At 44.2% G+C, this 57,671-nt stretch carries 43 protein-coding genes and 1 riboswitch (2 of these 44 only partly in view); of the genes, 27 read left to right on the forward strand and 16 right to left on the reverse strand.

From position 1 onward, the window contains the following. The 3 genes from OCU87_RS24760 to OCU87_RS24770 all read left to right on the forward strand — a co-directional run. A protein-coding gene (locus OCU87_RS24760) for a thioredoxin family protein (RefSeq protein WP_062692025.1) crosses the window boundary here: on the forward strand, positions 1-60 show its 3' portion. 189 nt of this gene lie to the left of the window's left edge; 60 of the gene's 249 nt are visible here — the last part of the coding sequence; its start codon lies off the left edge, out of view; the stop codon is at positions 58-60. 151 nt (positions 61-211) lie between these two features. Then, positions 212-748 carry an RNA polymerase sigma factor gene (locus OCU87_RS24765; RefSeq protein WP_315972505.1) on the forward strand — a complete coding sequence of 179 codons (537 nt, stop codon included), beginning with the start codon at positions 212-214 and terminating at the stop codon, positions 746-748. 137 nt (positions 749-885) lie between these two features. Next, positions 886-2,316 (forward strand): hypothetical protein, encoded by a 1,431-nt coding sequence (locus OCU87_RS24770; protein ID WP_261858859.1) that lies wholly within the window; start codon positions 886-888, stop codon positions 2,314-2,316. Between the two features lie 208 nt (positions 2,317-2,524). Here OCU87_RS24770 and OCU87_RS24775 read toward each other — a convergent pair whose 3' ends face one another. Then, the gene (locus OCU87_RS24775) at positions 2,525-7,039 is read right to left on the reverse strand and encodes an SslE/AcfD family lipoprotein zinc metalloprotease (protein WP_390961513.1); all 4,515 of its coding nucleotides are present in this window, start codon (positions 7,037-7,039) and stop codon (positions 2,525-2,527) included. A gap of 608 nt (positions 7,040-7,647) precedes the next feature. Beyond that, positions 7,648-8,586 (reverse strand): alpha/beta hydrolase, encoded by a 939-nt coding sequence (locus tag OCU87_RS24780; RefSeq protein WP_261858861.1) that lies wholly within the window; start codon positions 8,584-8,586, stop codon positions 7,648-7,650. Positions 8,587-9,019: 433 nt separating this feature from the next. On the opposite strand from OCU87_RS24780, the gene OCU87_RS24785 reads away from it, so the two are divergent. Next, a complete protein-coding gene (locus tag OCU87_RS24785) occupies positions 9,020-9,451 on the forward strand; it encodes a GNAT family N-acetyltransferase (RefSeq protein ID WP_261858862.1) in 432 nt (143 codons plus the stop codon). Positions 9,452-9,560: 109 nt separating this feature from the next. Here the strand turns inward: OCU87_RS24785 and OCU87_RS24790 are convergent, their stop codons facing one another. Continuing rightward, entirely contained in the window at positions 9,561-10,355 is a 795-nt protein-coding gene (locus OCU87_RS24790) for a nucleotidyltransferase domain-containing protein (protein WP_261858863.1), read from the reverse strand. Positions 10,356-10,730: 375 nt separating this feature from the next. Between OCU87_RS24790 and OCU87_RS24795 the strand changes: the two genes are divergently transcribed. Continuing rightward, the gene (locus OCU87_RS24795) at positions 10,731-11,105 is read left to right on the forward strand and encodes a hypothetical protein (protein WP_261858864.1); all 375 of its coding nucleotides are present in this window, start codon (positions 10,731-10,733) and stop codon (positions 11,103-11,105) included. A 329-nt stretch (positions 11,106-11,434) separates the two neighbouring features. After that, positions 11,435-12,670, forward strand: a complete 1,236-nt coding sequence (locus OCU87_RS24800; RefSeq protein ID WP_261858865.1) for a dipeptidase — start codon at positions 11,435-11,437, stop codon at positions 12,668-12,670. Positions 12,671-12,732: 62 nt separating this feature from the next. Here OCU87_RS24800 and OCU87_RS24805 read toward each other — a convergent pair whose 3' ends face one another. Next, entirely contained in the window at positions 12,733-13,695 is a 963-nt protein-coding gene (locus OCU87_RS24805) for a helix-turn-helix domain-containing protein (protein WP_261858866.1), read from the reverse strand. 436 nt (positions 13,696-14,131) lie between these two features. On the opposite strand from OCU87_RS24805, the gene OCU87_RS24810 reads away from it, so the two are divergent. The 9 genes from OCU87_RS24810 (at position 14,132) to OCU87_RS24850 (ending at position 22,565) form a co-directional block, all read left to right on the forward strand. After that, positions 14,132-15,358 (forward strand): carbohydrate porin, encoded by a 1,227-nt coding sequence (locus OCU87_RS24810; protein ID WP_390961515.1) that lies wholly within the window; start codon positions 14,132-14,134, stop codon positions 15,356-15,358. Positions 15,359-15,658: 300 nt separating this feature from the next. Then, positions 15,659-16,762, forward strand: a complete 1,104-nt coding sequence (locus OCU87_RS24815; protein WP_062691987.1) for an NADH:flavin oxidoreductase — start codon at positions 15,659-15,661, stop codon at positions 16,760-16,762. Between the two features lie 228 nt (positions 16,763-16,990). Next, positions 16,991-17,617 carry a hypothetical protein gene (locus tag OCU87_RS24820; protein WP_261858867.1) on the forward strand — a complete coding sequence of 209 codons (627 nt, stop codon included), beginning with the start codon at positions 16,991-16,993 and terminating at the stop codon, positions 17,615-17,617. A gap of 6 nt (positions 17,618-17,623) precedes the next feature. Further along, complete coding sequence (locus OCU87_RS24825) at positions 17,624-17,824, forward strand: hypothetical protein (RefSeq protein WP_062691985.1); 201 nt, start codon at positions 17,624-17,626, stop codon at positions 17,822-17,824. Between the two features lie 247 nt (positions 17,825-18,071). After that, on the forward strand, positions 18,072-18,614 hold the full coding sequence (gene sigZ, locus OCU87_RS24830) for an RNA polymerase sigma factor SigZ (protein WP_261858868.1): 543 nt from the start codon (positions 18,072-18,074) through the stop codon (positions 18,612-18,614). A 121-nt stretch (positions 18,615-18,735) separates the two neighbouring features. After that, entirely contained in the window at positions 18,736-19,917 is a 1,182-nt protein-coding gene (locus tag OCU87_RS24835) for a MalY/PatB family protein (RefSeq protein ID WP_261858869.1), read from the forward strand. Between the two features lie 50 nt (positions 19,918-19,967). Then, complete coding sequence (locus OCU87_RS24840; protein WP_261858870.1) at positions 19,968-21,176, forward strand: dicarboxylate/amino acid:cation symporter; 1,209 nt, start codon at positions 19,968-19,970, stop codon at positions 21,174-21,176. A 107-nt stretch (positions 21,177-21,283) separates the two neighbouring features. After that, positions 21,284-21,685, forward strand: a complete 402-nt coding sequence (locus OCU87_RS24845; RefSeq protein ID WP_261858871.1) for a rhodanese-like domain-containing protein — start codon at positions 21,284-21,286, stop codon at positions 21,683-21,685. A 169-nt stretch (positions 21,686-21,854) separates the two neighbouring features. Then, positions 21,855-22,565 carry a glutathione S-transferase family protein gene (locus OCU87_RS24850; RefSeq protein WP_261858872.1) on the forward strand — a complete coding sequence of 237 codons (711 nt, stop codon included), beginning with the start codon at positions 21,855-21,857 and terminating at the stop codon, positions 22,563-22,565. A gap of 120 nt (positions 22,566-22,685) precedes the next feature. Here OCU87_RS24850 and dcuC read toward each other — a convergent pair whose 3' ends face one another. The 6 genes from dcuC to OCU87_RS24880 all read right to left on the reverse strand — a co-directional run bounded on the left by dcuC (position 22,686) and on the right by OCU87_RS24880 (position 31,520). Further along, positions 22,686-24,050 (reverse strand): C4-dicarboxylate transporter DcuC, encoded by a 1,365-nt coding sequence (gene dcuC, locus OCU87_RS24855; protein WP_261858873.1) that lies wholly within the window; start codon positions 24,048-24,050, stop codon positions 22,686-22,688. After that, on the reverse strand, positions 24,047-25,285 hold the full coding sequence (pepT, locus tag OCU87_RS24860; RefSeq protein ID WP_261858874.1) for a peptidase T: 1,239 nt from the start codon (positions 25,283-25,285) through the stop codon (positions 24,047-24,049). The genes dcuC and pepT overlap by 4 nt, the downstream gene beginning before the upstream one ends. A gap of 344 nt (positions 25,286-25,629) precedes the next feature. Continuing rightward, a complete protein-coding gene (locus OCU87_RS24865) occupies positions 25,630-26,604 on the reverse strand; it encodes a GGGtGRT protein (protein WP_261858875.1) in 975 nt (324 codons plus the stop codon). A 13-nt stretch (positions 26,605-26,617) separates the two neighbouring features. Continuing rightward, positions 26,618-27,310 carry an iron-sulfur cluster assembly scaffold protein gene (locus tag OCU87_RS24870; RefSeq protein ID WP_261858876.1) on the reverse strand — a complete coding sequence of 231 codons (693 nt, stop codon included), beginning with the start codon at positions 27,308-27,310 and terminating at the stop codon, positions 26,618-26,620. A 264-nt stretch (positions 27,311-27,574) separates the two neighbouring features. Beyond that, positions 27,575-27,668: riboswitch (Fluoride riboswitch) on the reverse strand. A 248-nt stretch (positions 27,669-27,916) separates the two neighbouring features. Beyond that, on the reverse strand, positions 27,917-29,704 hold the full coding sequence (locus tag OCU87_RS24875; protein WP_261858877.1) for a sodium:solute symporter family transporter: 1,788 nt from the start codon (positions 29,702-29,704) through the stop codon (positions 27,917-27,919). Positions 29,705-30,332: 628 nt separating this feature from the next. Continuing rightward, positions 30,333-31,520: an iron-containing alcohol dehydrogenase gene (locus tag OCU87_RS24880; RefSeq protein ID WP_062691980.1), complete on the reverse strand. Its 1,188-nt coding sequence runs from the start codon at positions 31,518-31,520 to the stop codon at positions 30,333-30,335. A gap of 552 nt (positions 31,521-32,072) precedes the next feature. Here OCU87_RS24880 and OCU87_RS24885 point away from each other — a divergent pair. Together OCU87_RS24885 and OCU87_RS24890 are read left to right on the forward strand one after the other, a co-directional pair. After that, positions 32,073-33,356, forward strand: coding sequence for an alginate lyase family protein (locus OCU87_RS24885; RefSeq protein WP_261858878.1), 1,284 nt, complete (start codon positions 32,073-32,075; stop codon positions 33,354-33,356). 63 nt (positions 33,357-33,419) lie between these two features. Next, positions 33,420-34,127 (forward strand): oligogalacturonate-specific porin KdgM family protein, encoded by a 708-nt coding sequence (locus OCU87_RS24890; RefSeq protein WP_062691979.1) that lies wholly within the window; start codon positions 33,420-33,422, stop codon positions 34,125-34,127. Between the two features lie 96 nt (positions 34,128-34,223). Here OCU87_RS24890 and OCU87_RS24895 read toward each other — a convergent pair whose 3' ends face one another. The 3 genes from OCU87_RS24895 to OCU87_RS24905 all read right to left on the reverse strand — a co-directional run bounded on the left by OCU87_RS24895 (position 34,224) and on the right by OCU87_RS24905 (position 37,658). Beyond that, a complete protein-coding gene (locus OCU87_RS24895; protein WP_261858879.1) occupies positions 34,224-34,937 on the reverse strand; it encodes a 3'-5' exonuclease in 714 nt (237 codons plus the stop codon). Continuing rightward, complete coding sequence (locus OCU87_RS24900; protein ID WP_261858880.1) at positions 34,938-36,803, reverse strand: DUF294 nucleotidyltransferase-like domain-containing protein; 1,866 nt, start codon at positions 36,801-36,803, stop codon at positions 34,938-34,940. Between the two features lie 135 nt (positions 36,804-36,938). Next, complete coding sequence (locus tag OCU87_RS24905) at positions 36,939-37,658, reverse strand: FadR/GntR family transcriptional regulator (RefSeq protein WP_261858881.1); 720 nt, start codon at positions 37,656-37,658, stop codon at positions 36,939-36,941. A gap of 460 nt (positions 37,659-38,118) precedes the next feature. Between OCU87_RS24905 and OCU87_RS24910 the strand changes: the two genes are divergently transcribed. From OCU87_RS24910 to OCU87_RS24920, 3 genes are all read left to right on the forward strand, one after another. Next, positions 38,119-38,895: an SDR family NAD(P)-dependent oxidoreductase gene (locus OCU87_RS24910; RefSeq protein ID WP_261858882.1), complete on the forward strand. Its 777-nt coding sequence runs from the start codon at positions 38,119-38,121 to the stop codon at positions 38,893-38,895. Positions 38,896-39,075: 180 nt separating this feature from the next. Next, complete coding sequence (locus OCU87_RS24915) at positions 39,076-39,792, forward strand: FadR/GntR family transcriptional regulator (protein ID WP_062691964.1); 717 nt, start codon at positions 39,076-39,078, stop codon at positions 39,790-39,792. Positions 39,793-39,979: 187 nt separating this feature from the next. Next, on the forward strand, positions 39,980-41,308 hold the full coding sequence (locus OCU87_RS24920; protein WP_062691963.1) for an MATE family efflux transporter: 1,329 nt from the start codon (positions 39,980-39,982) through the stop codon (positions 41,306-41,308). A 432-nt stretch (positions 41,309-41,740) separates the two neighbouring features. Here the strand turns inward: OCU87_RS24920 and OCU87_RS24925 are convergent, their stop codons facing one another. Beyond that, complete coding sequence (locus OCU87_RS24925) at positions 41,741-43,912, reverse strand: heparinase II/III domain-containing protein (protein WP_261858883.1); 2,172 nt, start codon at positions 43,910-43,912, stop codon at positions 41,741-41,743. Between the two features lies 1 nt (position 43,913). Continuing rightward, on the reverse strand, positions 43,914-46,067 hold the full coding sequence (locus tag OCU87_RS24930) for a heparinase II/III domain-containing protein (RefSeq protein ID WP_261858884.1): 2,154 nt from the start codon (positions 46,065-46,067) through the stop codon (positions 43,914-43,916). Positions 46,068-46,388: 321 nt separating this feature from the next. On the opposite strand from OCU87_RS24930, the gene OCU87_RS24935 reads away from it, so the two are divergent. From OCU87_RS24935 to OCU87_RS24955, 5 genes are all read left to right on the forward strand, one after another. Then, the gene (locus OCU87_RS24935) at positions 46,389-46,724 is read left to right on the forward strand and encodes a cupin domain-containing protein (RefSeq protein ID WP_062691960.1); all 336 of its coding nucleotides are present in this window, start codon (positions 46,389-46,391) and stop codon (positions 46,722-46,724) included. Between the two features lie 34 nt (positions 46,725-46,758). Next, on the forward strand, positions 46,759-47,697 hold the full coding sequence (locus OCU87_RS24940) for a 2-dehydro-3-deoxygluconokinase (protein ID WP_062691958.1): 939 nt from the start codon (positions 46,759-46,761) through the stop codon (positions 47,695-47,697). A gap of 47 nt (positions 47,698-47,744) precedes the next feature. Further along, on the forward strand, positions 47,745-48,374 hold the full coding sequence (locus OCU87_RS24945) for a bifunctional 4-hydroxy-2-oxoglutarate aldolase/2-dehydro-3-deoxy-phosphogluconate aldolase (protein WP_062691957.1): 630 nt from the start codon (positions 47,745-47,747) through the stop codon (positions 48,372-48,374). A gap of 569 nt (positions 48,375-48,943) precedes the next feature. Next, complete coding sequence (locus tag OCU87_RS24950; RefSeq protein WP_261858885.1) at positions 48,944-50,707, forward strand: sodium:solute symporter family protein; 1,764 nt, start codon at positions 48,944-48,946, stop codon at positions 50,705-50,707. A 209-nt stretch (positions 50,708-50,916) separates the two neighbouring features. After that, positions 50,917-52,338: a cytochrome-c peroxidase gene (locus OCU87_RS24955; protein WP_261858886.1), complete on the forward strand. Its 1,422-nt coding sequence runs from the start codon at positions 50,917-50,919 to the stop codon at positions 52,336-52,338. A gap of 91 nt (positions 52,339-52,429) precedes the next feature. Here the strand turns inward: OCU87_RS24955 and OCU87_RS24960 are convergent, their stop codons facing one another. Then, complete coding sequence (locus OCU87_RS24960) at positions 52,430-53,815, reverse strand: alpha-amylase family glycosyl hydrolase (RefSeq protein ID WP_261858887.1); 1,386 nt, start codon at positions 53,813-53,815, stop codon at positions 52,430-52,432. A 408-nt stretch (positions 53,816-54,223) separates the two neighbouring features. Between OCU87_RS24960 and OCU87_RS24965 the strand changes: the two genes are divergently transcribed. Together OCU87_RS24965 and OCU87_RS24970 are read left to right on the forward strand one after the other, a co-directional pair. Continuing rightward, a complete protein-coding gene (locus OCU87_RS24965; RefSeq protein WP_261858888.1) occupies positions 54,224-56,920 on the forward strand; it encodes an EAL domain-containing protein in 2,697 nt (898 codons plus the stop codon). Positions 56,921-57,167: 247 nt separating this feature from the next. After that, a protein-coding gene (locus tag OCU87_RS24970) for an alpha-amylase family protein (protein WP_062691947.1) crosses the window boundary here: on the forward strand, positions 57,168-57,671 show its 5' end (the start). 897 nt of this gene lie beyond the right edge of the window; only the first 504 of its 1,401 coding nucleotides appear in the window; it begins with the start codon at positions 57,168-57,170; its stop codon lies beyond the right edge, outside the window.

A 57,671-nucleotide genomic window follows, 5' to 3' on the forward strand; every position in this document is an offset into this window, starting at 1 on the left:
GGTTCTGTGCCATCTCTTGAGCAAGTGCACGAATTGTTGACTGAGAATGTTGTAGCCTAATACTTGTTACCGTGAACGAGAATATTCTTATTTTACGAATGATTCAGAATAATGAAGTCGCTTTGTCCAACACCGCCTTCGGTGAGGGAGTTGCGGCTTTTGTGTTTTCTTTTGGGGGTCTTCTGGTATGGGAATGGCGATGAAGTGTCTGATGAAAGCGTGGGGCGAAGCTGAGCCACAGCTTTATAGTTGGCTGCTAAAACAGACGCAAAGTCAGCATGAAACGGAAGACATCATGCAAGACGTATTTCTTAAGGGGATGCGAAACCGCCAGCGTTTTTGTAGCTTACAAGATGGTAAGTCGTGGCTGTTTAAAGTGACTAAAAACCATTTTATCGACAATGTTCGTCGTAAAGTTTATGCGGTCGAAATTGATGAACTGAAAGCAAATACCACTATCCCACCTGTGATGACACAACTGCAAACCTGCTTACCACGTATTTTGCCATTACTGACTGAAGAAGAACGCAATATCATTGAACAGTGCGATCTCAGTGGGATGACGCAAGTTGAATTCGCCAAATGTCATCAACTCAGTTTGGCGGCAACCAAAGCTCGCCTGCGTCGCGCACGGTTAGCCCTCAAAACTAAGCTGATCACTGAATGCAAAGTGACACAAGATCAAACTGGCGTGTGTTGTTTTAAAAGGTTGCGTGTTTTACCTGCTGACGACGAAAGTACGGCTTAAACTAGACAAAAATTGATTCTTTACTTTGTTTTTCTGTGCACAGAATACCTCGATAAAGCTGCGCTACATCATTACCTATCACATGAATTTTGATAGCTTAGTGTGTGACCTAAGGTGAATGCAGCTAAGGATAGAGGGTGAAAGACGTCGTATTAGTATTTGGGGGCTTGGGGCATCCCAAGTCATCCGTTGTTGCGCTGTACCATGATTTACTACAAGCATTAAGCACACAGTATGCCCTTGTTGCCATAGATCCTGCTGCGTCAGACTTGGCCGCACATTCTCAGTTTGATTTTCCTTATGTTGCTCGCTATTCAAGCCTTGAAGAATATTTGACTCATTATTCCAAGCGTTTAGATACAACGAATAAGAATGTGGCACGGATTGCTGCCGCATTGATCCTGACGCCAGTGGGCAGTCATCTCTCGATCATCAAGCATCTGAGTGCTTCCGTGAATGTTGATCAGCTTTTATTTGTGGTTGAGAAACCGTCTTTTGCACTCTCTGAGGTAGATGAAGGCTTCAGCCAAGTGATCCCCGAGCTTAAGCACCGTGGGGCGCGTTTTTACTTTATTGACACGGCATTGGTTTCACCCTCGGTGCAAGCCTTGTTTACTCCTGACCCGTTTGCTCAAGATTTGTCCGTTCACGATAATTTATCGGATCAAATGCTTTCCCTTGATCAACTTGGAATGCCAGAAAAGATTGTTGCCATTGCCAGCGATAATCCGACTGAGAGCATTGAAGTGTTGAAGTCATACCGCTTTGCTAATCGTGTCGAGTTACTTAACGCCAGACAATTACTGTGCCCGCTCAAAAGTGGTGGTGCTGGTTTTGGTTTTGATATGGGGATCCATGCCATTGCAGGGTTAGTACGTTATCTTCAGCTTGCTGGCATGAGTGATGCGGACATTAACTTTGATTTTGTCCGAGCTGAATCGCTTGAATACTCGAAGTTGGTGCGTTCGCAAGGGGCTGAAACACACTTGTACGCGACTGGCACAATAACGTGGCTGCCTCTTCAACCTGTCGACAAGCAGTACCTCAAAAGCCAACCTCATTCAGTTCAATGTTGTCGTTTGAGCCTTGAGGCTGGTAAAGCGGGAGATATTTGGGACAGACGCTTGGAGCTGCATTTTAGAGATACTGTGATTGCGATTGGCTTCGGTACGTTAGTGCACCCACCTTATTTATGGCGCAAGGATAAAAACGGTACAAAACTTCGCACCTTTGATGTGCGAGGCGCTGGTTATAAAATGCACTTTAATGACATTTTGTTTGCCCTTGGTGTTGATTGTTCGCCCATTCTGACATGCGAAGACAGTGAAACATTAATGTCCAAATCGATGAATCTATTAAGCGGGCTGTTTGTTTCTCTGGGTGATACTCAGATAGAAAAAGAGCGCAATATCTTTAAAACAAAACAACATGTGTATCAACATATTGATGAAGTGTGTTCATCTGCATCACGTCATCAGCCCTCTTTCTTGACGGCTAAACAAATCACGATTCGTGACGCGTTAACCCTCATGCTGAATGACCTCGCTTTAAAGGCTGTGATGACGTGATGTAAAACTCAGCCAAACAAGAGATGCGTCTACGGCGAACACCAATGAGTACACCATTATCGATATCGGTGCGCAGGGGAATTGTCAGCCCGAGCATAAGAAGCCGATTAACCTAACCACAGAACGTTGAGTTGAGAAGCTCCTAAAAAAATCCCCCGATGAGGTCGAGGGATTTGATTCACACCGTCTGTGTTATAAAGCTTTAACCTTATTCGCTGTAAGTCAGTGAGTTAACCGCTAGCGGACTCTTCTTTGGTTTAGCCAGGTTCAGCTCGGCTAATTTAGTGCGTCCATCATCGCTAATGCCACCGTCATAGACTTTTGAGCCATCAGGGTTGGTCATTGAGGTTTCACCCACGTTCCAAGTGGTAAAGAAATCACTTAGATCGTAGCCAGACACAAAAGAGCTACATACCATCATCAAGTCACCACCAGATAAGCCAGTATCTTGTGGACTACAGTAGTTTGTGCCGTTACGGCCTTGCAGCGTATCGCCTTGTACGTCGCCACGGGCTTTACGGTGCATTAGCTTGATCATATTCCAGCCTGCATCTTTGCCGTAAATCGCGGGTTTGTGATCGTCGCTTGCGTACCAGTTATCTAGCGAGAAGTGATTTTTCGCCCAAATCTTAAGCTGCCCGAACATGACCAAACGCATGCCAGCATCACCATTGGCCCAAGCGTGATCACCGTTAGCATTTAGCCACATTGGCGCTTTTTGAATATCGGTAGCAATACGATCCATTTGCGGATTGTCATTACGGCCTTCAAGCTCTTGCATGTACAACGCCAGCAAGTTGTTGGTCACTTCTGTGCTGCCTTGCGCCGAGAACGGTGCAGACGCTAGGTTGTGACCCACTTCGTGCCAAATCAACCAATCGTTCAATGCATTGGTTGGTATGCTGGTTTTGTTCGCATTAAAGCTACTGTTCATCACTGGGTAGCCAGAGTGCGCAGCCCCAATTGAGATCTGAACATCATTAACGAAGCGATGGCGGAATCCGTCAAGTGTGGAGTAAGTGAATCGACGGTGTTGACCATCGGCAACAACTTCATCACGGCCATAGAAATCACTCGCCGCGTCTGCGAAACGGTTCATGTCAGTAGCGAACTTATTAAGGTCAGCTGAGTTACTGTTTCGTACGTTATTGATTGGCGTAGTGTAAATGAATGAACCTGTATCCAGCTCTGCAATTGGTGCAGCGGCTGAACTTGGATCGTTTACCCAATTGCCATCTTTCCACCAAGCTGCTGTTTCAACATTACTAAAGTTGAAGGTTTGCTCACCGCGATCTTTTTCCTTCGGTTGAATATAGATCAAACCACCATAAGGGGCTTTAAAGCTCAGGCTTGCACCGTCGTAATGGTAGCTAGTTTGCATGCGTGGTGGACGCTTCAAGCTCACTTCATGGTTAGGTTTACCTGTTAGGTCATCTGCCATCATCACAGTGATCCTTGCTTCAACCCCACCGCTAACTGTTACTTCTTGTAACTGAGGCGCCCATAAACCTGTCGATTGATTATTACCCGCAGAGTAGGAAACAGCCTTGCCATTGGTTTGGATTGTTGCTGTACCACTAGAGCCTGCACCAGCCGTACGGCCTGGATACATGGTGGTGTCTACCGTGATCTCGTGATCCCAGTAAGAGCGGCCAAGCATGATACGTGTTAGTGGTTTTTCCATGTAGTTTAGCGGGTAGCTTGGGTTTAGCTGGCCACTAAGTTCACCGTCACCATGGATCATCCCGTTAGCCACGAGTGATGTTTTTAGATCAACAGGGCAATTGGCTTCACCAGCGTTAACTTGATGCTGACCGTCGGTATAACAGTTCAAGAACTGCACCGCTTGTTTGAAGCCAAGCTCGTCTTGTACGCCAGTTTGGTAGCGGTACGGGTTGTCGTTCCACATCCACACCGAAAGGTTATCGTAAGTTTGGTTTAATTCCGCTTTAGATAGGCGAATACCTTGCGTACCTTTGCTGCGGTAGTAGATTTCATGGTTGTACAGCGCAGTGAAGTTAGATCCTAAGTTCGCGGCTTTCACCATGCTTTCAATCACATCTTTGCTGACAGGGTAACGATCAAAGTCAGCACGGTAGTAACTACCACGGACGGTAACGCCATCACCTGCACGCGTTTCAATACAGTTGAATTCATACTCGTATTTATTAGTACAAACCGGTGTACCTTCGAATGCTTTTTGTAGTTCTGCGATAGCGGCTTCACGCTGCTCTGCTGTGTCCACAAAAATACGCGCCTGTTTGGTGACCATTACTGGCGCCCCATTTGCGTCAAGCTCTGGTGTACCGTCGGCATTGAGTTTTGGCATCTCGTAAGTTGGGATTTCAAACTTGATCTTGGTTTCGTCTTTAATCCATTCAACCGTACCATCTTGGTGAACTGTAAATGGCTGCTCACCTTGGTTGTCTTGGAAGCGCTCCAGTACCACCATGTCTTTTTGGCTCTTCACATGCAGGTTTGGATACGGCGCCTGACAGTAGTAAGAACTGCCACAGAATGCTTGGTTGGTTGGCGTAACGTTTTGACCACCCAAAGAGACCCCCGCGGCATCAGCCAAACGACCAATAGGCTCAGGGTTGGTGGCTTGAATAGCGTCCATAAACAACACATTACCGCCGTCATTGATGTATTTGATCAGCGCTGTGATGTCGTCTTGGCTTAGATTCGGGTTTTCCAAATCAGCAACAAAGAGGTTAGTCATCCCATCTTGAATTAGCCTTGGCGGGTATGCCTGAAGGAGTAAGATAGGTGTTTCCGTCGCAGAGAGGCCACTAAAGCCACCTTTAGAGAGTTTTTCTACTGCACTAAAACCGTATTTTGGGCTAACAAAGAAGTCGTATTGTCTGCCTAGTGTCGAGTGGTGGTATGCCGCGTAAGCGGAATCAATGTTAGTTGCAACCTTGATGCCTGTTGTTGGCGTACCGTTATTAAACCACTGGAACAGATTCGCGAAGAAACGCTTCATGTTGCCGTGATCATCATGCAACGGGTTTTCAACCGTATTCACGGTACAGGTTTGGTTTGTACTATCAATGTGTAATGCGCGGTTAGCCCAATAATTGTCAGGACATGACAATATGCTTGGGTACATGCCGTTCCCCATAAATACAACTTTACCCGTACCTATGCTACCAGCGGTAACAAACGGGAATCCGTAAGTGGCATTGTCTTTAGACACTAATGGGATAGGTTGCATCTGAATACCCGGGTATTCCGCAATGTAAGGCTTGCCTTCACGAGTCCAAGCTTGTTGCTTACCGAATGGGATTTCGTGGTTTTTATCTGTACGAGGCATCATGATAGGGAAAGCTTCGTTCGAGATATTCAGCGCACGCATACCACGGGTATAGCCCGATGCACCGTAGAAGCTGCCGTTATCGTTAAAGACATGGAAGCTATCAACACCCGTGAAGATCTTAGTCAGCGATTCGGTGACGTATTTACCGCTGTTATCAACCGAAAGTGTGTTAGGTAAGCTGATCGCGCGGTAAGAGATAGGATTTTGATTTAGCTCACCATCAATGATCGCCGTTAGCCCTTCGCTAAACTGTGCTTCAAACTCATTCGGCACTTCATAGTTCGAATCACCAAGTTTGCCACCGCTAGGTAGCGCAAGATTAATCAGCTCATTGATGACATTTGGATACTGGGCAAATGTTTCATGAATTTCTGGTGTGATCGTAAATGCATTGCCAGTACTTGCAGCATAACGTTCAATCAGTGCTTGAATATTAGCTTTGGTCACCGCATTGTCTGTGACATCTGTCAGTTTGTAATCAACTTGATTGCCTAATACTTTACCAAACTCAAAGGTGTCGATACCAAAGGTAATGGTGTCGCCCCACAGATATTCAAATTCGCCGTTTTCGTCCGTCACCCCTGTTGAATGCGCAGAGAAGAAGCTCACGCCAGCAATCGGCTTACTATTCTTGCCACTATTATCAGTTAGCTTGCTGCGAGTAAGTACTTGTGCGTCGGCGCTCGGTTTATAGGTGTAGCTTGCTTCGGCATTCGCTGACACGAAATTTGAATTAAGATCGTTATTGGCAGATGGGTCAACCGCAGGCACTACCGTGTCGTCCACGTGTGAGCTTGGCGCTTTACCAACTTCGTCAGTGGCTTTTTCTTCAAGAGACTCAAAGTAAGCTTCTACCACTTCTTCATTATCAACTTGGTGGTAGACATCTTCGATACCAAAAGAATCTATTTCGTTAAGGCAGATAGCATCGTCTGCTTCACAGCTATCGATAGATTGAAGGACTCTGGAGGCGTTATCACCATGTTGGGTTTTTAGCTCAAACGAGGCTTCAACCGTATTGTTTGCAGCCGCGGCCAGTGCTTTACTTTGTGATGATGGTGGGAATGGTGCAATAAAATCACCTAGCGTCACAGAACCTAGGCTACAGCTAAACGGTGTACCTTGGGACACTTCAAAGCTGCCATTGGTCAGGCGAACGCCATTACAATCGACGTCACCTTTAATCATTTTGCCAGATGCTAACAGTGAACCCACGTAGGTCGTTGTTGGAATAATCTCTGTCGGTGGGATGGTTTCTATTGGTGGCAGAATGTCAGTCGGCGGAACCGTTTCTGTTGGCGGTTTAATATCATCAGGAACAATTGTATTTCCTGTTACAGTGTCATCATTACAGCCTGTAAGAAAAGTGGAGGCTATAGCGATCGCGAGTAAACTTTTATTTATTGAGCTAAGGCTGATCATAAATAGGTTCTTAAAAGAAAATGATTAAATTAGGCAAAGCTTCATTTATGATTTAATAGCATCGCTGAAAAAAGTATCCAATCACGTATGAAACTAGTAACAATTATCCCTATAAAGCGGTGTTTAATGCAAATACTGAATGGTTACTAATGAACTAATCATGAATAATATGATTAGTTTTCTAAACAAATCACGTTATTGGCTCGATTGTTGTTGGTGAACCAATATCTCACTTTATATTATCATCCTTTATGGATTTACAATTGGAAATATAATTCATACAGTTTGTAAATAATTAATTTGTGTTATTTAAAAATAATCATTAATTAGTCAGCGTGGTTAAAATATTCATTTCATGCGTATTTGTTTGAGTTCAAATAAATGCCAAGTTTTAAATGGTCATTATTGAATCAGTTTATAAATTCCATGTTTGAAAAGTTCGCGTTTATATTGAATCTTTCTGGTTTTTTTAGGCATAAATTGTGAGGAAATAGTAAAAGCGGGCATAGATAAAAGGTCAGCCGTTGTTGAGCTGACCCTTTTAGCGATGAGAGGTGAGATGAATAGGTGCTAGTTGCCTCAACGCATTACTACAACACCTGATAGCAATTTAAATTACCATTAAACTGCATGCCTGCTTTTACGGGATTCTTACCATCGAACACACGGCTAAAGAAGTGCTTTATGGTTGGGTTTTCTAATGCGGGTTTGTGCCATAAGCGATGGCTATCATTTGCGCCCGCTGCTTCTGTGAAATTGTAATAGGTTGCATACTTGGCATTCATATTGGCTGCGGTATTACCAATGCGATCAGGGTTGATGCAATCCGAGAAATCCAGTACATCGTCGGTTTCATTCACTGTTACTATCACTCGGCAGCTTTGCCCCAGAGTATCTAGCCATGCGGCATGTTCTGGATTATCGGCATCGGCCTGATGCAATAGAATATTTTTAAACACGGCTGCTTGGTGATCATAATCTGGTACTTGCACCACAGATTGCATTAGGTAATTGCCCAAGCTATGAATTGCCAAGGTTTTGATCTGGCCACAACCACCATTGGCGTCTACAAAACCATATAACTTATCGAATAAACGCTCTAACGCAATGGCCGAACGACGGGCATTTTTACGGGCGCGTTTGTATTCGGTCACCTTACGTAAAATAAAGTTCGGTCCAGGATTGGACGGCCAAGAAAAGGCGATTACATTCACGCCATATGCTTCTATTTCACGGCACTTTTTTAGGTTCTTCTCAATACTCTGATTAAATCCATGAATAAACAATACACACGGACTGTCGGCATTGGCGCACTTGTCAAAAACATGCTCTAACGGGGTTTGCACTTCATCGGCAATCGCCCCGTTGTGTACAATCGCGGCTTCATCCATCAGCGCCAGCGAGAAGTTGCCCGCATTGTCTTGCTGTGCTTTGGCAACACGCAATACTTCAGCGCCTTCGGCATTAAAATTATCGCCAAAGAGCAGCGGATCATCGGTGATATTTCGGTTTGAGACAAAATAAATCATGGTATTTTCCTTAACTATTCAGTGAGTAACATCTGAATCCATACATACCTGTTGGTCTGCTATTGCTAGCCTGAAACCACATGAATCTACACTAAGGAAATACGCTATACCTTATACCTGTCAATGCTCGAAATGCAGGGCTTGGAGGTACGTCATAAGGAAGAAATCAGGACTTTCCCAGAACTGTCAGGCTGTTGTGACCAACGCCTTTTCTGCTGACAGCATCATGAGAGTGAACGAAGCAGAAAATTGAATCGAATTAAGAATAGTAGATATTGCGCTATATGCAAGGTGTTGCTTTGGGGCGAAAGGCGTTTATGCCCCATTTCAAGCCAGAACCCTTTGCGCACACCATTAGACTACTTAATGGTTTGGGGTTAAAATGCATGTTCGCGGCTGCACATGAATTTCAGTCAAATTTAGAGAACGCACAATGATTGTAGAAAACGTGCTTCCTGAAAATTACGCAGAAATGCTTAATGTTTGGGAAAATTCAGTCCGAGCAACTCATGACTTCATAACAGAAGAAGATATTGAGTTTTTTAAACCAATTATCATCGAGCAGGCTTTTCCTGCTGTCACGTTAAGATGTGTGAAAAATAATGATGGTTCAATCTTAGGTTTCGTGGGGATTCATGATTCGAAGGTTGAAATGCTGTTCATCTTAAATGAGGCAAGAGGACAAGGTGTTGGTAAAGTGCTACTGCGATATGTGATTGAGCAGTTAGGTGCGACCAAAGTAGACGTAAACGAACAAAATCCACAGGCAGTAGGTTTCTACGAGCATATGGGTTTTAAAGTCGTTTCACGCTCGCCACTTGATGATATGGGAAAACCATTTCCAATTCTGCATATGAATCTTTAAAGCTCGGCTTGTCGTAACCAAGTTTGCTAGAAGAAACGCCCAAAGCTAATAACTTTGGGCGCTTCCGTATATGGAACTAGAAAAGGGGCAATTGGACCCTCTCTAATATCTACTTATATGTTTCATCTTTAAAATACCGAGTACACATTTCTTGTGCTTCTGCGTTCTTTTGCACGTCTTCGTGCTCTCTTAGCTCTAAGTAGAGTGCAATACACTGTTTAACTGCAAATGTTAGTTCTACCTTCGTTGGTTTTGTTACTGTTAATTCAAGCCTTTTACTGAATTCAGGCAAACGAGTTTCGATTTTCCGTACTCCTGAAGGAGTCAGATCAGCTTGTTTTAGTGCAAGCGGTGAAAGAACAACTGTGCGAATAAATGATAAAAACTCAAGTGCTTCGAAATACTCACCACGAGCAATTTTAGTGGCTGCATAATGTGCCCAAATCCAAAAACGGTCTTCAATCCATTGTGGATCTGGCTGGGGGTATTTAGATTCTGTGATTTTGAATGTGTCAGTGAGTAATGTACCTTGCTCCCAAAGTACTTTTGTATCATCAACACGAATTGCAGCATCAGGTAGTGATACAAATTTAAAATCTACATGGACGGCATCAGGGGCGTAGAGAGCAATGACTAATCGTGGCTCTCCAACGTGTTCACCAGTAAAGGCTGCGACCTTACCTTCAATAGTCTCGACAATTGTAAAGCGTTCGTCCATAACAGCATCAAAGTGCTCAGGCTTAACCGCAATAACCAAATCAAGATCGCTGTATTTATCTAGTGTGTCTGTAGCATATGAGCCACTTGCACCGATACCAACGATTCTTGAATCTTGCTGTAGTTTTTGAACGATCTTGTCTAAAAGCTGCTTGTGAGTTTCTGGGAGAGTTTTAGGGTATTTCATATTTTACCTTCGTATTTAACGTTTAGTTAAAACTACGCAGTTGGTAGTTAGTGCGGTAAAATCAACGCAGCATTGCAGTATCGTTTAAAATAAATTTTGATACAACAAAATTTGGTACAAAAAACGATCATGGTTTAAGTTACTTTTCTAATCTAACTATAGCGTTGCAGGAGAGCGCTTCTAACTCAGAAATGTCCATTTACCTTCTAAGCCACAAACCATCTTTTTAGTATTAGCAGAGCGATCAGCGCTACCTCACTTTGCGCTTCGGCCAAGATCATTTACTGCAATCCAGCTTTCAATGTTTATTGAGATAGTATTTTGCGAGAAAACGCGCATAATCTTGCTATACAACACTCAAAGAAGAAATTACCTATGACTGATTTTCAATATTACTTTCATCAACTACCTTGTTTTAATTGTAAAAAAACCACAGTAAGCACTGATCTTGGTTGGTTAACTGTGGCGATGAAAGATGATGTCTTAGCGCAAGTGGCTGCGATTATCGAGCAAGGCAACATTCAGCCAGATCTTTCGGTGAATGTGACTTGTACTAAAGACGAAGCACGTGACTACTTATTGCTGAACTTCTACGGCTACTCAGAAGAAGAACTAGCCGATCAAGTTGAAGCGGAAGAAGAGCAAGAAGTCGCGGATGAAATCGCAGGTCTACTGGCAGACGGTAGCGAGACTGCAGTTTTTGAACACGAAATTGCACTACAAAGCTGTACTGATTGCGGCATTGATTAAGAGCTAAACTAAGCGTAATCATTAAACGCCAACATGTGTATTTAAGGCGTTAGCAGACTAGAGTCTGCTAACGCCTTTTTCGTTTCTGCGCTTTTCTTCATCCGATGACTCTACATATCCAGCATGCATGTTGTTTTTCTAATCCGTACATTAATGGGGTCGATAACGTCCCACAAATGACTACGCTTAAGGGATGTGTCGGTGGGGGATGGGGGAAAATAAACCGCTATATTACACTGGCGCAATTTGCACATTTTCATTTCTTCAGTCCCTTACTATCTTCTATATCAACGGCAAGCAGAACTCGTTAAACAATGTAGAGGTACCTGATGAAAAAATTATTACTTGTAGCAACCATTGCATCACTATCAACAACGGCAACAGCATCGATTGAAACCAAGGATTGGTATGAATTCGCGTCACCAGAAGCGAAAAAATTTGTTCAGGAAGCCATAGTGTTAGATTTCTTTGCCTCACCAAGTGCCGTTGGCTTTACGGAAGATTCCGAGGTTGCCAAGTATATAGATCTTGCTCATGAACGTGGTATCACAGGTGCTTCTGTCACTATTGCCGCTCCTCATACTCCGAATATGCTGTCTTTTAAATCGGAACATGCCAAATGGAAAAAAGCGTTATCTTCGGCGAAAACACCTATTCGTTATGTGAAAAATGCTAAAGACTTCCAGCTAGCAGATAAAAACGGAGAGTATGCGGTAATGTGGGCCAGCCAGACAACGATGCCGCTAGAAGGCGATGCTTCAAACGTTGCGGTAATGGCTGAGTATGGCATTAAGACGATGCAGCTTACTTACAATGAAACTGAGCTGACGGGTTCAGGTGTTATCTCTATGATAAATGGTGATAAATCGGGTTTAACTCACTTTGGTAAAGAAGTGATTGATGAAATGGTTAAGCATGGCATAACTGTCGATCTATCCCACACATCTCATTACACAACCAAAGGCATTACTGATTATATGCAGAAGCACCATAAAGGTGTGCCTGTCATCTATTCTCATTCGCCGATTGCATCGACTTATCGTTGTGAACCACACGAGACGTTATCTGAAACCAAGCAGCGTATGGCTGAGAAAAAACTACAAAAGGACCATCCTGATTACCGCTTGTCAGCATGTTATCGATTAATTTCTGATGAGCAGGCTAAAACCGTTGCAGACATGGGAGGCGTTATTGCCGTTACTGCAACTGAGTGGATGATGGATGGTGTTTGGCCTGAAGATATTTCACCTCTGCAATTTGCCGAGATGATTGATGGTGCCGTAAAAGTCGTGGGTATTGACCACGTAGGTATTGCAACAGATGACATGATGACGACAGCGAAGGTGGTTCCTTTTACGATCGCAAATGCAGACAAGTATGCAGATAACGGCTACATGGTTGAAGCGTTTAAGAAAGGGTCGACAGGCTGTGCTGAGCTGTCAAAACACATTGCTGGCGTTGTGGATGCTTTATGGGAAATGGGTTACTCCGATGACGATTTAGCGAAGTTATTTAGTGAAAACTTAATTCGAGTTTACGAGCAAACTTGGATTCCAAGTGCATAAGTTAAATTAATCTAGCGAACCGTAATTTACGCCTTGTTCTGCTTGATGAGCGATGAATTTTTTCAATCGTGTATTTTTGACCATTGCAGCGGCGTGACATTTTCAGATTTTTTGAAAGCGCGGATGAACTGGGACGGTTCTGCATACCCCAAGTGTGCAGATATCTCGGAGATCGAGACATTCCTTTGTTTCATCACGCGTTTGGCAAACGCGATGTTCAAGGACTCTTTGATCTGCCTAAAGCTAGTCCCATCTTGGGCTAAATGGCGTTGAATGGTTCGTGTTGGGATTTTGATGATGTCACTGAAATCTTCTAAGCGTAAATCTTGGCGACCAATATAGCTTTCGAGTGCACATGACGCTTGTATGGAGAACGGTTGTACTTGCTTTTCCCAATGTAAATCGAGTGTCGTTGAGTGCTGTTTTACTGTTGATGGGTAAAAAAGCGCGATGCTCGTCTGTCCCATAAATTGAGGAGTATCGGTCGAGATGCTGAGCTTATCTAACCCTGATTTATCTTGTGATACTAAATGATATTTAGACGGCTTTTTGATGTCAGAGCGTTGCTGAATCAAATAGCTATGTGCGACAGCGATTGCATAAAGCTCCCCAACAAAATTGAATGGTTCAACATCTTCCAATGTAAAGGCTAATGAAAATTCAGAGAGGTGTTTACTTAACGTTGAATGTTTGGAAGAAACCCGCTCTATAGGTAATAAGTCAGTAAGACGAGCGAGTGAATTAACCTTGTTATTCTGTTTCGAATTATGGGCTATTTGTTTTGAATAGCTTGTGGCACCACGTTGAATAAAAGCGATGAATGCTTGATGCGGTAATTGTTCGAATGCGGCTTGTAATAATTGAGAAAACGCACGATAAGGAATGAACTGGGCTGATGTCGAGTCCAAATAAATCGGTAATTTCGAGTAATGCACTATAGGCCAGATGTCTTTGATATAGGGTTTTAGCGCTTCAATTTGTGTAATCGCAGCAGCTTTATGAATTAGTGGAATGCTTTTACTCATTAAACGCCTCATTTTCTGGGATGAATCCTTTTGCTTTGATCACTTTCTTAGGGGTTAGCAAAGGCATGTTCCACTGCAATATCGGTCTCAGAAATAATAAGAATGTAAAGGGATAAGTGGCTAGATTTAACTAGAGGGATTATGTCCCGTATAAAAGTAACGTCCTTTTATTTAATGCGTTGATACTAAAGGTTTTGTTAGAAAAATAGCCGTTATATTTTCTAGTTTGTCACCTACTTTCAGCAAGCTAACTGGACGATTTTCAAGATGAATCGCAGCCATAATCATCTTAGCTTAACCACTTTCGGAATGCCTTATGAATGTAAATAAATATCCTCAGATATTGCTCCCATTTTTACCTGTTCAAACATGCGGTAAAGCCTCTCTTTTGAGCGTTAGCATTGTTGGGGTTAGCATTGTTGGGGTTAGCATTGTAATGGCGATGTATCCATCGGCAACGTTAGCGGGTGCAAACTTTGGTAGCCCGAATACTGTCGATAATACTCTGGCGGAGAATACTAGAGAAAAAAGGAGCTGGCGCGAAAACTTAGCTGAGCAGCATAATCTTACCTTTGGCCTAGATTATCAGGCGCTTGGACTCAGTGCGTCGGATCCGGTAGCTGGGGGAAAAGGCGAGGCATCTTCGGGTGTCGCCCGTTTTTATGGTTCATGGAACCTCGTTGGATTAGGAACGGAGAATATCGGAGGAATAGTGTGGAAGGTTGAGCATCGCCATGGTTATGGTGATATGACACCGAAAGAATTTGCTTTCCAAGGTAACTTTACTGGGGCAGGTAACGGAATTGGTTATGGTGGCATGATTGGCCCTGCGTATAGTGATCAAGGTGCTCGCTTAACTAATTTGTACTGGAAACAGAAGCTTAATGATGGCAATACCTCGTTTATTGTGGGTTATTTAGATACCACGGATTATGTGGATGTGTATGCTTTAGCAAGCCCGTGGAATGGTTTTACTAATCTTGCATTCAGTACAGGTGCGGGGGCAATAGGCTTACCTGATGACGGTATTCTTGGGTTGGCTGTAGGCCATATGATAACAGACAACGTTTACACCATAGTGGGTGTAGCTGACGGTAAAGGTAAGTCTGATGCACCTCAAGATGGCTTTGACACCTTGTTTAATGATCACAAGCTTTTTAGCACATTCGAATTGGGTTGGACTGCCTCAAAAGAGCAGATTTATACGGATAATATCCACGTGACTTTTTGGCATTTAGATGGAGGGACTCAGCATAGTTTAGTGAATGGCGGTAGTGGGCAGGGCGTTAACTTTTCTGCCAGTTTTATGGTTACACCCCAGATAATGCCGTTCCTGCGTGGTGGCTTCTCGAAGGGGGATGTTGCGCTCTACGATAGCTCTATCACTGCGGGTGTTGGGTATTTTGGCCTTGGCGGCGAGAAAAACGATCTTGGGTTTGCTTTTAACTGGAGCGAAGTGAATGAAGACTTTTCTTCTGTGATGAAAGGCATCAACTCGGTCTCGGATCCTAGCCAGTCTCAGCTGACGAGTGAGCTTTATTACAAAATGCTACTCGGCGATTTTGTCGAATTAACCCCTAATCTTCAATACATCAACGACCCCGCTTTTTCTAATGAAAGCAGCACCTGGGTCGCTGGTATTAGAGCCCGTCTCATCATTTAGCGTCCACTTTATTTACATCTAGTGTCATCGGTAGGGTTGAGGGCCTGAGGTGCTGTGAGCCTGAAAACCAGCTCTGTCGTGAATGGCGACAAAGGTCATTAAAAAACCCTGTCCGTTATGGTTATTCCCTGCATTCTTTAGTGATATATCTCACACTAACTTAATCCAGATTAAGGTTTTTCCTTGTTTTTAGCGTCAGTATGGCGGCTATTCATCGCACTCGGTATTAGCACTCGCCATTAGAAGTGAGCATTACTGGAGGATAGATGATTCCCTACACACGATTTGAGAGGACTGGACTTGAGCATTTTGTTTTCACAAGGCCGTATTGGCAACATGACCCTGAAGAACCGCTTTGTACGCAGCGCAACATGGGAAAATATGGCAACAGAAGATGGTCACATGACGGATAAGCTGTACGCCATCTACGAAGAACTTGCGCAAGGAGAAGTCGGTTTAATCGTGACTGGCTACGCGAACATTGTTGAAGAAGAAAAGCCCAACGCCGGCATGATGGGCATGTATAACGATTCTTTCATCGATGAATACAAAAAGCTGACTGAGCTAGTACACACCAACGACTCTAAAATCGTGATGCAATTGGCGTACGGCGGCACAAAAACGACCTATAACGTCGGTGAGCGAGTTATTTTTTCCCCAAGTGATGTGCCTGAAATGGGGACGAAAACCCAGGGTAAAGCCATGACCAAAGACGAGATTGATTATATCGTTGAGGCATTTGCTCAGGCCAGCCGTCGCGCACAAGAATCAGGTTTTGATGGGGTAGAAATTCATGCCGCACACACCTATCTGATCAACCAGTTCTTAAGCCCTTATTACAACCGTCGTGAAGACCAATACGGCGGTAGCCTAGAGAACCGTATGCGTTTTCTGGTCGAGATCTACACGGCGATCCGCAAACTGGTGGGGGATGATTTTCCTATTTTAGTAAAACTAACGGCAACCGAATTTTTTGAAGGTGGTTTAACCTTCGATGAAACCCGCATTATCTGTAAGCAGCTAGAAGCGATTGGTGTGGATGCGATCATCATCTCGGGCAATATTCACGGTAAAGCCAATGACATGATCGGCCAGCAGTTTGATGGTTATACCCTGCAAGAAGAAGGCTATTTCCACCAATATGGCGACGTGATCAGTAAAGATGTTAGCGTGCCTGTGATTACTGTGGGTGGCTTAAGCGATATCGATGCGATTGAAGCCATTGCAGAGAACACCAATATTCAGTATTTCGCATTATCACGCCCATTACTGGCAGAACCGCATTTGATCAAACGTTGGCAAAGCGGTGATAAAGTCGAAGTTGATTGCGAACGCTGCTCTAAGTGTCGTACCCGTCGCGGCAACTTCTGCGTGGTATACAAAAGACGTAAAAAAGTAGCGTAAAGATCGCAAGCCTAGATTTTTTGCGGTTAGCGTGAATAAAGAAAGGTGCCAATGGCACCTTTTTTATTGGTTCGTCATATCAGGCTTCAGCGAATGTTTTGTCTTTGGTTGTTGCTTGTTGAATCGCCTATTTTTCGATGTCACTCGAATAACGTATTTTTAAAGCAGTTTCTGATGAAAGGGAATTTTATGATGTCTGCTTGTTAATAGTTTTGTATGGGCAATGGAATGGCGATTACAGTATTAAATAGTAATGAAAGGCATAAGTTAGAGCGGTTGTGTAACACGCGATCAAATTGGACCGATGGCGGTCACTGGATGGGGCCAGGAAGCGCTCCCGATTGCTATAAATCGCAAATATCACGAAACCGTTTATCAAAAGTTCTTACTTTTGATTCAGATGAAGCGGCATTTAAGTGGAATGCGGAATGTAACAAACAAATACGTATTATTAGCCATGCCGGAACTATTGGGTTAAACATAGCGATTGCATTTATTCCACTTGGCGCTATTTCCAAGATATCGAGCGAACTGGCAAAATTATGGGTGTCTGTTGCCGTGGGGACAACAACAAGTATTGCTTACGGTGAGCTAATGGCTCAAATACCATACCCTGAGGTCGCTAAAGGGTGGAAAGTACAAATTGATTTTGACCATGAAATGCATTGGAAACCAGTGAAGTCAGGTCGTAACAGCTTTAAGCAAAAGTTGACGATAACATCTTATGATTTAGATGGAAAAGCACGGTATCAAGCATCAACGGTGAGCGAGTTCCGTCTTGACGATCTTCCTAAAGGGTTGGCTGAAAAGCTAGTTAGTATGCCGAACCGTAAAGTAACCAAGAGTTATGAGTGAGATGTTATGGAGCCGAGTAAGCAGCAATTAAGTTGGAAATGGCCATTGGCCTATGGCATAGGTATGCCTGCGGGGGCGTATTTCGGTCAATTATTTTGGCGTGTGTTTCGAGATAGGCCTTTAGACGAGTTAACAACACTCCCTGTCATCGGGCTTTATATCGCTAGTGGGATAGCAATTGTATTGCTCAAGCGACTGACATCGTAACGATTGTGTGAAAGTCTATAGCCACTTATCTTTTCTTTAGTCTTTTCGCTAGATTAAAGCGAGGCTGATGTTTATTGATAAGAAAAGTTTCATACGTTCTTGCCGCTGTTTTTACAGCGGCTTTTTGTTTCTGGCAAAAGCATGTGTGAAAGCAGAGGCGAGCGGAGTCATCTATTGCTTTACTCTATCCTTATACTTCCAGTAATATCGAATTATCATCTAGAAATGAACTCCAAAGGAAGAGACTATGCTCGCTGAATGGCTGCGCCACAAAGATCAGCTTCGCTACTATGTGTTGAAAAAAATTGATGATCCAGATGCCGCTGAAGACATATTGCAAGATGTTTACATTAAGGCGAGTGCCAATCTTAGCCAGCTCAAATCTCAAGATAGCCTCAAAAGCTGGCTATATCGTATTACGCATAATGTGATGATGGATTTTTATCGTACGCGTCAGCCGTATGATGAGCTTCCCGACGATATTGCGGTGGAAGAGCTGACATCAGAAGATGAAAATCTACAAAAGATGGCGCAGTGTTTAAGGCCGATGTTTGATTGTCTGCCAGAAAAGTATCGTGTGCCTATGCTGTTGTCTGAATTGGATGGGCTTTCTCAGCAAGAGATTGCAGATCAGCTTGGTTTATCGCTGTCAGGCGCAAAGAGTCGCGTGCAAAGAGGGCGAGTGAAATTCAAAGAATTATTGATGAGATATTGCGATATCGAGCTGGGCCGCGAGGGGATCATTGATTATAAGCCCAAGGCACAGTGCCAACATTTAGAGGTGCAGTGAATACCAGCCAAAGCGAATACCGTTCATGCGACTTAAATTGAATTAAAAAATTAAAATTTTGCGTCTATTTTCTTCCAGCCCCGTCTTATTGGTATCAAACGAATAAAGGCTGGAGAAAACTATGTTCCATAAAGAACCTACTAACAAAGCAATTCACGATAAGTTTATTAAACGTGATAGCCAGATGCTCAATCAGATCTATGGCACCAATGATGTGGTGCCATATTGGATTGCAGATATGGATTTCCCTATTGCTTCTCCTATCACTCAGGCTATGCAAACCTTGGTGCACCGAGAAACGTATTCTTACGAATTTGATTCTGAAACCGTCTTTAAATCGGTTGCCAATTGGAATAAGCGTCGTCATGGATTAGAGCTCAATCCCGCTCACTTTGTGCAAGTACCTGGGGTACTGAGTGCGATTGCATTATTAATTCGCGAGTTTTCTGAAGTGGGTGATAGCGTTCTGATCCAAACGCCAGTCTATCACCAGTTCCGTCGGTTGATTGAATCGTCAGGCAGAAAAGCGGCTAACAACCCCCTCAAAATTGAAGGCGATCACTACCGCATTGATTTTGATGATTTCGAGCGTCAGCTAAAAGAGGGCAAGGTCAAAATTGTTTTGCTGTGTAATCCACATAACCCAGTTGGCCGAGTATGGAAGAAAGACGAACTCGAACAGCTGGTCGCGATAGCGAAGCAATACCAAACCTTAATTATTAGCGATGAAGTGCATGGCGATATTGTGTTTGAAGGTTCGATATTTACGAGCATTACCGAATTTGATTACGACAACATTATCTCAATCATTGGTTCACCTGCGAAAAACTTTGGCTTAAACAGTATTGCGAATGGCTATATCTACAGTGATAACGCAGCGTTGAAAGACAAGATTAAAGCGGCATCGAGCTCTATGGCGCTCGACCACGGTAATGCCTTCACGACTTACGCCACGATTGCGGCTTATCAGCATGGTGAAGATTGGTTTAACGCGTTTTTGAGCTACACCCAAACAACACGTAATTGGATTATTGATTACCTTCAGACTCATTTGCCAAGCATTAAAGGTTTTGTGCCTGAGGGGACTAATCAGATTTGGTTAGATTTCAGTGCGCTTGGTTTGGAATCGGCAGAACTGAAGGCGTTATTATGCCAGAAGTCTAAGATGGCCCTGACACCTGGGACTTGGTTTAGTGAACCTGACGAAAACTATTATCGAATGAATTTCGCGGCACCTCTAGAGCAAATACAAGCGTCATTTGAGTTGCTACATGCAGAAGTTAATAAGTTATCGAATCAATAAGAGACGAGCTTATTACATAGCTTGGATTCAAATAGTAAGAGCGCCACACTATGAAAGATCAAAAGAAAGCAAAAAGTGAATGGTCGTTGATCATTAGACTTCTACTGGGTATTGCCTTTGGTACTGTGCTGGGGTTATTCGCCAGTGAACAAGTGATGTCTATCATCGTTTCGGTGAAGTATGTTCTGGGGCAGTTTATCTTTTTTACTGTGCCTTTGGTGATCATTGCGTTTATTGCCCCTGCAATTACTAAGCTGAAAAATAACGCCAATAAGATGCTGGGGGCAGGTATAGGCATAACGTACTTATCTGCGGTCGGTGCTGCTACTTTTGCTTATTTAGTCGGGTTAGTGATTATTCCTTACCTGTCGGTGCCAAGTGAGATAGAGAGTTTGCATGCTTTGCCTGAAGCGGGTTTTCAGCTCTCTATTCCACCTGTGATGTCGATAATGTCGGCCTTGGTCGTGGCTATTTTACTGGGGGTCACCACGCTTAAGACCAAAGCAAAATCCTTTGAAAAAGCACTGTATGAGTTTGAAGCCATGATGATGATGGTGATCAAATCGGCGGTGATCCCTATGTTGCCGCTATTTATTGCGACGACGTTTGCAGGGTTAGCGTACGAAGGGGCATTAACGCAGCAGCTTCCTGTCTTTTTGAAAGTTGTGATACTAGCTTTGATTGGACATGTCGTATGGCTGGCTGTGCTTTATGGGATCGCTGGGGTGATTTCGGGTAAGAACCCATGGCAAGTTATCAAACATTATGGCCCTGCATATATAACGGCGGTCGGTACTATGTCGAGTGCTGCCACATTGCCTATTGCGTTAAGCAGTGCTCGTAAATCAGAGGTGTTGAGTAAAGAAACGGTTGATTTCATGGTACCGCTAGGGAGCACAATTCATCTGGCTGGTTCTGTGCTGACCGAAACCTTATTCGTGATGGTAATTTCTTTAATGCTGTACGGATCCATTCCGTCGGCTGGCACCATGGCGCTATTTGTATTGCTGTTTGGTATTTTTGCGATTGGTGCCCCTGGCGTACCTGGAGGCACTGTAATGGCATCGATGGGCATAGTGGTTGGCGTATTAGGTTTTGACCCAGCTGGAGTCGCCTTGCTAATAGCGATTTTTGCTCTGCAAGATAGCTTTGGTACTGCGTGTAATGTAACTGGCGATGGCGCTTTAACTTTAATGCTGGAAGGCTTGTTTAATAAAAATGGCGAGTTGAATTTAGCCCCGATAGTGCAAGCGAGTTAATAGCATATTTCGGTTAACCAATAGATCCATCATCATAATAAATAGCACGCAATATGCGATTTGGCTGGTGCGTGCAGTTATAGAATAGAGAAAGTGGAATAGAGAAAATGGCACAAAATATAACTAAAGGTATTCAAGCGTTAACAGAAGAAGCGCGTCTTATTGTTGCAGATATGTCGATTGAAGATGCAAAGCGTTTTTACAACCATGACGACTATGTGTTTGTTGATGTGAGAGAAGCGGAAGAGCGAGCCAAGCTAGGTGTGATTCCTGGCGCATTTACTTGCCCAAGAGGTATGTTGGAGTTTCTGATTGATCCTCAATGTCCTGTACACAATAAAATATTCAACCAAGACAAAACGTATGTATTCTATTGCGCTCATGGTCTTCGTTCTTTATATGCGGCGAAACAAGCACATGAAATGGGTTTAGCATCGGTACTCAATATGGCGGGTGGCTTTGCAGCGTGGAAAGACAACGCAGGCAGTATTGAAGTTGTCACAATATAACCTTCTTGAGATTTACTCTGCCTAAGGCCTGAATTTAGCCCAGTATTTTTACTGGGCTTCTTTTATTTTGATTTAAAATAATAAAAAGATCCGAGTTATTTCGTCTTTTTCCAGATCACTTCGTCTTATAGGTATAAACAAAATGAATTGACTGATTTTGGAGTGCCCAATGATTAAACTGATTAGCTTTAAGAACTGCCCATTTGTACAGCGTGTTATGGGCTCTCTAATAATGGAAAATATTCCATTTGAAATTGAGTATATTGAACTCAGTAATAAGCCTCAGTGGTTCTTGGATATTGCGCCAAACGGCCAAGTACCAGTACTCATTACCGAGGATGAAACGGTATTGTTTGAATCTGATGCGATTGTGGAATACCTCGATGACAAATACACGCCGATAGAAGCATTAACACCAGAGCAAAAAGCGCAGGATCGCGCGTGGTCGTATCAAGCCAGCAAACACTACATGCCACAGTGCGCTACCATGGGCAGTAAAGACCAAGAGACTTTTGAAAGCCGTTTAACCAACTTAGTGAAAGCATTTGCAAAAGCAGAAAATAAACTCGGTGAGAGTCAGTTTTTCAAAGGGAATTATATTTCGAATGTAGATATCGCTTGGCTACCGCTATTGCACCGTGCATCTGTGATTAAAAATAAATCGGGTGTGGATATGCTTGAGGGCTTTCCTAAAGTCCAACAATGGCAGGCCGCTTTGATAGCTTCGGGTTTACCCGAAAAAACCGTTCCCCAAGATTTTGTCACCACTTTCAGCAATTTTTACCTAACAAACACCTATCTTGCTGATGTGATGAATGGTGAGGATGATAGGTGTGAGTTATCAAGCTGTTCTGCTGTATCGAGCGCTTGCTGTCAGTAATCGCGTTAAGATAAATGCTTTAGGCTGGAGCTTGAATAAGGTTACGTACTTTATGTTTACCAAGTCTACTAATTGGTTTGGTTTAAGGTGCGTAACCTAGGTTATTGTTGGCCTTATATGCTAATTGACCAAAACCATCACCGCGATGAAGTGAACCACAAAGCCAACGAGCATTGGCACGCTGGTTCTTTTGACGACCTCAAAGGTTGATAACTTAGCGCCACCCGCAGAAACAATCACACATGCCGCGACAGGCGAAGCTGCCCTTGCGAGTGCAGAGGCTTGCTGCATAGGTAGCATCATTGCCACTGGATTAGCGCCCATGGAGTGAGCGACAGTCGGAACAATATCGACAAACGATAAGAAAGCCGCATTACCAGAACCCATCACCAAGGCAGCTAAACCAACCACAACAGCGAACACCAATGTTAGCATTAAGGTTGGCATACCTGCGCCTTGCGCCGATTCAATCAGATGATTAATGGCACCAGTCGATTGAATGCCGTAAGCAAAGACTCCAGCTGCCACTAACAAGAACACCACGCCTGTTAATGCGTTGCCGCACCCTTTCATGAATGCCCCAAAGCAATCTAAACTCTCTTTGAGCGAGCGTGTTTTTATGCCTTCAAAGACCAACGAGATAAACACAGAGATCAGCACGATAGTCACGACATCTAAGTGGATAGTACTGATCACCAGTTTGCTAAACATGATCGCGGCAATGATAGGTAGCATAGGCAAAATTGCGTAAATGTTAGGCGCTGGATCAGGATCAGACGCAGTCGCGGCTTCAAGATCGGCATCAATCACATAGCCATCTTTCTTATCTTGGTGTGATTGCCACATTACATGGGCGACACCCACGGCCACAATTGCTACGGCACTGGTTGGCGCTTGGTAAGACAGGTAATCCATCAAACCCATTCCAACAGATTCACTGGCTTTAATCGCATCAACCCCTAATGGCGTTAAGGTTAAGCCTAGCGTAGAGGCAATAACCCCTGATGCCGATGCGCGTGATATCCCAAGACCAGTCAGAATCGGGTACAAGGTCACCATGAGTAACACGGCTAATGCGGTGGCACTTGGAATGGCTAACTGTAACGATGCACCTATGATGTAGCCGAAGAACAACAGAATATTTTTGTTTTTTACGATAGATAATGGCTTCACCGCCAGCCTAACAATAACGGCATCGGCTTTTATCCGTGTCATTAACTCGGCAAACCCCATGAGCACCATGATCGTTAAACCCAGACCGCCAGCACGATAACCGAGCATGTAACTAATAAACTTAAACGGATCAAATGCTGCCAGGTTGGTAGAGGCTACCTTAGCAGGGAGTACATCTCCCCAACCAAAGAGGCCTGTGCAAGCCATCAGAATAATACCGGCCATAAATAAGATGGCTTCGGTTTTGTAGCCTGTCAGGATCAACCGAGCGGCAGCAATGATAACCAGTAGAACAACGAGTATTTGGATCATTGGTCGTCACCTTGTGCTATTCGAGTAATGATGGTTTGCACAACATTGGAAGCTGCGATCAACGAAGGCAGTGGGAGATACTCATTGATCGAGTGGAAGTTATGAGCGCCAGTAAAGATGTTCGGACATGGGATCCCATTGGCTGAGAATACCGCACCGTCGTAGCCGCCACGCATTGGGATCACCTTCATTTTGATCCCGTTACTTGCATACGCTTGCTCGGCAAGCTGAACCGCTTGTTGGCCAAGGTCGTTTTCAAGGTAATTCGAAACGTTCTCGTAGCGGTCAGCAATTTTGTAGCTCAGTGACTGCTCACCGTAGAGGTTTAAAAATGACTGACACGCGTTCTCGACGAAGGTTTTACGCTGGCTGTAACCTTCTTTGGTGAAGTCTCGAATATCAATGTTTAGTACCGTTTGGGCTGAGTTCCCTTCGAGTTTTTTCATCCAGTAGTAACCCTCTCGTCCTTCGGTATTTTCTGGGGTTTCAAGACGAGGGAAAAGACTGATGAAATCGTGTGCCATTAGAAGCGAGTTCTTTAAGTTACCTTTGGAGTTCATTGGGTGTGCGCTTTGGCCATGGAAGGTGATCACCGCGCCGCCTGCATTCCAGTTTTCTTTTACGAACTCACCAATGCCACAACAATCGAGCGTATAGCCAAAATCAGCGAAATCTGGGGTGTTGAATGCTGTCGCGCCAAGCAAACCTTGCTCTTCATCTGGCACAAAGGCGACTTTGACTTCACCATGTTGAATCGTGGTATCTGTCGTGAGTACGTGTAACGTATGCATGATGGCGGCAATGGCTGCTTTATCATCGGCACCCAGTAGGCTGGTGCCATCGGTGACAAAGATATCCTGATCTAGGTAGTCATTAAGATCTGGGTTGTCTTTTAGTGTAAGTACAGCGCCGTTACCCAGTGCAATGTCGCCACCTTGGTAATGAATTAAAGCAGCATGGGTGTCGCCCGTGTGCTCGCTGGAGGTATCAAGATGTCCAAAGAAAGCCACGGTTGGGTAGTTACCAGCGCAGTTTGCGGGTAGGGTGGCTGTCACAATCCCGTTGTCACGCTGCTCGATATCGACAAGCCCCTTCATGGCTTGGAGCTCGCTAACAATGCGTTTACCTAACTCGATTTGCCCCGGAGAAGAAGGCATGATCCCTGCTGCGCCCGCTTTTTGATTTGTGGTTGTGTTTATTGTTGTGTAGCCAAGAAAGCGTTGTTTAATATCCATAATACATCTCGATTTATGTGGCAAAAATCCAATATATCCATACATAAAGTAAGATTATTAATGTGTGTTATTCATGCTTATTTACATATGAATGAATAAAAATAATACAGGCCTGCAAAGTGTGATTCGAGCCGCATAAAAGCGCTAGGCAATTGTTATGATTCCAATTTTGGGTAATTAGTTCTTACTGACGATCTTGTTGGTACTAACGAGTCACAGCAGTATTTAACTTGTGATCGCCACATATTAAAAGCTGATGGTTAATAAGCCTGCAATAAAAAGTTCAGACCATAAAAAGCCCAGCGAATAAGCTGGGCTTAAAGAAAATAGTGTCGAACTAGGTGTTAGTGATGCAACTGCTGATCAACTGCAACAGCTAGTGCGACGGTCGCACCCACCATAGGGTTATTGCCCATGCCGATGAATCCCATCATAGCTACGTGGGCTGGTACGGATGAACTCCCTGCGAATTGAGCGTCGGCGTGCATGCGGCCCATGGTATCGGTTAGGCCGTAAGAAGCAGGGCCTGCTGCGACATTATCGGGGTGTAAAGTACGGCCTGTACCACCGCCTGATGCGACAGAGAAATACGGTTTTTGCTGGGCATTGCGTTCTGATTTGTAGATCCCCGCCACTGGGTGTTGGAAACGGGTTGGGTTAGTCGAGTTACCCGTAATGCTGACATCCACTTGTTCACGGTGCATGATCGCCACCCCTTCGCGTACATCATCGGCCCCATAGCAAAGAATGTCACCGCGTAATTCGTTCGAGAAACGACGGCGGCTCACTTCGATTAATTCACCCGTATCGTAATTAAATTCGGTACGCACATAGGTAAAGCCATTAATGCGTGAGATCAGGTAAGCGGCATCTTTACCTAAACCGTTTAGGATCACTTTCAGTGGTGATTGACGGGCGCGGTTAGCGTTCATTGCAATTTTGATTGCCCCTTCCGCCGCCGCGAAAGATTCATGACCTGCTAAGAAGGCAAAGCATTGAGTGTCTTCATTCAATAAACGCGCCGCAAGAGCGCCATGGCCTAAACCGACTTTTCTCTGTGCAGCCACGCTGCCTGATTTACAAAAGGCTTGTAGCCCTTCGCCAATGGCAGTGGCGGCAGCTTCTGCGGTTAATACTTGGCGGTGTAGTGCAAGTGCAGTACCGAGGGTATAAGCATCACAGGCATTATCAAAAGCGATAGGCTGGGTGTCTAATACAATATCTTGTGGCGCAATTCCAAATGACAGGCAGTATTGTTTTGCCTCTTCTAACGACGACATGTTCATTTCTTGTAGGTATTGGTTAACTTGTGAATTCATGATGCTGCCCTCGTTATGCGTTGCGCGGATTGATAGTGGTAACAGCTTCGCTAAAGCGACCATAAACACCTGTTGCATCGGACATGGCCTCTTCGGCTGACATGCCTTTTTCAACACTTGCCATCATTTTTCCGAGGTTGAGGTATTGGTAACCAATCACTTCGTTGTTGTCATCGAGTGCCAGTTTCGTTACGTAGCCTTCGGCGAGTTCCATATAACGCACCCCTTTAGCGGATGTGGCGTAACTGGTACCGACTTGGCTGCGTTGGGTTTTACCTAAATCTTCCAGTGCTGCGCCAATTTCTAAGCCGTCTTCAGAGAATGCAGATTGGCTGCGGCCATAAACAAGTTGTAAGAAGATTTCGCGCATGGCGACATTGATAGCATCGCAGACTAGGTCGGTATTGAGCGCTTCAAGCAGGGTTTTACCCGTCAGGATTTCTGCCGCCATTGAAGCAGAGTGGGTCATGCCCGAACAGCCAATGGTCTCGATGAGTGCTTCTTCGATGATGCCCTTTTTGATATTAAGGGTGAGCTTAGCCGCGCCTTGCTGTGGTGCGCATGTGCCCACGCCATGGCTTAAACCAGAGATGGCAATAACATCGGTTGGACGGATCATTCGGCCTTCAACAGGGATAGGCGCAGAGGGGTGTAAATCGCCACGTTGAACGGGGCACATAGATTGAATTTCAGAAGAGTATTGCATGGCGTTTTCCTTAAAATGTCAGGAAAACAAGTGGGGTTGGCATGTCATATCCCTACAGAAAAATACTACCAATTTGAACAAGCCGCTGATCGAATGCTGACGACAAAAGCAATATAAAATCGAGTCAAAACAATTGTCATTAGTGGTGCTAATAACAATAATTTTTATTAAGCGATAAGTGCTTTCATCCGTTACAAGGATCACGTGTTTGTTCAGATTGATATGAGCCACATCCGTCGCTCACCAACAGTTACACCTGTTTTCTTTTCTGTAGGAGTCATCAGCCACATGGCGGTTGTTACCAGCCCCGTCGTAACGGTATTGGTATGGTAGGTGGAACCCCATCACCTTTGTTAAACATGCTACTGCTTAAGTATGTTGCGCTGCAATCAACTTTTTAGACGCGTTTTCTCTATAAAACGGTTTCTTTAGTATGAAATTAGCATAAAAGCGTGATGAGCATCACAAGGGGGCGCTTTCATTGGGCGGCATATTAGTCGGGCATTGGTTGCTATCACTTTGTCACGGTATTGATATAAAAACGGCTGCCAATGGCAGCCGTTTGGTTCTATATGTAGGGTTACGCTAGGTTCAAGCTGTAATTATTTAGCTTTCAGCTGATGCTGGTTTGTTATCTAGTGCTTGTTCCACTTTTTCGTCGACGGCTTTCACTAATAGTAGGCCGACGGTGAGTACGATCGAACCACATAAGACGAAGATCATTCTGCCCCAGAGTGGGTTAGGCAGTAAGAACATCGCCATGATAGCGACACCTGCGACAGCAATCAGTGATCCCAGCATGCGGCGTTGTTTATTATCTAGTTTCTTCTGTTCAGTCGACTCAGCCACTAATGGCGTTGCTAGGTTGTTGAAGAATTTATCGACATCCTTCTGACGGTGTTCTGCTAAAGGCTTGTAGAACAGTGTCGACATTAAGAAGAAACCAGCGGTGAAGATAAGGTGACCTATCAAACCAATGGCCACTTTAAGATCTGACCATTCACGGCCTGTTAGCGGCTCTAGGTTGAACCAGTGTTGTACCATGTCTGCGGTGATCACGAATCCGACGAAGTAAGACACCACGCCACCCATTACAAGCGTACCCCAGCCAGCCCAGTCTGGTGTCTTCTTAATGAAGAAGCCACAGAATGCAGGAATTGTCATAGGGAAGCCGATTAGCGCACCCACGTACATCATGGTGTCGAACAGGCTGAGGCCTTTGAGTGAGTTAATGAACAAGGCAACCAAAATAATGGCGATACCGAAGAAGGTAGATGTCAGTTTAGAGACCACAACCAGTTCTTTTTCAGTCGCGTTCGGGCGAAGAATAGGTTCGTAGAAGTTCTTAACAAAGATACCTGAGTTACGGTTTAGACCAGAGTCCATTGAAGACATAGTTGCTGCAAACATGGCGGCAATTAGTAGACCAACCATACCTGCTGGCATGTATTCTTGTACGAAGTATAAGTAAGCAAAGTCAGCGGCTTTCGATGCTGCTTCAGGGTAGTGCGCAGCTAGGTCAACACCCTGGCCTGCGATGTACCAAGAAGGCATAAACCAAATAACAGGACCTAATGTCATTAATACACAAGCAAGCAGTGCGGCTTTTTTTGCGTTCTTAGAATCTTTAGCGGCAAGGTAACGGTATGAATTCAGCATGTTATTGGTGATGCTGAATTGCTTGAAGAAGATGAAGAATGCCCAGATACCAAAGATGCTCAAGTAGTTTAGGTTATTACCTGAAACAAACGAAGCGCCTTCATCAACGGGGAAGTTGTTGACGATTTCTGTAACACCACCACCTTGAATAACCGCAACCACCGCACAAGTTACTGTTACTGCCATGATGATGACCATTTGCATGAAGTCAGAGGCGATAACGGCCCAAGAGCCACCTGTTACCGACATTACCAAGACCACTAAGCCGGTTAGGATAATTGTCGTGGTCATATCAAAACCAAAGATACCAGATGCGATGATTGCTAAACCATTTAGCCAAATACCTGCCGAAATAACACTGTTCGGCATGCCAGACCAAGTGAAGACTTGCTCATTTGCTTTACCAAAACGCATACGAATAGCTTCAATCACTGTGACTACGCGTAGCTGGCGGAACTTAGGTGCAAAGTACAGATAGTTCATGAGGTAGCCAAAGGCATTGGCTAGAAAAAGAATGGCAACGGCGAAACCATCTGTGTATGCCTTACCGGCTGCGCCAGTGAAGGTCCATGCACTGAATTGTGTCATAAATGCCGTTGCCCCAACCATCCACCATAGCATGCTACCGCCCCCACGGAAGTAGTCGCTGGTCGTGCTGGTAAAAGTTCTAAACATCCATCCTATTGCGATAAGAAATAGAAAATAGATGCCTACAATAATTGTATTGAGTTCCATCTGTAGACCTTTTGATAGTTATTAAATGACTTGGGCTAATACTATCTAGGTTATTTTCTATTTGTAGTATTATAACTCAAGATTGTGATTAATGATCCGCTGCGATGTCATTAAAAAGTAATACAAGTGATCAAGCTCAGAAATTGATAAAGCAAAGTAAAAAAGCTCTATAGTTGGCATGAAACTGCCATGAATAATCCGGGTGAGCATATTGGTTTGAGGTTTTTTAGTTTTTCTATGCAGTTATAGCTAGTTTTATAAGAGTTTAATGACTATTTATGGCTGTGGTGATTTATGGGGTTGAGCAGCAGCTAACGTTAATAATGGAGAATAGTATGGTCCATCCATTACACCACTGTGATGAAGTGTGTTTTTTGCCTTGATTTCAATGTGTATTTGTATGATTTAATTTGTGGTATTTAGTGTTTGTTTGATGTGTAATCTGATGGTTTTTATTGAGAGGGAGCAGAAGAGGCTAAGGAGGCGTGGGAAAAGAATGAATTAAAATCGACAAAAAAACCACTGAGGAAGAAGTAAACCTCAGTGGTACAAAAGTCAGTTAGCTATGGATACATCACCCATCCTATGTTCTGCAGACAAAGGATGGGGGGAGTAATAAGCTCAGTAATTAATGCGCGAGCTTAAAGACTTCAATAATTTCTTCCTTGGTGATTGGCTTAACACCTGCGATGGTTTTGGTGCCTGGTAAGGCGAACATGCGGATCACATCATCAGCCATTTCTTCAAATTTCTCGTCAGAAATACCATCGTCAGATAGCTTGATGTACATGCCTGTGCGTTTTAGCCACTCAGTTACTTTAACTGCCAGCAGTTTTGCTGCCATGTCATTGTCTTGCTCTACTACACCGAAACAACGGCGTGCTAATTGTGCCCAACGATCAGGACGAACATCAGCAAAGTATTCTAGGTACGGTGGAATTACCACGGCCATACCGCGTGCATGACGCATATCATAATGGGCACTTAGCGGCATTTCGATTGAGTGCATTGGAATTGAACCAAGTCGACCAAGTGCTTGGAAGCCAGACCAACCAAAAATTGAACACAATGCAAGCTGGCCACGGACTTCAAGATCTTGTGGGTTCTCGATAATTTTATCGAAGTTATCCATAAGATTCAGGATCATGCCTTCTGTCATGCGGTCTGCAAAACCAGAGTCGGCGTCGCTTGAAAGATAATGCTCAATCAAGTGTGAGAAAATGTCGATACAACTTTCTGCGGTAATAAAATCAGGTAGTGAAGCGTGAAGTTCAGGGTCAAGGATCGCAACTTTAGGGATGCGGTATTCAGAACGGCTAAAGCTCTTTTCTTTGGTTTCCCAGTTTGTGAGTACGCCACCTGCATTACATTCAGAACCCGATGCCGCAACAGTTGGGATAGAGATAATTGGGAAAGCACCAGTGTATTCACGTGGGGTACGATCACCCAGTACAACGTAGTCCCAGCAAGAACCACCACTGTAAGACGTTGCAGCAATGTATTTAGAACCGTCAATAACACTACCGCCACCCAGTGCGATAACTAAATCACAACCTTCTGCATTAAATAGCTCAATGGCTTTATCTATAGTGTGAGCACGTGGATTTGGCTCAATTTCAGTAAAAGTGACGACTTCAACGCCAGCAGCAGCCAGTGATGTCACGACTTTATCAATGATAGGAGCAAATGTGTCATTTGCTTCGTAGGTTGCTAAAAAGGCTTTTTTACCTAGACCTTGAGCAACTTGACCGACTTCTGCCAATTTTCCTGGGCCATAAACTAATTTTGTTGGGAAATTCCACGCAAAATCTTGCATTTGTTTGCTCCTCACCTGTGGTGTTGCGACCGATGATTGAAATTAATCCCTACATATTCCTGTGTACTAATTAGTGTTTGTGCTGATTAGCATTCCAATAAATACGTTTCAATTATCAATGCTCATATTGATTGAAAACTGTTGTGATACAGCTTTTTGAAGAATCTTGTATTGCACACTTCACCAAAACCTTATGAAGCCGCTTTGTAAAACCTTGAGTAAAACCTTGAGTAAAACACATTATTAAACACTTCATTGAGAAGCGTTGCTTACTCGATATTTAAATCATAATGTATTACAAGTTAGTTTGGGAGGGGTAAAATGAAAAAATCTGAATTAGTGCACACTTTTCAAACTTCTTTACACTTAGCTAAATAATATTTTTTTGCTTTTAAGGTTATATTTTTCATATATTTATGTTGAGTTTTGTGTTGTTGAGTTATTTTTCGCAATGACATCTAAGATTCACAATTCGATCTAATTCACAGAACGCTTGGTCACATGTCGATAGCATATTTGTAGTATTTTATATCAAAGCAAGAAGATCGAATTATGGAATATTTACGACCTCTGACCCTACGAACAATAAAGCAAACCGCTATTGCAACGAGTTTGACTGCTGTTTTCTTTAGCACTTCAGTACTGTCGGCTGATTTGGTGTTTCTGGATAAAACCACCTTAGAGCAAAACCGCACTTTGTTGCATTCAGAACAAGCAAGCCCTTCGATGCAGTCTGCATATCAGCGCTTGATTGAAGAAGCTGATTTGGCGATGAAAGATGGACCTTTCAGCGTGACCGATAAAGGTATGACGCCGCCAAGTGGCAATAAGCATGATTATATGAGTATTAGCCCTTACTGGTGGCCAGATACATCGAAAGAAGGTGGCCTACCTTGGGTTCGACATGATGGCAAAACCAACCCTGCGTCTAAAACAGCAGAAACTGACTCAAAACGGATTGGCCACTTTACCCGTTCAGTTCGCGCACTGGCGCTTGCCTATTACTTTAGTCAAGACGAAAAATATGCCCAGCAAGGTATTGATTACATTCGTACGTGGTTTGTAGACCAAGACACCAAGATGAACCCGAATGTGAATTTTGGTCAAGGTGTGCCCGGTGTGGCGGAAGGTCGCCGTGGCGGTATTATCGATACCCGTTCTCTTGCCGATCGCATGCTGGATGCGATTGCCTTACTTTCCCTGTCGCCTGCATGGGCAGATCAAGACGAAACACAAATTACGCAATGGTATAGCGAGTATTTAGATTGGCTCATTGTTGATGATTTATCGGGTGGACCAAAAGGGGAAGCCGCTTCTGCCAATAACCACGGTACTTGGTACGACTACCAAGTGGCGAGTATTGCTTATTTCTTAGGTAACGAACCCTTGGCTAAGAAAATGGTGCAAAAAGGCAAAATGCGGATTGATACCCAGTTTGAAAAGGACGGCTCACAGCCGCACGAAATCGAACGTACCCGTGCTTACCATTACCACTATTTCAGTCTGGATCCTTTGGTTGGCATTGCCCAAATTGGCGACAAAGTTGGGGTTGATCTTTGGCATCACACGAATCCCAAAGGCGGTTCATTAGCTTCGGGGATCCAGTTGATGGCGAATTACCACGATCCTGCCGTGACTTGGCCTTATACCCAAAAAGATAAACGTCGACGCGTTGAGCGGATGACGCCTCTGTACCTTAAAGCGGGTGTGGCGCTTGATCGCAGTGACTGGATCAAGTTGGCGACCAATACCGATTTTAGTCAAATGACAGTGAAGAAGAATTTGGCGGAAGTCTGGGCGCAGCGCGATATCGAACTTTTGTACCCAAGAAAATAATACACCTTCAATTTGTGGGCTTACGTTAAGCCCGCCTCTATTACATGATAAGTGGAAGAGACAATGTCTAAATTAAATACTGTAACCTTGGCTGTTATTGCGGCTGTATGTGCGGGCTCGGCGTCTGCGGCTTCTGTCGATTTTCGTCACGAATATAAGCACGATCGTAAAGAGCACTCCAATCGAATCAAGATGAGTGCCAGCACGAATGATTTTTACTATGGCGTAGAAATGAAATTCGTTGCGGGTAAAGATAACAACGATGAATATAGCGGCCCATTCCAGAACATGAAGCAAAACGGTTCTGAGTTCGATTTTGGTTATGTCTATAATGTGACGGATCAATTCTACCTGCAACCGGGTATGCCAATTACGTTTGGTACTGATAGCGTCACCTTTAAACCACAGCTTCGTGTTGGTTATAAATTTGATTCAGGCATTACGGCAAAATTACGTTACCGTCATGAATTTAGACAGTTTGAAGATGCAACCGAGAAAGATAACCAACAAAAGAGCAAGGTAACCGCAAATCTTGATTACAGCTATGAGCAGTTTCAGTTTGGTTTAGAGAGTAACTACGAAAAAGCGCAAACGGATGATGTGGTTTACTACAATAACAAAGACTACAACTGGGATGTGAACATGAAGCTGGGTTATAAAATTCCAGATTCAGATTGGCGCCCTTACGTAGAGTTCGGCAATATCTCTGTTAGCAGTGATTCAGACAAGCGTCAGTTACGTAGCCGTGTCGGTGTGACTTACAGCTTCTAAACGAAATTTTACGCACACAGTTAATAAAGCCAGCAATGTTGCTGGCTTTTGTTTATCTGTTAATTAGGCTGTTATTTAAATGGAGTTAGTCATTAGTTACTGGCTAAGTTTAAACAACTGGCTGAACGATACGTTGTTCTTATTCACAAGACGCTTTTGCTGTGCAAGCAATAGCTCAGCTGTGGCGACTGCATCAATTAAGGCGTTGTGCCCATTGTATTCAGGTAGACCATAACGAGTACGTGTCGCTGATAAGGTCACATCAAGTGCTTCTTGGTTGATCGCTCTTCCAAGGTGTTTTTCTATGCACAAGGTATCTAACCACAGTAAAGGTAGCTGGTGTAATCCATAGTGTGCTTTTAGGTACTGAATAATAAAGTTGGTTTCGATCATACAGCCATGAGCAACCAATACCTTGCCCTTGGCGGTATCGAAAAAAGCGGTCATGGCATCGTGTATCGCGACACCATCAGACAGCATTTGTGGCGTGATGTGGTTGATCACGGCTGTTTCTGGGCGAATTTGTGATTCAGTATTAATGAACACATGGTTTGCAGTGGCGAGATCCACCTTTCCCTTTTTCATTTCAACCCAGCCCATCGACAAAATCAGGTCAACATCACTGTCTAAACCCGTAGTTTCAAAATCCAGGACTAGATAATCTAAATCGCAGGCTAATTCACTGAGTGCAGGGCAAGGTTGATCGACCAAATCGGCGAGATATTGGGGCAATTGCACCGTATTGAGGTAGTGCTTTCGCTGGCGCTTGATACGTTCAAGCGGGTGGAAGTAATTAACCAATGCTTTCATTTATCGGCTTCCGAAACGAACTTTTGCAGCTTCTTGCAGATCGGCAACAATGCGGAAAGCATCTTTTAAATGCTTACGCTCAAAGCTACCAAAGCTATCTGGGTTGATATTGTTGTCGGGTTTTTGCCCCTGTTTAAGCGCTTCTAGCTGGTGGCTAAAACGGAGTGACAAAATGAACTGATATGCGCCTGTAATGTTTTTAAACGCATCGTCACTTAAGGCGTTTTGGCTGTTTGCAGCCTTGAAGCGCTCGTCGGTGGCAGAGAGGTCACACTCAACGGCCAAACCATAAATACGCGCAAGGTCGATAATCAAATTGATCGCGTATTTCTTCACGTTCAGGGTTTTCTTATTCTCACCTGATTTTTCAAGCACGAGGTTGTTGAAAATGCCCAAGGGAGGATTGGTGGTAATGGCATCGTTCACCAGCGTGCTAAGGAACTCACGGTTATTACGGATATTGCTATGCAGCGCATCGCGCAACGTGGTTTCGTATTCGCTGTTGCCATAAATCGTACGGATTTCAAGAAAAACACTGATGTTTAATAGGCGTTCGTATTCAGGGTTACTGACCCACTTTTTATAGTATTCCTTCCATACCTTGACAGGTTGACACCATTTCGGGGTCGCGGCCATGTATTTGCCCGGGCACAGCGGGTAGTCACAGCTGGCTAAGCCATTAGTGACAATCATGGCAAGGTGATTAAAGTAGATGCGATCGTTATCCGTTGCACTGTCAGACAGCACGATCGCGCTATCTTGATCTGAGAGCATATGGACTTCATTACGAGCATGAGATCCTGCCACGATCCAAGAGAAATCACACGGCGGAGGGCCTAATTTGTCGATAGCAATTTGAATTAAGCGTCGGGTGTACGCATCCATAATCATGGTCATGACTTTGCCAATCACCTCAGGTGCCACACGCCCGTCAACTAAGGCTTCAAAAATTGCTTGGCGCTCAGGTGTGAAACTGGCGAGGGATTTGATGCTGCCAGCGTATTTGATTTTCTCAATTAAGAAGATGGCTTGGACACGGTGATTTTGCACCAGATGGGTAGTAGTCAGTAAGCCCACGACTTTGTTGTCTTCAACCACAGGCAGGTTGCGAATGTTGAACTGCATCATCACAGAGGCAGCATGCAGCACTAAATCGTCAGGCTTTATGGTAAGTGGTGAATGGGTCATTACGTCGGAGATCGGACGGTCGATAGCAACGCCATGAGCGATCACGCGTTTGGTCATGTCGCGGTCGGTGATTAACCCCACAATCGTGTCGTTATCGTAAATTACCGCACAGGACGAACGCTGTACCATACGCATTTCATGGGCGACGGCTTGAATGGTTTGATCCGCGGTAACAACAGCGACTCGACCGCTAGCAACTTCACCAACAGTGCGAATGAATAGCCCTTTTTCTTTATTTGACCACACAACATCAAGCGCTGACTTTAAGCGCACTTGTGCTTGCGAGGCAAAATGTTCAGCACAGTCAGGGTGGGCGCTGAATAAGGTCTGTAGTGCGGTTTGAGGGATGATGTAGACCAGAGAATCTTCGATCGCAATCGCACGATACCCTTTGTCACTGCTAGCATCTTTACCTAATACGCTAAAGCCAAACATATCATCTGGACCGAGTTTAGCACGCAATACACCATCGACTTTTCTTTGCTCCATCGAGCCTGTCCGCACGATATACAGTGATTTTTCTTGCTCTGCGGTACACAAGTCGATCACTTCACCTTTACCCAAATAGGTGATTTGTACTTGGGTGGCGAGCGTACGCAGGGCGTTTTTGGGAATTTTATCGAAGGGATCGATTTGGCCAATGAACTGGAGGATGTTAGGGAGCAAAGCGTCAGTCATAGTAAAAGCCCAATAGAGGTAATTGTATTATTATATACTCCATAACTTACACTGCACTATAAAACTGATAACTTAGTGAGTTGAAACAAAAAAGCACGCTATAAAGTGCGTGCTTTTACAGGGGGGCGTTAATGATTAACTCGCCACGGGTAAGCGGTGGTTGGATTCAAGCAAGTGCGCAGCGGATGCTTGGCGTGCTTTGTCGCTATTACCTGCCATGATGGCATCGTAGATTTGGCGGTGCTCTTTAATGCAAGTGCTGCCTTCTTCCGATGAATGGGCTATAAAGTTAACGAACATGGTCGTTAATATATTGCCAAAAGGTAAGTAGAAGTCGTTGCCCGTGGCATTGAAGATCAAGCTATGGAATTTAGTATCGACTTCCATCCAAAGTTGTTGATTAAATTCTTCTGCTTCGGCGATTTCAACCATTTGTTGGAATGTTTCTGATAGCTCTATGCGCTGATCTGCCGTGGCAAACTTGGCGGCAAGGGCACAGGCTTCCGGTTCAATCGCGCGGCGTAAGCCTAAGAACTTATGGCAGAATTGGTCGGTATCAATCAATCCATCCATCCATTCAATTAATTGTGGGTCAAGGAAATTCCAATAGCTACGCGAGACGATGCGTGTACCCACTTTAGGACGAGACTCTAATAAGCCTTTAGAGGTCAGAAGTTTTACTGCTTCGCGTAAAGCGGTACGACTAATACCAAATTGCTCACAAAGAACCATTTCACCAGGAAGAAGCGAGCCTTCTGGAATGTTGCCAGACAGAATGCCGCGAGCAATTTCACGTGCTACTTGCACATGAAGACTGCGTTTCGATCCTGAGATGGGGTTAAAAGCATTAGCCATAAATTCAGTTGCTCATTATATATGTATTATTTTAGTCACAGTATAGCACTGCACTATGGTGTCACCAAGCGAGCTGTTTCACACTCTTTAGTTATGATTTACCTAGGAGTTGTCATTTTCCCCATTATATACAGTGATTTATTGCTTATAACTCTCGCTTACCCCTTCTTTCATTAATTTAGCGCTATTTTCCGCCCACCGACTTACTTGGGATTTGATGAAGCTGTTATTTGGTGTTGGTATGACCACTGGTTATTAAATTTACCCTCTCTAATATTCATACAAATTAAGTTCGTAATGGTACTTTTACATGATCTTATTCACATAATTTCGCGAATTATGGCGGTTTTTGTGCGAGATACAGAGATGTTGGTATTTTTAGCTTGATACATAATAATCTTATTGTATTATTTTATCAGGATTAGACATCAGCACGAATATTAACTACAGGTAAACCATTATGTTCAACGATCTTAAAGGTAAACGCGTTCTTATCACAGGTTCAACAGCAGGAATGGGCCTAGCAACGGCGCGTGTTTTTGCTAAATATGGTGCGAAAATTGGCCTGAATAGCCACATGACAGGTCCTGAAGCAGATGCGGCAGTGACTGAATTAACAGCGCTAGGCGGTGATGTTGCTTTCTTCCAGGCGAACTTAATGGAAACGGCTGACTGTGAAAAATTAGTCGCTGAATTTACGGCTCACTTTGGTGGCATGGACATTCTTATCAACAATGCGGGCGGTCTGGGGGGGCGTGAAAACCTTGAAGACATTGATGATGCTTTCTACGAGCGCGTGATGAACTTGAACGCACGTTCTGCATTGATGACAACGAAATTCTCTATTCCACACCTACGTGCGTCAGCGGCAGAGTCTGGTGAAACTGCGTGTGTGATCAGTACGGGTTCTATCGCGGCACGTGAAGGCGGCGGTGTTGGTGCAGGTATCTATGCGGCATCAAAAGCATGGTTGCACGATATCCACCGTAACTGGGTGAAGGAATTCACTAAAGATAAGATCCGCTTCAACATCGTATCGCCAGGTACTATTGATACGGCATTCCACGATGGTAAATCAGATGAGCTACGTGCAGCGATCGCAAACAGCATTCCAATGGGACGCTTTGGTCGTATTGACGAAGTAGCACCAACATTTGCTTTCTTTGCTTCACACGCATGTGCGGGTTACATCACGGGTCAAATCCTTGATGTGAACGGTGGCCAAATGGCGCCATAGGCCTCCCTTTTGTATTTGCTAATTAACAATAAGATGGGGATGTAGTGCGTTAATACAGTATTTCTCTATCAGTGATTATCTGGTTAATGACTTATCCCTCCGTTGGTATAAGGCGAATACACTGACCTCAAAAAGCCAGCGTCGTCTGGCTTTTTTTCTACCTGCTAGTTGGAGTGAACCATGGCATTATTTTCAGCTGTAGAAAATTCAAGCCGTAAGATTCATGTTCAAGTTGCCCGACAGATAGCGCGGAAAATTTTATCTGGCGAACTGAACCAAAACGAAAAACTGCCTAGTGAAGTTGAGCTTTGTCATCTTTTTGGTATCAGCCGAACTGCATTAAGAGAGTCGACCAAGCTGCTCTCAGCCAAAGGTTTGATTGAATCTAAGCCTAAAGTGGGCACTCATATCCGCCCGCGTCATCATTGGCATTTTCTGGATCCCCAGCTCTTGGAGTGGATTCAGGATCTTGAAGATACCCAGCCTTTTTTGGCGCAGTTTTTAGGTTTACGTAAAGCGATTGAACCTGAAGCGTGTGCGTTAGCGGCTGCGCATGCGACGGTTGAACAACGTAAAACACTGTCGGTAATTTTCCAAAAGATGACGATGGCCGCGAATGGTTTTGATTATGAGGAGTGGACGCTTAACGATCATTTATTCCATCAAGCTATTTTCCTTTCCACGGGCAACCAATTTTATATCCCATTTAGTAATATTCTTTCGACGATTTTTAAGCTGTTTATTGATCATTCAGCCGAAGGTGGCCGCTTTTGTTTAGAAGAGCACAAAGCGATTTATGATGCGATCATGGCGGGTCGAAGTGAAGATGCACGCACGGCATCAATGGTCTTGCTGAATGACAATAACCAAAAGCTGGCACAAGCCGTTAATCACTAATCTGCGCAATCATGGATGATCGTGCCATGGTAATGATCTGAACGTCGCACGATACCTATCCAATACTGATACTCGCTAGAACCATAATCGTATTAGGTATCCTATGTTTCTCCAACCCTTGCTTTCCCAACCCTATATAAGAAAGAACCTCGCTCTTGCATGGCCGCTGGCGCTCAATGCGTTGTTAATGCAATCCATGTTGATGATCGATACCTTCTTGGTGTCGCCACTAGGGGAGGTGTCTTTAGCTGCTATGGGTATTGCTAGCACCATAGTGGCATTTGTTTTGGGTATTCAAATGGCATTGGCAAATGGTACGCAGTTGGTGCTTAGCCGTGCAGTCGGTTCTGGGGTTAAAGCGGCACTTGCACGCGGCTTTTGGGCTGGAATGGCCATTAACTTTGTTATTGCCATACTCTTTTGGGGATTGATTAGCCTTTTTGACCATCATTTGATTGGCCTGTTAACCCATGATGTCGCCTTGCATCATGAAGTGAACCGTTATCTTGATGTGTCGAAATACATAGTGTTATTTAACGCTGTGACGCAAGTGAGCATTGCTTTATTTAACGCGGTTGGGAAAACTAAAGTGCCCTTCAAAGGCTATTTAATTGAGCTGCCGATCAATGCGGTTGCGTCTTACTTCTTGATTCATGGTGCGTCGGGGTTAGCTGAAACGGGCCTATCGAGTTTTGTCGGTGAAGGCTTTGCAGGCCTGGGTGTGCAAGGTGCGGCGTTAGGCAGTGTGATTGCGATAACTGTCCGTATGGCTTATTTATATTTGTGCTTACGACTCGATGATCATGTACACGTACCATTGAGCCTGCTGGATACTTCGCTTAAACGTAATATGGTTAATCACTTCAAAGAAATCTTCCCTGTTGCTGCCAATGTCACCATGCTGCAAATTGGGGCAACCATTTACCAGTTACTTTACTCTCAGCTCAATATTAATGCTTATGTAGCCATTACTTTGGTCATGCCTTGGGTAAGGGCGGGAACTCAATTTATTACTGCATGGGCCCACTCTTCAGCGATCACTATTAGCCAAGCAATAGGATCGCGCCAGATGGCGGATTTAAAAAAGAACGTTGATACCAGCATAGATATTGCAGTAGTGATTTCATTCTTGTCGGCTTTGTTCTTTTTGGGGTTGAATTTTGTACTGGCTGATATTTATCCTGATTTGGATCAGACTACCTACCATGCATTAGCCGTTATTGCGCCTTTATACATCTTTCTACCGATTGTGCGCGGCTATAACACTGTGCATGGTCATGTGTTGCGTTCGCTGGGTAAAACAACTGAGGTATTTAAAATTAACTTTACGGGCCAATGGGTTATTTCAATTCCTTTATGTGCTCTGATCATTTTAGGGTTTGATGGCTCAATCTTTTGGGCATTTGCGGTGCAGCCATTTGAAGAAATCGTAAAAGCGCTGCCATTTCGTTATCTCGCTAGAAAGTCCTTGGCTGAATTTGATCATGAGAAAGCTGAAAAGCTGATGTATGACTGATTCTTCATATGTGGTGGCTCTGGTGCGAAGGCTCTGATGCGACGGTTCTGATGCGACGGTTCTGATGTAAAAAGTGTTAAGTCAGTAGAAAAGCAAACGCCGAGGCAAGTCCTCGGCGTTGTTGTATCTGTAGCATTCAATCAAGTGGTCAATCGAACTGAATAATAGGCGGTTATAACGGGTAGCTTTTGCTAGTAAAAATCACGGATAACAGCGTTAGTGGCTGTGTTGCTAGAACAACTCGCGAGTTGCAATCTATGCCTCGTTCTTAGTGTTTGTTCTGCATATTCTGGGCTTAGTTAATTAACGGGATGAGATTGGTATTACTGATCCGAATGGGCATCCTTCATAAGGTAAAGGGCCATAGACATAAAAAAACCGGATACCAAGGTATCCGGTTTTTGTCGTAGGTTCTTGTTCCGTAAACTGTGCTTATAGCTGGGCGAAAGCACCTTGCCAAGTGTACGCTTCGCCGTTAAATTCGACGGTATGTTGGCTTTGCTGCTGATCTTCCGCTTGGTTTGAAATACCAAAGTGGTAGTGGTTACCTGTCGTGGTTTTAAGCTCAACCACAGTACCAATGTCGTTGTGACCAAGCACAGTAACAGACTCGACTAAGCCACGAGCACCCACTGAAGCTTCAATTGATTCGTTGAAGTAACCGTGCGTTTCCAATACCGATGCAAAGACATGATCTTTACCTGACTGACGAATGATGAAAGCAGGCTCACTACGTAAGTTGAAGTCAGGATCATTGGCGCCAGTACGGGCAAAAATCACTTCACTTTCAGGCTGAGCGCTGGTGATCAAGCTGTAGTAGCTACTATCGTGTAGCCAGCTAACCAGTGAACTGCTGCTGTCGTGAGCCATTTTGCCTGAGCCTACATGCCATAAGTGTTGGTAACCATTGTCGTCACCGAGTGGTTTCAGCTTGCTTTCAACTTGATAGTCGAAATCAGTACGTATGATTTGACCTGAGTAGTGGACAGGCAAGTCGTACTGGTTTTCTTGCTCAGACTGGATGCGATAAATATCTAAGATTAACGGTTTTTCAAACTCAGGCAGGTCAGCCAAAATTACGCTACGTTGCATATTCACGCCGTCGTAGTAACCCGAGATACGGCCACTCATACCTTGCAGCTTTTCGTTGTCGGCATTGAAGAAGTGCTTCTCACCAAACTTGGATTCAGCCAATGCGGTATTGAAGTTATTTTGCGTCTTCTGGTTAACTGTCACTGTGTTGTGCGCGACGGTCTGCTTACAGTAAGACTTGTTTTCTGGAATGTAACGACCACCAAATTTAGGCTCTACGTTAACCCAGCGACCAAAACCATAATCGTGTAACACTTCGTGACCGCGGTTAAATACACTGAGGTGAAGGCCGTCGTAATGACCGTGATCGAGTGCTGAGTGGTATTGGTGATCGGAACCGTGTTGACCAAACCAGATGAGCGCCATGGTATCGGCTTTGTCATCGTCTTCTTGTTCGTCACGATGGCGCAGAATGCTCACTCCACCTTTTTCGCCATTCGGACCATCAGTCACAAACAAACTACCCCAGTTGAAGGGCTTGATGTTATCTGCTGCGGCAACAGCGTCGGATAACGTTTTACCTGAAGCATGCACCCAAACATCTTGCTGGTGGTTTGCCATGCCCAGTAACGTGTCGGTTTGTTCATAGCGGTGGTAACACACCGAGGTTGCCATGATCACGCCTTCATCATTGATGGAGATGGTTTTCGATGAATCGTTGAGTGCAGGCAAGGTACCGTCAGGGAAGGCGGTTTTAAACACAGCGTAAGAGGTTGTCTTAATAACAGAATCGTTAAACTCGTAAATGTTTAGCTCAGGCTGGCGACGTTCAATCGCTTCGGCGAACAAGTAAATTGGACGCAATGAGAAGCGATGGTAGTAAGGACCTTCCATGTAGTAGCCATCTGGTGAGAACAGTTGATCAAGCTGTGCGAGGAAACCACCACTGACTTTGTCGAGTTTCAAGCCGTAAAGCGCTTTATCAACCGATGCTTGATCGTTAATGGCATAGCCACAAATTCCTACAGCGGCGACTGCCCACAAACCATGGTTATGGACGATATCAAAGTCGTGCGCATAGGTAACCACAAACATTTCAATCATGTGCTTGAAGAGGTCGTCTTCAATTTGGCGCTTTTGGCTTTCTTCTAACGTGTGGTAAATACAGCTGTAGGCACACGATGCGTAAAGCATCCACATGTTTTCATTCAGTGTTTGGTGGAACAACTTGCCAGGAGGATTTGAGTCGCGGCTGACATTGCTTTCCAGCGTTGGGTATACCGTCGCGTAGGCGGTGAGCATATCAACAATGTAATCACGGTATTGGCTTTCTTGGGTGATTAAGAACAGACGACCAGCCAGATCCATATGGATGTAGTTTTGCTTATGGCGGTTATGTTCGTAACCACCACCTTCACCATGTCCTGGGACTTCTATTCCCACTTGTTCCATGTATGCAGCGGTTTGTTTGATATCACGGGCGAGGGCATGCCCTAACAGGCTATCCTTGCCAAGTTCTTTACGTAGCTCAGCGGCTTCGTCAAAGTTCAATAATAATGGTTGGTAGCTCATGTTATTTCTCCTGCCCTAATGCGCTGATTTCAAGTGAATAAAAGCCATTCCAGCTATAGGTTCTACCCTGAATGTCGATACTGTGTGCGGTTTGCTCGGTTGCACCTTGTTGGTTGCTCACCATTAATGTAATGCGCGATGCTGTGGTGTGAATTTCAATGACTGACGCTGTCGAGTCATGCCCTAGGATGCGAATATCTTCTACCTTTCCACGTGCATTGACCGATTGTTCAAATTCTTCATTGAAGTAGCCATGTGTCTCAAGTGCAGAGGCAAATAACGTATTTTCACCTTTGCTGCGGAGCAAGAATGCCGATTCGCTGCGAAGGTTGAAGCTTGGGTCGTTAGCGCCAGTGCGGGTAAAGATCACTTCACCATTGTCGTTAGAGCTGGTACCTAACCAAGTGTAATAGGTGTGCCCTTGCAACCAGCTGATCAGTGCTGTGTCATTTTTTGCACCGCTGGCAATATTCCATAGATGCTGATAACCAAAGTCATCACCCAAGGTTTCAACTTCTTGGTGCGCTTGGTAGTCAAAATTGGTACGAATGATCTGACCGTCATATTGGTGAGAATAATCGTACTGATGTTCACCTTCACCGGTTAAGCGATATAAATCAATCAGTAGCGGTGCTTCCAATTCTTCATGTTGCACCATGAATACACTGCGTTGCATGGCAAAGCCATCATAATGATCGTTGGCAAAGGCACTCATACCTTTGATTTTCTCGCCTTCAACATTAAAGAAGTGGGGGAGGCCATGAACAGAATCCGCACGCTCAACATTGAATTGATTTTGGCATTGCTCGTCGATAGTTACACAGTTATGAGCGATGGTCTGACGGGCGTAAGATTTGTTTTCGTCAAGGTAACGGCCGCCAAATTTAGGCTCAACGTTTACCCAGCGGCAGAAGCCGTATTCACGAAGCACTTCCTGCCCACGGTTGAAGAAAGAAATACCTAAGGTATCGAAGTTTCCGTGGCCCATACCATGTTGACCGTAGTTCATGACAAGCTGAGTCACATCACCAGTATTGTCTTGCATACGGATAAAGCCTTGTGCGCCTTTATCACCATCAGGGCCTTCATTGAGTTCTACGCTTGGCCAGAAAGGCAGGCCGATACTACGTTGAGCCGTGGCTTGATCATAAGCTTGAGAAAGCGTTAAGCCACAAGGGTGCATCCAGACGGCATCTTGAATTTTGGCCATGCCTAAGATGTTGTCATTCAGCCCGTAGTGTTGGCTGTAAACGCTAACTGCGACTTGTACGCCCATGTCAGTAATACTCATGCTACGAGAAGCATCATTTAGAGCAGGGAATTCACCGTTCGGGTAAGCCGTTGCCAGCATAGCTTGAATGGTATTACCGATGACTTTGTCTTTGTAGTTGTAGATGTCCACTTCCGGCATGTGGCGATGAATCACTTCCGCGAAGACACAGGTTGGGCGGATCGCATAGCGGTGGTAGTAAGGCCCTTCCATGTAGTAACCCGATGGGGCAAATAATTCAGAGATCTGGGTAAGGAAGCCACCCGTTTCATTCCGATCTTGACCGTAAACCGACATTTCCAAATATTCAGGCCTACCAATAGCAAGGCCACAAATCCCGACCGCTGCCACCGCCCAAATACCGTGGTTGTGGATACGGTCAAAGTCGTGCGCGTATTTCACCGTGAACATGTCGAGCATAGGTTCGAAAATGCGAGTGATCACCTGCTCGCGCTCTGCGTCTGTCATGGTTGATGCAACACATGAGTAAGCAAGGCTTGCGAACATTAACCAGCAGTGTTCATTTAGAATTTGGTGGAAAAGACGACCTGTTGGATTAGTGTTCTTTTGCTCATGGAAATCAAACGTCAGGTATTTTTCAGCGTAAATGGCGAGTAGGTCTTTAACAAACTGGGCGTACTTTTCTTCTTGAGTGATCAGGAAAAGACGGCCAGCAAGGTTCATATAGGTGTAGTTTTGTTTGTGGCGATTATGCTCATAGCCGCCAGCTTCCCCATGGTCTGGTACATCAAGTGGCAGACGCATAAAGGCATCTAGCTCTTTACAGTGCTTCTCGATACTTTTGCCTAACAGGCTGGGTTTCCCGACTTCCTTTCTTAGCAGTTCAACTTCCGTGTCTGTTAACAAAATCGGTTGTGTCTTCATATTCTTTGCCACCCTGGGATGAAGTGAGATTGTTTTTTAAACTAAATATAAAGTAATACAATAATAGGTTTCTAGGTAGGGTTTGATAGTAAAATGATGAGCGACTTCACGTTTGTTTTTGTAAGCTATTGATTTTAATTTATTTGACTACCGGTGAATGCTTGTGTGTTGGGGTGTTTATCGCAATGTCAGCCACTGAAAAGAATATTTACACATGACGAGTATCACATAATTCTAGTTATATTGTATTACAAGATGATTGCTTGATATATGCTCCTTATCAAATCAATTCACAGATTGAACCCGATTAGGAGAACGAAAATGAATCCATTCTTTGCTGCAAGTGAGCATCCTTGGGAAGAACTTGGTGACGGTATTAAGCGTAAAATTGTGGCATATACCGGTGATCTTATGGCTGTCCATGTTTGTTTTGATAAAGGCGCGATTGGTACGGCCCATATTCATGAGATCCATGACCAAATTGGCTACGTGGTGAATGGGAGCTTTGAAGCTGAAGTTGATGGGCAAAAGAAAATTCTGAAAAAAGGTGATGCCTTTATTGCACACAAACACCTTAAACACGGCGCGGTTGCTTTAGAGCAAGACAGTGTACTGCTGGATATTTTTAACCCAGCACGTGAAGACTTTTTGAAATAACACATTGCGCAACCTCAGTTGCTAAGGCAAGCAGATGAAAACAACGAATATCGCGATCATTGGCGAATGTATGGTTGAGTTGCAGAAGAAAGAAGGCCAGCTTCAGCAATCGTTCGGTGGTGATACTTTAAATACCGCCCTTTATTTATCTCGTCTGACTCAAAAGCAAGGTATAGCGACTAGCTATGTTACCGCTTTAGGCAATGACCCGTTTAGTACTGAGATGTTAGCGGCATGGCAAAGCGAAGGGATAGATACCAGCTTAACTGTGATGGTGAAAGATAAGCAGCCGGGCATGTACTATATAGAAACCGATGAAGTTGGTGAGCGTAGCTTCCATTACTGGCGCAGTGACTCGGCAGCCAAGTACTTGTTTGAACAGCCAGAATCTCAAGCAGTAATCGACAAGCTGTTCTCATTTGATGCTGTGTATTTGAGCGGTATTACGTTGGCTATTTTAACCGCAGCTGGACGCGTGCGATTAATGACGTTTTTAAAGCAGTTTAAAGCACAGGGTGGCAAGGTACTTTTCGATAATAACTATCGTCCCAAGTTGTGGGCAAGCCGACGAGAAGCCCTCGCTACTTATAGTCAAATTTTACCGCTGACGGATATTGCGTTGTTAACGTTCGATGATGAGCAAGCGCTTTATGGCGATGACAATGTTGAGCAATGTATTACACGTACATCGCAAGCTGGTGTAGGTGAAATCATTATTAAGCGCGGCAGCAAAGACTGCCTTGTGGTTGAAGGTGAAAACGCGAACTATGTGGCACCAATTGATGTTGAGCGTGACCGTATTATCGATACGACAGCAGCCGGTGATTCTTTTAGTGCGGGTTTCCTAGCTAAACGCTTTGCTGGCGGTAGCGCGAAAGAGGCAGCATTTGCAGGCCATAGTGTTGCAGGTACTGTTATTCAGTACAAAGGGGCAATAATCCCTCGCAGTGCAATGGACAGTATTTCTTTATAATTTTTCTGCTCAATGGTATTGGGCTTATTAACGATGAGTAAGTATTCATGACAACATTAAATGAACAACTAGCGAACCTGAAAGTTATCCCTGTTATCGCAATTAACAAAGCAGAAGACGCGATTCCACTTGGCCGTGCGTTAGTTGAAAACGGCATGCCATGTGCCGAAATTACCTTCCGCACGGAATGTGCAGCGGATGCGATCCGTGCGATGCGCGCAGAGTTTCCTGACATGCTGATTGGTGCGGGTACGATTTTAACGAATCAACAAGTTGATGAAGCTATTGATGCTGGTGTTGATTTCATTGTTAGCCCTGGTTTTAACCCGCGTACCGTTCAATATTGTATTGATAAAAATATGCCGATTGTACCGGGGGTGAATAACCCTAGTTTGGTTGAGCAAGCAATGGAAATGGGTCTACGCACATTGAAATTCTTCCCAGCTGAGCCGTCGGGTGGTGTGGGTATGCTAAAAGCATTATCTGCAGTATACCCAGTGAAATTTATGCCGACAGGTGGGGTGAGCCTGAAAAATGTTGATGAATACTTGTCGATTTCATCAGTATTAGCATGCGGCGGCACTTGGATGGTGCCGACGACGTTAATTGATGACGGTCAGTGGGATGAGCTTGGTGCACTTGTTCGTGATGCTGTCGCGCATGTAAATGCAGCGTAGAGTGATAAGCCTTTAGTCCGGTTCCTGAGTTTATACCGATAGGCAAATTTAAAGGTGTTTAAAAGCTCTTTTCCCCTCTCACAAGGGCTTTTATTACGTTCCCCAACGAAGACGCCTTAAATTTTGCCGCGGAAAACAGACTAAGTCCTACTATTAAAGCGAGCATTTGCTCGCTTTTTTTATGGTGTTCAGCATGGCTTTTCGTTTGGTATAGAGGCTTTGTTAATGATATGTCAATATATGTTATTTGTGATTTGCTTCGTGAGCGAAGAGTTCAAAAGCGCACCCTGAGCGCGTTGCCTTTATCTCGATTATACGTTGTTAGTGTGTCATTTCGTAAGGTCAATAAGCTGGCTGGCAATAGGGTTAATAGTAATACAATAGCACTTGTGGTTTGAGAGTTTGTTGTCAATAAAGTGCTTATTCTGGGTGTTGTGGTAGATATTGGTGGTTTTTAGCTAAATAATCACCCGCTGAAGATCACAATAAAAGCATATTGTAGTACAAGAGATTTATCAAAGAGAGTAATCTAGGAGCCAGTAAATGATAAAACTAAGAAGGCTGAAAAAATGACTATTGATACTCTTGTTGTTCTTGCCTACTTCTTCTTTTTAGTAGCTATTGGTTGGATGTTCAGAAAGTTTACGACGTCGACCAGTGATTACTTTCGAGGCGGCGGTAAGATGTTATGGTGGATGGTAGGTGCTACCGCCTTCATGACCCAATTTTCAGCATGGACGTTTACAGGTGCCGCAGGACGCGCGTTCAACGACGGTTTCGTTGTTGTAATCCTATTTTTAGCCAATGCGTTTGGCTATTTTATGAACTACATATACTTTGCTCCAAAATTCCGTCAGCTACGTGTCGTGACGGCTATTGAAGCAGTCCGCCAACGATTTGGTAAAACATCAGAGCAGTTCTTCACTTGGGCTGGTATGCCAGATAGCTTAATTTCGGCTGGTATCTGGTTGAATGGTCTTGCTATTTTTGTCGCAGCTGTTTTTGATATTCCGATGGAAGCAACTATAGTCGTTACTGGCTTAGTCTTAATGCTAATGGCAGTAACAGGGGGCTCTTGGGCCGTTGTTGCGTCTGATTTCATGCAAATGCTGGTGATCATGGCGGTGACCATTACTTGTGCAATCGCAGCATACTTCCACGGTGGTGGTTTAGGCAATATCGTGGATAACTTCCACGGCGACTTCATGCTGGGTAACAACCTGAACTATGTGAGTATCTTCGTCTTGTGGGTTGTATTCATTTTCGTGAAGCAATTTGGCGTAATGAATAACAGTATCAATGCATACCGTTACCTTTGTGCCAAAGACAGTGAGAATGCGCGTAAAGCTGCAGGTCTTGCTTGTGTACTAATGATTGTGGGTCCACTTATTTGGTTCCTACCACCATGGTATGTCAGTGCATTTATGCCTGAGTTTGCTGAGCAATATGCGTCTATGGGAGATAAAGCTGGTGATGCAGCCTACTTAGCCTTCGTTCAAAATGTGATGCCTGCGGGTATGGTCGGCTTATTGATGTCAGCAATGTTTGCTGCAACCATGTCGTCAATGGACTCTGGCTTGAACCGTAATGCGGGTATCTTTGTTTGTAACTTCTATTCACCAATGGTACGCCCGCATGCTTCGCAGCGTGAACTGGTACTGGTGAGTAAAGCAACCACTATTATGATGGGCTTGATCATCATAGGTATTGGTTTATTTATTAACTCGCTTCGTCACCTAAGCTTGTTTGATATTGTATTGAACGTAGGGGCATTAATTGGCTTCCCTATGCTGATTCCTGTGCTATTGGGTATGTGGATTCGTAAAACGCCAGATTGGGCTGCTTGGGCAACCTTAATTGTGGGTGGTATCGTCTCTTATATCTTCGGTATTTCGATGCAAGCACATGACATTGAACAGTTCTTTGGTCTAGAGCAAGCATTGACAGTACGTGAGTGGTCAGACTTGAAGGTTGGCTTGAGCTTAGCCGCACACGTTGTCTTCACTGGTGGTTTCTTTGTTCTAACAACACGCTTTTACAAAGGGTTATCCCCTGAGCGTGAGCAAGAGGTTGAACAGTTATTTACCAACTGGAATACCCCGATAGTGGCTGAAAGTGAGGAACAGCAGAATCTGGATACTAAACAGCGCTCAATGCTAGGTAAACTGATTAGTGTGGCAGGTTTTGGCATTCTGGCGATGGCCTTGATTCCTAATGAACCAACAGGTCGTTTACTCTTCTTATTATGTGGCTCGATTGTATTGTCGGTAGGGGTGTTGCTGGTGAATGCAGCGAAATCCCCAAAGCAAGCGCTCGCGAGTAACAAAAACTAATACGTACTTTAACGGGTACATGCCGCTGCTGATGCAGCGGCTTTTTCCGTTTTTTTAGTTTTATTATTTTACTAAGCCATGTAATTAGCATGGTTATTATTGGTTATAAGACACAAGACAAGCAGTCGCTTGCTAGCTTGATTAATGATACGGGGAAATATAAGCCCCGATTAAAAAATAATAATCATGTTGGCTAGAGGGTAGTATTAATGAATACTCCTAAACTGATCGCGATGGCTGTCGTTCTGACATCCGCCGTGGCTTGTGATGATGATGCTGTAGAAGAAAGTACCAATCCTGTTGTTTCCGTTATAACTGAAGATACTAACGTTCCACCCGAGCAATCCCCTGAAAACCCACCAGCAGGTGATGGCGGTGTGACGCCACCTCCCGCTAGTGGCGGGGAAGAACCACCACCGCCTACTGATGGTGAGGGCGGCGGAAGTGGTGGTGGTTCAGGTGGAGGAGAAGATCCTGCTCCAGAGCCAGAGCCAGAGCCAGAGCCAGAGCCAGAGCCAGAGCCAGAGCCAGAGCCAGAGCCAAAAGTTGATATTGATGGTTTGTCTTTACCTGATTTAAGCCAATCTGGTGATTTCGAAACCTATGTCGATGGTCAACCCCAGTACTACACCCGTATATCGGCGAGCTTTGGTAACGTTTCAGGCCAAGACAACACTCCCTTTGATAATCGAATAAAAAATGCAGGCGCTAACCTAGGTCGCGTCCTTTTTTATGATAAGCGTCTTTCTTTTAATAACACGGTTGCCTGTGCGTCTTGTCATCAGCAAGAGCATGGCTTTTCTGATCCTATGGTGTTTAGTGATGGTTTTGATGGCGGAAAAACAGGCCGTCATTCCATGAGCTTGTCTAATGCCGCTTACTATTCGCCAAGAAGTTTCTTTTGGGATGAAAGGGCTGATACGCTGGAAGATCAAGTGCTGATGCCTATTCAAGATGGCGTCGAAATGGGGATGAACTTACTCGATCTCGAAGTGAAGTTAGGACTAACCAGCTTTTATGGTCCGATGTTTAATGAAGCGTTTGGTGATGAAGCGATCACTAGCCATCGTATTGCAAAAGCATTAGCCCAATTTATTCGTGCCATGGTGAGTTATCAATCTAAGTATGATCGGGCATTTACTGTGGGAACGTGGAATGATCCCAAGTTTGAAGAGGTGTTCACCGAACAAGAAATGCTCGGGCTGCGCTTATTTTCTGGCGTGCCAGGCGATCGTAATGGCTCGTTAGGATGTGATACTTGCCATCATACTTCAGCTCATACCGCAGATCAGGCGCATAACAATGGGTTAGACGGCAATAATGCACCCGACCAAGGGGCAGGTAATGGCTTCTTTAAAGTGCCTTCGCTCCGCAATATCGCCGCCAGTCCACCTTACATGCACGATGGTCGTTTTTCGACTTTGATGGATGTAGTGGAATTTTATAACAGTGGCGTGCAAGCACATCGTAATTTAGCCCCAGCATTACGTCGAAACGGTAGCCAATCGGGCCCACCAGTGCGCTTTAACCTCAGCCAAGAAGAGAAAGAAGCCTTGGTAGCCTTTATGGAAACATTAACTGATGACACCTTGCTGACGCTTCCTATTTTTAGCGACCCATTTGAGGAATAACCTTACCCATCTTGCTGGCAATAAAAACAGTTTCCCTGCTTGCCGAGTCGATTAGCGACTCGGCTTTTTTTGCTTAATCAGCAATCAGCAATCAGCAATCAGCAATCAGCATGGCACAACTGTTTTCGGGTAACGTTAATGTCTGCTCATCAGGGTTAAAGCAGACACCTTGCTGCGCTAATATTTCTTGGTTCATCTTTGTTGGCACATTAATTTGGGTGCTGTATTTGCCTTTATTGATTGCCACTAAGCCTTCATCATTACCGCGTGAAAACACCAATAGATCTGGCGTTTGATGAAGTACTGTCATTGGCTTGCTTTGCATGCGGTTATGAAAGTGGATCATTTGCTGCAGGGTTGGGTTTTTCCAGCAATCGAACCAGCGTGGCTCACCGGATTTATTGTTAATGCCGCTGGTATCCAAATCTGAATAAATCAGAGGAACACCGCCATCACGCCCAAGAATGTAACAATAAGCTAAGCATTCAAGGTGTTCTGGCATGACTTGATCTAAGAAAACATCGTTATTCGGGATGTCATGGGTGATAGCAAAGGTAATGGCACGATCATGTGCTAAAGCTGACCCAAGCGAGTATGGATTTATCAAGCTAGCCATAGTGCTATCTGGTTCTGATAGTGTGTTTTTTAGGGTATGAAATAACGGAAAGTCGTACGCGCCCAAATACGTATTGGCTAGATAGGGCTGCAAGAATAACTCGTACTCTTCTTTCGTTGCGCCGCCATCAGTAATGATCTCGCCAAACACGTGGGTTTCACTGCTGATTTCATCGTCCCACACTTGGTGAAGGTGTTCGAGGGTCATGTGTTTAGCTGCATCAATACGGAAACCTTTTACGCCTAATTGCTTTAGCGCTTTTAGGTATTGCTTTTGTGCCTCAACCACTTTTTCTGTGTACTTTAGCGTGGGTAAACCTGGGTCACGATCGCCACTACTGATTCGGCCGTGCTGTACTTCCCATGGATCGGTCCAGTCTTTGATAGGAAAGGCTAAAACAAAATCTTTGTCGGTGAATAAGGGCTGAGTTAAGTCGCCGAACAGTGTGAGCTCTTGGTAATAGTCAATATTTTCCTGATAATCAGCCAAGACATCAGTATTTGGGTAAATTAATGCTTCATTGATTTCTTCTTCGTTTGCCATGTGGTTAAAAACGACATCAACGTAAACATGGATATTCTCTGCCGACAGGGCATGAATCATTGCTTTAAAATCAAGCGTATTACCCAGTTGGTTGTCGATTACGCGATAATCCTGTGGTTGGTAGCGTTGCCACCATGGCGTGCCATCTTCCGTTTTAAGTGATTTCATTGGCGGAGAAATGAGTACGGCTTTGAAGCCAGCTTCAGCAATCGTTGTTGCTTGTTCTTTAATACGGCAATAAGGCCAGTCAAACGCATGCAAGATAACGTTTGTTGCCTGCGAATCAATGGCGTTGATTGGGTTTGAAATTGCTTTCATCGTAAAACAACCTTTTTAAATATTGGTTGAATAGTAATGCGAGTTTGTTTCAAAAGCCTCCTCTCTTTGATGAAATTAGAGGGTAGGAGTCGCAAGGATGAGACGCGATGAGGTAGATAACCCAAGGGGGACTGCTCATTATTACATCAGATATTTACTGAAAATTATGCAACTGGATATGCGGTCTAAGGCTGGTTTTGCATAGTAATGCGGACATTTAAGAATGGAAATATGCTAGCTAGATAACATAATTGTCAATTATGTCGATAAATATAGCCGAGGTGGATGTTTTCAGGTGTATCTCAATACTACTCTGGTAAAGTGCAACCTAATGAAGCGCCCATAATAAAGTCGCAATATTGTGAGCGAAGTTCAAAAAAACAGCCTAAATGAGAACGAGAAGTAAACATGTATTTTAACGCTGATTCTAATATTCAGCCATCACACTCATCAATGACAATTGGCGTGGTAGTTCCTTTACTTAGTGGTTTTTATTTAGGTGAAATCACCTCTAGTTTGCGTTTGATCGCTCAACAAAAAGGGGTGAATTTAATTCTTATTCGAAGTGGTGGCTTTGACGATTACAGTCATCCTTTAGCGTTCGATCATCTCGATGGTCTTTTTACTATCTTAGATTCAGCCTCTCCTCAATTACTTCGACTCGCCATAGAGAAAGGCATCAAGGTTATGTCCCTTGGTTACACTTACTCAGGGCTTGATGTGGAAACGATCTGCAGTGACCAAAAGCAAGGTATTGAAGCGGCTTTTAATCATCTTGTAAAACTTGGCCACAGAAAGATTGGTTTTTGTGGCAATTTAGCCGTGAAAGATATTCAAATTCGTTTCAAAGCTTATCAAGAACGATGTGAATATTGGGCTATTAATGCCCAATCGGATTGGATCTTTGCTGTTGAAGAGGCGACCTTACCTGGTGGGCGTGATGCGGGTCGTCAGTTTGTTGCGCGTAATTCCGATTGCACCGCAATTATCTGTGCGACGGATTACAATGCGGTAGGGTTGATAGAGCAATTAAAAACGGTAAATATTTCAGCCCCTGAGCAGCTAGCTGTTGTGAGTGTTGATAATACATTACTTGGCGCACGTTTCGCCCCGGCTTTGACCACGATTGATCAACAACTAGAGCATCTTGTCGATCGGGCGTTAAGCCGTTTGATTGAGCGCATTGAAGGGGGGGCTTATCAGGCTAATGAAATAGTCATCCCCCAGCAGTTGATAGTGCGTGACTCGTGTGGTTCACCATCGAATGAAAAGTGCTCTTATGACAATATCAACAATGTGCGTCAACAGCTGTTAGATGATTTAGCCAATCGACCAGAAGCGGTGCATGAATCATTCTTCAATCTTGCCCAGCATGGCTTTCATTCTTTGCTAAATTTACCGAGCGTTTATGAAGTATCGCTAAAGTGGGCATCGTTTGCATTGAACTATCGCGCTAATGAGCAAGATACTTTATATGTAACGCAGGGATGTGCTACGGGTGAAGAGGCGTTGCACGGTAAGGATATCGCTCAACATGCATTTTCATTGGCGCAATATCCACCGAATAAACTTCATAACTACATCTTACCGGACCCCTACATTATTACCTTACTTCCTATACCTGAAGAGTCGAATGGCTTATGTGGTGTCGTGGCTGTGGTTGATGATTTGCATTCTTCTTCTAGTGCAAGTGGATACAGCATGTTTAATAACTATTTAGATATGTTATCGCTATTTATTGAGCGTGATGCCTTGGTTGAATCGGTGAAGTTGCGTGAGAAAAAAGCCAAGGATATGGCGACGAAAATTCGACATTTGGCTTATTACGATACGTTGACTGGTATTCCTAACCGTATCATGGTGAAAGAGCAGCTCGAACGTCATATTCAACAGCGGCCTCGCGTCCCTCACGCTGTGATGCTGATGGATCTTGATCGGTTTAAGTTCGTTAATGATACCTATGGCCATGATGTTGGTGATGCGCTTCTTCAGCATGTCTCTGCGGCCTTACGACGAGTGAGTCGCCGCAATGATATGTTGGCGCGATTAGGGGGGGATGAGTTTTTATTTTTTTGTGATGTATCTACAGACTCAGAAGCTTTGCTGCTTGCGAATCGAATATTAGCGGAAGTGGAAATACCGTTCTTGTTTAAAGGCTTAGAACTCACCACTCAGGGGAGTATTGGTATCGCTTTTTACCCTCAAGATGGCGCAACAGCGGATGATCTGATTAAAAAAGCGGATATTGCAATGTATCGCGCTAAGCGACATAGCTCGGTGAACGCGATGCTATATGATTGTTCAATGGATTCTGATGTGCAGCTACAAGCAACATTAGAGCAATTGCTGCGTCAGGCAATTGAAAATGAAGATCTTAGCGTGCATTTTCAACCGCAATATAACCCATACACAGGTAAGATCTATGGTGTAGAAAGCTTGGCGCGGTGGTATTCACCGACATTAGGGCATATTAGCCCCGTTACTTTTATTGCTGTGGCTGAAGAGAGCGGCTTGATTTACAAGCTAGGTGAGCTAGTGACGCGTAAATCGGTGCGGGAGCATGTACGTTGGTCTGCGATGTACCCCGATCACATATTAAAGCTGTCGATCAATGTGAGTCCGGGTCAGTTGATGCGTCCCTATTTCGCTGATGATTATGTCGATCTTATTTTGCAAGAGGGCGGTAACCCTAAAAACATTATTCTCGAAATCACGGAAACGGCGGCGATCACAGACCTTGAACAGTGCGTCGCGGTCTTAAACAAGTTTATTGATGTCGGTTTTGAGATTGCACTCGATGATTTTGGTACCGGCTATTCATCCTTATCACTGCTGAAGCAGCTTCCACTGAAATACGTCAAAATAGATCGTTCATTTATTATGGATATCGATACCGATCAGTCGAGTAACGATATTGTGCGTTCCATTGTGATGATGTGCCATTCTTTTGGGTATTGCACTTTGGCGGAAGGTGTTGAAACGCCAGCGCAAATTGAACGGGTAAAAGAACTCGGTTGTAACCTCATCCAAGGGTATGTGTATAGCCGTCCACTGCCTGTAGAAGAGCTTGATTTGTTGTTACAACGTGAATATAACCAGATCTAGTTAAACGGGGTCATCTATCCCTATCTGTGCTGCGCCTTCACACAATGAAAGATTATTGTCCTACCGAGTCTGATATTAGTCACAGCTTCTGCGGTTCGGTGTCTTTTTTTACTTCTAAAGTGTCTACATTCCTGTTCATCGCACTACTGCATAGCAACTTCTACCTACCCTACATAATAAGCGAAGATTGCTGGTGGCGTGGTATCCCCAACTTATCCTTGTTAATCATTGTATAGAGATACCCAATATGCCGAATAAACCGTTACTGTTAGCTATGGCTGTTTCAGCAAGCTTATTTGCTACTTCTGCTCAGGCAGATGTCATTTTGCATGCCTTTAACTGGAAATATAGCGATATTACAGCGAATGCGAGCGCGATTGCGCAAGCTGGCTACAAGAAAGTATTAGTTGCCCCTGCAATGAAATCATCAGGCAAAGAGTGGTGGGCGCGCTACCAGCCTCAAGATTTACGTTTAATTGATTCAGAACTCGGTAACAAAGAAGATTTAGAAGCCTTAATTGCAGCACTGAAAGCACAAGGTGTCGAAGTGTACGCTGATGTTGTTTTAAACCACATGGCCAATGAAAGTTGGAAGCGTAAAGATCTTAACTACCCAGGGAAGGATTTACTGGACGCCTATAGTCAAAACGCCGCTTACTACAATCGTCAGACATTATTTGGCGATTTATCAAAGGGGCTGTTTTCAGAGAATGACTTCCACCCAGCGGGTTGTATCAGTGATTGGGATAGT

Origin of the sequence: Photobacterium sanguinicancri (assembly GCF_024346675.1) — a bacterium.
Lineage (GTDB): Bacteria > Pseudomonadota > Gammaproteobacteria > Enterobacterales > Vibrionaceae > Photobacterium > Photobacterium sanguinicancri.

Excerpts from the sequence above, each read along its gene's own strand:
- OCU87_RS24765 (WP_315972505.1), top strand. The coding sequence starts at position 212 with ATGAAAGCGTGGGGCGAAGCTGAGCCACAGCTTTATAGTTGGCTGCTA.
- OCU87_RS24780 (WP_261858861.1), bottom strand. The coding sequence starts at position 8,586 with ATGATTTATTTTGTCTCAAACCGAAATATCACCGATGATCCGCTGCTC.
- OCU87_RS24785 (WP_261858862.1), top strand. The coding sequence starts at position 9,020 with ATGATTGTAGAAAACGTGCTTCCTGAAAATTACGCAGAAATGCTTAAT.
- OCU87_RS24790 (WP_261858863.1), bottom strand. The coding sequence starts at position 10,355 with ATGAAATACCCTAAAACTCTCCCAGAAACTCACAAGCAGCTTTTAGAC.
- OCU87_RS24795 (WP_261858864.1), top strand. The coding sequence starts at position 10,731 with ATGACTGATTTTCAATATTACTTTCATCAACTACCTTGTTTTAATTGT.
- OCU87_RS24800 (WP_261858865.1), top strand. The coding sequence starts at position 11,435 with ATGAAAAAATTATTACTTGTAGCAACCATTGCATCACTATCAACAACG.
- OCU87_RS24805 (WP_261858866.1), bottom strand. The coding sequence starts at position 13,695 with ATGAGTAAAAGCATTCCACTAATTCATAAAGCTGCTGCGATTACACAA.
- OCU87_RS24810 (WP_390961515.1), top strand. The coding sequence starts at position 14,132 with ATGGCGATGTATCCATCGGCAACGTTAGCGGGTGCAAACTTTGGTAGC.
- OCU87_RS24820 (WP_261858867.1), top strand. The coding sequence starts at position 16,991 with ATGGCGATTACAGTATTAAATAGTAATGAAAGGCATAAGTTAGAGCGG.
- OCU87_RS24825 (WP_062691985.1), top strand. The coding sequence starts at position 17,624 with ATGGAGCCGAGTAAGCAGCAATTAAGTTGGAAATGGCCATTGGCCTAT.
- sigZ (WP_261858868.1), top strand. The coding sequence starts at position 18,072 with ATGCTCGCTGAATGGCTGCGCCACAAAGATCAGCTTCGCTACTATGTG.
- OCU87_RS24835 (WP_261858869.1), top strand. The coding sequence starts at position 18,736 with ATGTTCCATAAAGAACCTACTAACAAAGCAATTCACGATAAGTTTATT.
- OCU87_RS24840 (WP_261858870.1), top strand. The coding sequence starts at position 19,968 with ATGAAAGATCAAAAGAAAGCAAAAAGTGAATGGTCGTTGATCATTAGA.
- OCU87_RS24845 (WP_261858871.1), top strand. The coding sequence starts at position 21,284 with ATGGCACAAAATATAACTAAAGGTATTCAAGCGTTAACAGAAGAAGCG.
- OCU87_RS24850 (WP_261858872.1), top strand. The coding sequence starts at position 21,855 with ATGATTAAACTGATTAGCTTTAAGAACTGCCCATTTGTACAGCGTGTT.
- dcuC (WP_261858873.1), bottom strand. The coding sequence starts at position 24,050 with ATGATCCAAATACTCGTTGTTCTACTGGTTATCATTGCTGCCGCTCGG.
- pepT (WP_261858874.1), bottom strand. The coding sequence starts at position 25,285 with ATGGATATTAAACAACGCTTTCTTGGCTACACAACAATAAACACAACC.
- OCU87_RS24865 (WP_261858875.1), bottom strand. The coding sequence starts at position 26,604 with ATGAATTCACAAGTTAACCAATACCTACAAGAAATGAACATGTCGTCG.
- OCU87_RS24870 (WP_261858876.1), bottom strand. The coding sequence starts at position 27,310 with ATGCAATACTCTTCTGAAATTCAATCTATGTGCCCCGTTCAACGTGGC.
- OCU87_RS24875 (WP_261858877.1), bottom strand. The coding sequence starts at position 29,704 with ATGGAACTCAATACAATTATTGTAGGCATCTATTTTCTATTTCTTATC.
- OCU87_RS24880 (WP_062691980.1), bottom strand. The coding sequence starts at position 31,520 with ATGCAAGATTTTGCGTGGAATTTCCCAACAAAATTAGTTTATGGCCCA.
- OCU87_RS24885 (WP_261858878.1), top strand. The coding sequence starts at position 32,073 with ATGGAATATTTACGACCTCTGACCCTACGAACAATAAAGCAAACCGCT.
- OCU87_RS24890 (WP_062691979.1), top strand. The coding sequence starts at position 33,420 with ATGTCTAAATTAAATACTGTAACCTTGGCTGTTATTGCGGCTGTATGT.
- OCU87_RS24895 (WP_261858879.1), bottom strand. The coding sequence starts at position 34,937 with ATGAAAGCATTGGTTAATTACTTCCACCCGCTTGAACGTATCAAGCGC.
- OCU87_RS24900 (WP_261858880.1), bottom strand. The coding sequence starts at position 36,803 with ATGACTGACGCTTTGCTCCCTAACATCCTCCAGTTCATTGGCCAAATC.
- OCU87_RS24905 (WP_261858881.1), bottom strand. The coding sequence starts at position 37,658 with ATGGCTAATGCTTTTAACCCCATCTCAGGATCGAAACGCAGTCTTCAT.
- OCU87_RS24910 (WP_261858882.1), top strand. The coding sequence starts at position 38,119 with ATGTTCAACGATCTTAAAGGTAAACGCGTTCTTATCACAGGTTCAACA.
- OCU87_RS24915 (WP_062691964.1), top strand. The coding sequence starts at position 39,076 with ATGGCATTATTTTCAGCTGTAGAAAATTCAAGCCGTAAGATTCATGTT.
- OCU87_RS24920 (WP_062691963.1), top strand. The coding sequence starts at position 39,980 with ATGCAATCCATGTTGATGATCGATACCTTCTTGGTGTCGCCACTAGGG.
- OCU87_RS24925 (WP_261858883.1), bottom strand. The coding sequence starts at position 43,912 with ATGAGCTACCAACCATTATTATTGAACTTTGACGAAGCCGCTGAGCTA.
- OCU87_RS24930 (WP_261858884.1), bottom strand. The coding sequence starts at position 46,067 with ATGAAGACACAACCGATTTTGTTAACAGACACGGAAGTTGAACTGCTA.
- OCU87_RS24935 (WP_062691960.1), top strand. The coding sequence starts at position 46,389 with ATGAATCCATTCTTTGCTGCAAGTGAGCATCCTTGGGAAGAACTTGGT.
- OCU87_RS24940 (WP_062691958.1), top strand. The coding sequence starts at position 46,759 with ATGAAAACAACGAATATCGCGATCATTGGCGAATGTATGGTTGAGTTG.
- OCU87_RS24945 (WP_062691957.1), top strand. The coding sequence starts at position 47,745 with ATGACAACATTAAATGAACAACTAGCGAACCTGAAAGTTATCCCTGTT.
- OCU87_RS24950 (WP_261858885.1), top strand. The coding sequence starts at position 48,944 with ATGACTATTGATACTCTTGTTGTTCTTGCCTACTTCTTCTTTTTAGTA.
- OCU87_RS24955 (WP_261858886.1), top strand. The coding sequence starts at position 50,917 with ATGAATACTCCTAAACTGATCGCGATGGCTGTCGTTCTGACATCCGCC.
- OCU87_RS24960 (WP_261858887.1), bottom strand. The coding sequence starts at position 53,815 with ATGAAAGCAATTTCAAACCCAATCAACGCCATTGATTCGCAGGCAACA.
- OCU87_RS24965 (WP_261858888.1), top strand. The coding sequence starts at position 54,224 with ATGTATTTTAACGCTGATTCTAATATTCAGCCATCACACTCATCAATG.